Source organism: Flavobacterium succinicans LMG 10402, assembly GCF_000611675.1.
Classification (GTDB): domain Bacteria; phylum Bacteroidota; class Bacteroidia; order Flavobacteriales; family Flavobacteriaceae; genus Flavobacterium; species Flavobacterium succinicans.
This window is the reverse complement of record NZ_JATV01000007.1, coordinates 1-57671: the sequence shown is the minus strand read 5'-3', so window position 1 is coordinate 57671 and position 57671 is coordinate 1. Positions and strand designations below refer to the sequence as shown.

The following is a 57671-nucleotide window of genomic DNA, read 5'->3' as shown; positions in this document are numbered from 1 at the left end:
CTCTGTAAATGTGGACCAAGACGGAAAATTATCGTTGCGCGGCAATGAAAATGTACGTGTCTTAATTGACGGTAGACCGACCAACATTGACCCAGCGCAATTGCTAAAACAAATTCCATCGACTTCTATCAAAAAAATAGAATTGATTACCAATCCGAGCGCCAAATACAATCCTGAAGGAATGTCGGGCATCATCAATATCATCTTGCACAAAAATGCCAATACTGGTTTTAACGGTAGCTTTAGCGGTGGAATAACCTTTGGTGAAACTGCCAAATACAACCAATCTTTGGATATGAATTATAAAGTTGGCAAAGTGAATTTCTTTGGTAACGGAGGACGCAACTTTGGTACTTATTTCAACGATGGAAAAATCGCGAGATTGGACCAAGATTTAGTGCAACGATTAGATATTGCAAATGAAAACGATTCGTATTTGTACAAAATAGGAATGGATTATTTAATCAACGACCACAATACCTTGTCCTTTTACACCAACCAAAACAAAGCGGATGGAACTGGAAATGTAAATACCAACATTGACTACAACAACGGTGGAACGATTGACAAAATTCTGCAAAAATCGACTTACGAAGGACCCAATCAAACAGGAACTTACAACTTGGCGTACAAACATATTTTCAAAAAAGAAGGCCACACGCTAGATGTAGAAGCCAACTTTAACGATTACAAAGAAACCCAAAGAGCAAGTTTTGATACCGAAACGACTACGACTAACAATACAAACAACACTGTTTTTTTCAAAGACAATATCAAAGACGCTCAAAAACTAAGCACGTTCAACATTGATTACGTTAATCCAATCGACGAAAAATCAACACTTGAAGCTGGTGCCGAAGCCAGAATCACTAGAACAGAGAACAATTACAGCACTGGAAATCCATTAGTAGCTCCAGCCGACCAACAATCGAATTACACGTACGATATTGATATTTATTCTGCCTATGCCACTTTTGGTCAAAAATTCAAAAAGATTAGTTACCAATTAGGGGCTCGTTTTGAAAGTTACAAAGTAGCTGCTAACCTAAACAGAGGAAAAACCACCTTTGATGACGATTACATTACTGTCTATCCTTCTGCTTATTTGACTTATAATTTGAATGAGAAAAATACGTTGCAATTCAGTTATAGCCGTCGTGTAGACCGTCCAGGTTTAGAGCAAACCAAACCTATCCGTGAATTTGCAACTCCTTTGGTGACTTCTTTTGGAAATCCAGAATTGCGTCCACAATTCACCAATTCGATTGAAGTGAATTATACCAAAGTGTTAGAAAAAGGAAGCATTACCGCAGGTGTATTCGTGAGAAGCATCAACGACCAAATCAGTCGTATCTTGTACCCTGATGAAAATGACCCAAGTGGACAAAGACAGATTTTGACTTACACCAACTTCGATAACAATACGGCTTCTGGATTTGAAGTGTCTGCCAATTATAAAATCACCAAATGGTGGGACATACAACCAGCTATTGATTTTTCGAGCATCAAACAACAAGGAGTAGTTTTTGCTTTTGACCCAGTAACCAACACCAGCAAACCTTTGGAAAGAAATGTAACTGTTTCAGCTTTCAACGGTCGATTGAATTCTAACTTCAAAGCCAACAAGCGCTTGAGCTTTTTACTTTTCGGATTCTACAGAGGAAGTGTGGATGGATTGCAAAATAACAGCAAAGAAATGTACAAAATTGACAGTGGTGCTCGCTATACTTTGCTAAACAACAAAATGAACATTAGTGTGCGTTTCAATGATATGTTCAACACTATGCGTTATGCTTTCGATGCTGAATATCCTTATCCACAAACTGGAGCATTTACTTGGGAAAGCCGAACGGTATACTTGGGTGTAACCTACAGTTTTGGTGGCGGAAAAAACAAAAGTTTACAACGCAAACAAAGAGACGACAATACGAATAAAGGAGGCGGAGGTATGTTTTAATCCTACTTCTATTTTATTTTTTTCTTGTAGAAAAAGAACCCCTAGAGACTGCCAACTCTAGGGGTTCTTTGTTTTAAATGAGAATTGAAAGTAAAGAAAATTATTCTTCACGCAACAACTCCACCAACTTAGTCAGTGTTTTTTGAAAAGCTAGAAGCTCCTCTTGGCTGACAGAAGCATTCGCAAAAGATTCCATAATTTTTTGCGGAATACAAACGGCTTGTTCTTTGAGTGCTTGTCCGCTTGCTGTTAAAGTAACCAAAACCGCTCGTTCATCTTTCGAAGAACGTGACCTAGTGAGCAATTCCTTTTGTTCCAGTCGTTTCAAAAGAGGCGTCAATGTATTGGATTCTAAAGCCAAACGAGTACCTATTTCAGTTACAGTTTGTGCGTCCGTTTCCCATAAAACTAGTAACACCAAATACTGCGGATACGTAATCCCCAGGTCTTCCAAAAAAGGAGTATACAGCTTTGTGGTCAAACGCGAAGCCGCATACAACGGAAAACAAAGTTGGTTCTCGAGATATAACGTGCTAAAATCTTTTTCCATTGTTACAGGATTTCTTGAAGGTATTTTTCGATGGCTTCAGGGGTTGTAATCGGTGCAAAACGTTGTACAGGACGTCCATTTTTATCGATGACAAATTTAGTGAAATTCCATTTTATGGTACTTCCAAAAATACCTCCTAAACTTGCTTTCAAATACACAAACAAAGGATGCGCTTGGCTTCCATTTACCTCAACTTTCGAAAACATTGGAAAACTAACACCATAATTGACTTGACAAAAGGTTTCAATTTCTGTCGCGCTTCCTTTTTCTTGCTTCCCGAATTGGTTGCAAGGAAATCCCAGAATCACCAAACCTTGACTCTCATATTTTTGATACAACTTTTCAAGACCTTCGTATTGAGGCGTTAACCCACATTGACTGGCGGTGTTGACAACGAGTACTGTTTTTCCTTTATAAGCGCTCATTGGAATGCGTTTGCCTTGGATGGATTCGGCTTCAAAATCATAAAAAGACTGTTGCGAAATAGCTTTTCTCTTTTTCAATAAATAAGCCAAAGCTCCAGTGGACCAAAGTGCCCAAAGCACTAAAACAGGTTGGAAAAACAAACGAATCAAACGCTTGTTATCGGTATTCAAACCAAAAGAATCGATGCCGTAATAGTATTGTGAAAGATTCCCCGGAAAAATCAAAACAAAGAATATCCCAAGCGTTATTCCAACGTATATTTTTTGGCTCACCCAAAAAATAAGTGCTAAGCCCAATGTCATTTCGACTATCCCTGAAGCCAACACCACAAAATCCATAAAACCAGGGTCTGTAGTAAGCCATTTGGGAACTTGTGCTAAAAATGCCGTTCTGTTAAATGTTAAGTGACTTACACCTGCGTAAGTCATAAATGCGCCCAAAAGAATGCGCATACTGTTTTGAAAGAATGTTGTTTTCATTATTTTATCTTTTACGATTAAATCGTGTGCGATGCAAATGTAAATCATTTTATTTATGATTTATAAAAAAAATCTAAAAAACTTGAATGAGAAACTTCAAATAGAAAAAAACTGCTCCTTATTTGATTAAAAAAAGCAACGAAATACAATCCGTTGCTTTTATGGTTTCGTCTGAAGCGTTATTTTGAATTCTATTCTTTAGCCCCTTTACGTTGTGTGGCATAATACACTGGAATTCCAGTAAGCATAATCAATACACCCCAACCACAAGTAGAGAATTTGGTAAACAATAAAGAAATACAAATGGCCGACGCGACAACAATGTACAAGCCTGGTAAAAAAGGATAACCAAATGCTTTATAGGGACGCTCAGCATTAGGCATTTTTTTACGTAAAATAAAAATTCCGTAAATGGTCAAAATATAAAAAATCAAGACAATGATGATCACAAAATCTAATAAATCACCATATTTACCCGTCAAGCACAAAGCCGAAGCCCAAATACATTGTGCCCAAAGTGCCCATTCTGGTACGCTATTTTTATTAAGTTGTGCTGCTTTTTTGAAAAACAAACCATCTTTAGCCATAGTATAATACACTCGTGATCCTGCCATGATCAGCCCGTTGTTACAGGCAAAAGTCGAAATCATGATCATCACCGCAATTATCACCGTGCCATAATCGCCAAAAGTATATTGTGAAGCAACTACTGCTACCCTATCAGATTTGGCAGTGGCTATTTCTTGGAACGGAATTACCGCCAAAAACATCAAATTCGTTAGTACATAAATTATAGTAACTGTGAAAGTGCCCAAAAACAAACTCAACCCAACATTACGTTTAGGATTTTTCAATTCGGCCGCAATAAACGTAACACCATTCCAAGCATCACTAGAGAACAGAGAACCAACCATCGCCATGGAAATTCCGCTCAATAAAGCCGCGCCAGTTATGGATTTCCATTCTCCGCTTGCAACGTCAAAAGACTTGGTGTTCCAAGTATCAGCCCAGTTTTGATTCCAAATGTCTGCCTTCGCGGCAAGCAAAAACCCGAAGATAATCAAGCCGAAAAGCGATAGAATTTTAATAATGGTCATTACTGTTTGCAACGTTTTACTGTCCTTTACCCCGCGGCTATTGAGATACGTTAAGAAAATAATGGTAATAATAGAAACAATTTGAGCAGCGTTGAGTTGAAAAGCTCCCAATTCGAATAGCAAATTTTCATCACTTAAAGAAGGTATTAAATACGCAGCAAATTTTGAAAAACCCACACCCACGGCAGCAATCGTACCGGTTTGAATGACTGCAAAAAAACTCCAACCGTAAAGAAACGCAATCAATTTGTTGTAGGCCTCTTTTAGGTATACGTATTGTCCGCCTGCATTGGGCATCATGGCACTCAATTCACCATAGCTCACGGCGGCAATCATGGTAATTAATCCAGAAATGAGCCATATTAAAATTAGCCAAGCCGATGATCCCACTTGTCGAGCAATATCGGCACTCACTATAAATATTCCTGAACCGATCATGGAACCAACTACGAGCATGGTGCCATCTAAAAGTCCGAGTTCACGTTTAAAATCTTGGGGATTGTTGTCTTGCATGGGTTATTTTTTTTTGATTTTAGTTGGCTAAAGATATACTTTTTTGTTAAAATTTGAACTTCATAAAAAAAGAAAAGAACATAATTTACAACTCATCTAATGGATTGGAAACTGAAAAATTATGCTTGTACAACGAAAGAAAATGCAAATACTGATTTTTAAAAAACTACCTCAACACGTGCTCGTAGAGAAGAAAAACAACTGTTTTTTTTCAGTATTTTTGACTATGTTTACAAAAGGGTACTATGATGACTTTTAGCCCCGGGAGGAGCGGCATCCTTTGCTTTTTTTCTAAAGAAAAAGCAAAGATATAGCGGATCACGGGACTTTGATGGCTAAAAAGCCTCTTGTTACTGCTCCTAAAAATTAGCAAACTTAAAAAAGGAACTATTATCAATACTATTTTCCTCCCATGAAAAAACTTCTCCTGTCCCTATTCTTTTTGGTTTTTGCCGTTTCTGCTGCTACTGCACAAACGCAGTTAGAGATGAACGAAAAAGCTTCACTAGACTATAAAAAAGCCGATGCGGAACTCAACAAAGTCTATAAAAAGTTGGTTTCGCTTTTGGACAAAAATGAAAAAGTGTTACTCATTCAAGCGCAAAAAGACTGGATAAAATACAGAGACTCCCATTGTAAATATGAAGCCGACCCTTATACGGGTGGAAGCATAAAACCTTTAATTTTGTTAACTTGTTTGGAGGAAATCACCAAAGAAAGAACCAAGCATTTGAAAGAAAGTCTCAAAAATATAAACCAATAAATTATGGAAAACGTAGCCTCTTATTTAGCGAAATTTCCCGAAGCGAGTCAGAAAAGAATACAGCAAATTAGAGCGCTCATTTTGGAAAAAGCACCCGAGGCAAAAGAGAGTATCAGCTACGGAATGCCCGCCTACAAAACCAATGGAAAGCCGTTGATTTACTTTGCGGCTTTCAAAAATCACATTGGCTTGTATGCCACGCCTTCTAGTCATTCGCATTTCGCTGAAGCACTTTCGCCTTACAAACAAGGCAAAGGCTCCGTCCAATTTCCGAATGAACAACCGCTTCCACTTGATTTAATAGCAGAAATTATAGCTTTCAGGGTAGAAGAAAACAAGAAATAACCTTTTCAAAGCAACAAGTATAGTATGAAATATTCCTTTTTAGTCCTTTTTTTTATCCTTCATTTTTCTGTTCAAGGGCAAACAATTTTAAAACAAAGTGCGCCTTTGACGATTGGCGAAGTCAAAACTATTTCTTCTTCGATTTTAAAAGAAGAGCGAACGTTAAATATCTATTTGCCACAAAATTATGATGCGACCAAAGCCTATCCTGTAATTTATCTTCTTGATGGAAGTAGGAATGAAGATTTACTGCATATTACAGGATTGGTTCAGTTTTTTAACCTTCAATTTAAAATGCCTGATTATATTCTTGTGGGCATTGCCAATATTGACCGCAAAAAAGATTTTACTTTTTATACCGATAAAAAAGAATTTCAAAAAGAATTTCCCACTACGGGACATTCGGCAGAATTTATCAATTTTATTGAAAAAGAGTTACAGCCCTTTATCCAATCCCAATACAAAACCAACGGAACCAACTACTTAATTGGTCAAAGTTTGGGCGGACTTTTAGCCACTGAAATCGTCCTAAAACGTCCCAATTTATTCTCGCATTACTTAATTGTGAGTCCAAGTTTGTGGTGGGATGACGAAAGTTTACTAACTCAAGCACCAGAATTACTATCAAAATCAAGTATTCAATCAAAATACATTTACATAGCGGTTGGAAAAAAAGAACATCCTGTGATGCAAAAAGATGCCGAAACATTATTTACTATTTTGCAAAAAGCGCAACTAAAAGTCACCAAAATAGATTTCAAGAGTATGCCAAACGACAATCACGCTACTATTTTGCATCAAAGTATCTATGAAGCTTTTCTTTTGTTGTTTCCGTTTAAAGAATAAAAAAACCTCACTTCGCTATGGCAGCAGCAAAATGAGGTTATTACAACAAACTACAAGTAACAAATTAAACTATTAAAACAAATTCTTCTATTTTTTTAAGCAATCGCGCAAAGCGAAATCGAGATTTTTAAATTGAAAGCGGAAGCCTAAATCGAGTAATTTATCATTAGAAACCCGACGTCCCGTGAGCAACAAAAGTGCCATTTCTCCTAAGGCTAACTGCAACACAAAAGCAGGAACTTTGGGCAACCAAACGGAATATCCATAAATATGAGCTAAGGTTTTGGAGAAAAGCGTATTGGTTGTGCTGTCTTCTATTGCCGCATTGTAGGCGCCTTGCATTGCTTCATTTTCTATTGCTTCTAGATAAATGGCACACAAATCCTGAATATGAATCCAAGGCATATATTGATTCCCCGAACCCAATGCCGAACCGAATCCGTATCGAAAAACAGGTGCCATTTTTTGTAAAAAGCCAGCACTTTCTCCCAAAACCAAACCTGTTCTTACTTTGACCGTTCGGATACCAAGTGGCGCAATTGCATCTACAGCTTTTTCCCATTCTAGACATACCTTACCCAAAAAATCGTGCGCAGCTGGTGAAGTTTCAGTACAAATTCCTTCGCCATTCAACGCGCCGTAAATTCCGATTCCAGATGCAGAAATAAAAGCTTTAACATTATTCTTGTTTGACTTTAAAACCGATGCCAATAAAGCAGTAGATTGTACTCTACTATCTAAAATCGCTTTTTTGCGTTCTACTGTCCAACGTTTCTCTGCAATAGATTCTCCAGCAAGATGAATAATATAATCGGCATCCAAAACGGCTTTTTCTTCAATACAACCTGTTGCAATATCCCAAGTATAATAGGAAACTGTTGAAGTATTTTTTTTAGGAGTCCGAGTCAATACGTTTATTGCAAACCCTCTTTCGGTCAATATTTTTATCAAATAACGACCAATAAAGCCTGTACCACCTGTTATTAAAACTGTCTTTTTCATCTTATTTTTTGTGTTATCAAAATAACTTATGCAAACATAGGTTAAAATTTTGTTTAACATTATTAATAATAAGTTAAACAATAGTATCTTTATACTCTAAATTAAATCAAACAACAATGGCAACTAAAAAAAATGAACTAACAAAAGAGAAAATTATCTCCTTATATATGAACTATGTATTGGAGCACAATGCTAAACCCAAATCCATTTATCAGTTTACCAAAGAAAATGGTTTTAGTGAAGCACAACTTTATGCCTACTTTGGTACTCTTGACGCTATAGAAAAAGAAATTTTTATTCAATTCTTTGACAAAACCATCGAATTGTTAGATAAAAATCCTTCTTACACTGAGTATGACATGAGAGGCAAATTACTAAGTTTCTATTTCACTTTCTTTGAACTACTTACCGCTAACCGAAGTTATGTTTTATATGCCTTGCAACAGCATAAAAATCAGTTAAAAAATGTAATGATTTTGGCTGATGTTCGTAAAAAATTCAAAAAATATATAAGTGAAATTACCACAGATGATTTTCGTATTCAAATAGAGCGTTTTCAAGAATACCAAGAAAAAGCAACAACCGAGTCATTATGGATTCAGTTTTTACTCACCTTAAAGTTTTGGATGGACGATAGTTCTGCTGGATTTGAAAAAACAGACATCTATATCGAAAAATCTGTGAAAGCTGCCTTTGAATTAATGAACATCACTCCTATAGAAAGTTTAATCGATTTTGGCAAATTTATTTTCAAAGAAAAAATACAAAAACAAGACTAAAAATGCGTGACTCTCTGCTTGTTGTAACCAACAACAGCTCACAAACCCTTTATTACAGTAAAAAAAATATAAATGAAAACTATAGACTATATTCCTACTTCAAAGATTGAAAGAGCGACCAAATTGGTGCAAACGGGTGCAAAAGTAGGCGTGAATTACCTAAAATATTACGGCGAAAAAATAGTCAACTCAGACTTAACAAGAGATAAACTCAACGAAGACAATGCCGAAGATATTTATGATGGACTAAAAAGCTTGAAAGGAAGTGCGCTGAAAGTAGCACAAATGCTGAGTATGGATAAAAATTTTCTACCGCAAGCTTATGTAGAAAAATTTTCATTGTCGCAGTTTTCTGTTCCGCCGCTTTCGGCTCCTTTGGTACTCAAAACCTTCAAATCGAATTTTGGCAAAACCCCTTATGAAATTTTTGACGAATTCAATGCCGAATCGGTAAACGCAGCAAGTATTGGTCAAGTGCATTTGGCCAAGAAAAACGGAAAAAAATTGGCGGTAAAGATTCAATATCCAGGCGTAGCCAATAGCATTTCTTCGGATTTGGCTTTGGTAAAACCAATGGCGATTCGAATGTTTAATCTACAAGGCAAAGATTCTGATAAATACTTTAAAGAAGTAGAAGACAAATTGATTGAAGAAACCAATTATACGCTTGAACTAAAACAGAGTCAAGAAGTCGTCGCTGCTTGCCAAAAGATAGACAACTTGGTTTTTCCTGCTTACTATCCTGAATTTTCATCCGAAAAAATTCTGACAATGGATTGGATGACAGGCAAACATTTATCTGAGTTCACTGCTGAAAATACCAATCAAGGAACGGCTAACAAAGTGGGACAAGCGCTTTGGGATTTTTATATGTACCAAATTCACGTCTTACGAAAAGTGCACGCCGACCCACATCCTGGTAACTTTTTGGTAGATAACAACCAGCAATTGGTCGCATTGGATTTTGGCTGTATGAAAAGCATTCCGAATGACTTTTATGTGCCTTACTTTGAGTTAATCAACAAAGAAATCATTGACAACAAACAGCTTTTTAATGCGAAATTATTTGAACTTGAGATTTTAAGAAAAGAAGATACTCCTGAGGAAATTGCGTATTTCACCAGTATGTTTTATGACTTGCTGTCCCTATTCACTTTGCCGTTTCAAAATACACATTTCGATTTTTCGGATGAAGTCTTCTTTAACAATATTGCGCAATTGGGCGAGCGATTTGCCAAAGACACCAACCTACGCAAGATGAATGGTAATCGCGGTTCCAAGCATTTTATTTATATGAATAGAACCTTCTTTGGCTTGTATAATTTGATGTTTGACCTCAGGGCTTCCATTGCCGTAAATCAATACCAAAACTATTTATAAATAGCATTTAGGTTTCAGGTGTAGGCAACGACCCTCGAGACAGAAAATTCAATGTCGCCTTGCAAGCCCAAAACTATGACAAGCAGTCGAAATTTCAACAACGCTGGTTTCAACAACAACTTTTTTAAAAGATGAATTCAAATAAAAAACATATCAATATCGTTTGGTTCAAAAGAGACCTTCGTTTGCAGGACAACGAGGCTATCCATAATGCAATCCAATCTGGTCAGCCTACACTTTTACTGTATGTTTTTGAAAAATCATTACAAAACGATACGCACTACAGCGCAAGACATTGGAATTTTATAAAGCAATCTATCGTAGCCCTCAACGCAGAACTGCAACCGTATCAAACAAAAGTATTAGCTGTAAATGGCGAAGTCATTAGCACCATTAATAGCATACTCGAACTATACACCATCAAAAATGTCTACTCGCATCAAGAAACCGGAATAAGAATTACGCACGATAGAGACAAAGCTTTTAAAAGATTTTGCAAAAACAACCAAATTAATTGGGTCGAAAACATCAATAATGGCATTTTTAGAGGGTTAAAAAACCGAAGCAATTGGGTGGTACAATGGGAAAAATATATGAATGAGCCGCAATTTGCATTCTTGCCAAATGACAATAGCTTTTTAGAATTGACCCAAATTGAACAGCTAGAACGCTTGTTAGAAAAGACAAATTTGGTCACAATTCCCGATGCTATTTTTCAAAAAGGAGGTACAGAAATGGGACAGAAATATTTAGACTCCTTCTTCAAAAACCGTTATTTCAATTACAGCAATCATATTTCGAAACCTTTACTGGCGAGAAAAAGTTGCAGCAGAATCTCACCTTATATTGCTTGGGGAAATTTATCTACCCGAGAAGTACTGCAGCGAGCCGCTACTTTTCGATTGATTTGTACCAATAAAAAGCAAATTGATTCTTTTGTATCCCGACTCACTTGGCAAGCCCATTTCATTCAAAAATTTGAAATGGAAGAAATTATGGAGTTTGAAAGCATCAACAAAGGCTATCACGATTTAAAAAAGAAAATCAATACACAATATATCAAAGCTTGGAAAGAAGGTAATACGGGTGTTCCATTAGTTGATGCTTGTATGCGATGCTTGAACGAAACGGGCTACCTCAACTTTAGAATGCGGGCACTTTTGGTGTCGTTTTTCACACATAACCTATGGCAACCTTGGCAAGAAGCCACACAACATTTATCGCAAATGTTTTTGGATTTTGAACCAGGCATTCACTACCCGCAATTGCAAATGCAAGCAGGTGAAACGGGTGTCAACTTATTACGAATTTACAACCCGATAAAAAATAGTTTGGAACACGACCCACAAGGAGAATTTATCAAACAATGGGTACCCGAGTTACGAAATTTGCCATTGCCTTTCGTTCATCAACCTAGTAAAATGACTTTTTTGGACCAAAAATTCAACAACTTCGAGCTAGGAAAAGACTATCCAAAACCGATTGTCAATATTGACAGAACTAGAAAATTTGCTTCGGATTATTTATGGAAAATGAAGAAAAATCCATTGGTTAAAGAAGAAAGTAATCGGATTTTAAAATTACATACCCTAGCCGATATTGGCGATAGCGATTAAAAATACTATTCATAAAATAAACAAACATTTAATACTAAACATATAAGCCAACTAAGTTTTTTAAAAAAGCCAATTCATCCAATTAGTTAAAAGTAAAAATAAGATACTAGTAGTTTCAATTACTTATTTGAACTATAAATTTCACTTAGTAATTCAAACTAAAACTAATTTGACTTATATGTTTTAAATATTTTTTTTGATAAAAGGGGTTCAGATATAACCAAAAAAAATCATAAAAAGCTTTAGCTATGCCCAACAAAATAGCCCTTACAGAATTAGAAATCGACCGAATTATAGAAATGGCTTGGGAAGACCGAACCACTTTCGAAGCCATTCAATTGCAATTTGGATTAAAAGAACAAGAAGTCATCGACTTGATGCGTGCCGAAATGAAGCCTTCGAGTTTCAGACTTTGGCGCGCAAGAGTACAAGGTCGAAAAACCAAACACGAGAAACTTCGAAATTTTACCGAAGGAAGATTCAAATGTGCTTTACAGCGACAAATCACCCATAACAAAATATCTAAACGATAAACCAAACTCAACACATTATGAAATCGCCATTAACAATAGGTTTGTTGCAAACAAACACCGATAAATAAAGGCGATACCATATATGACCACTAACAAATAACTTTTACATATATGAAAAACATCGTAATTATTGGCGGTAGCAAAGGAATTGGTAGCGCGATACTAATGCAACAATTGCAATCGAATCAAGTAATCAACATCAGTAGAACAGCGCCAGATGTATCTCATCCCAATTTAACGCACTATGCCGTTGATGTTTTACAAGACCCACTTCCGGACATTGAAGACGTTGATACTTTAATTTATTGTCCGGGTTCGATTAACTTAAAACCAATCGGAAACCTCAGTATATCCGATTTTAAAAACGATTTTGAAATCAATGTTATTGGGGCTGTAAAAGCCATACAAAAATATTTGCCAGCCTTACGAAAAGGGAAACAACCCTCTATTCTTTTGTTTAGCACTGTTGCTGCAAAATTAGGAATGCCTTTTCACGCAAGTATTGCTACAGCAAAAGCAGGTGTAGAGGGATTGGTAAAATCATTAGGAGCGGAACTAGCTTCAGTTGTACGCGTAAACGCAATTGCGCCCACAATTACCGAAACTTCATTAGCAGCGGGTATTTTAAGAAATGATAGAATGAAAGAAAACATGATTGAACGCCATCCGATGAAAGGGTATCTAAAACCAGATGAAGTAGCACAGATGGCAAATTTTCTAATTTCAGAAGAAGCCAAATCCATTTCGGGACAAGTTTTTGCCATGGATTATGGTATGGTTAGTTTTAAAATATAAAATCATTTGATTGAAATTAAAGTAATACAAAAAAATCAGTCCAATAGAATTCTAGATTACCAACAGTAATTGACCAGAAAAAATATAAGAATTAGTAATCAAAAAAACATGATTCAGACAGTTTTATCGATAATTTTAGCAATTCTATCGGTTATTTCTAAGATTACACAATTTTTTTAACTATATTGTTATCAATCAATTAACAAACCAAATGAATATTCTTTTAACAGGAGCCACAGGATATATTGGAAAGCGACTACTGCCTTTGCTAGTGGCCCAAGGGCATCATGTGATTTGTTGTGTAAGAGACAAAGACCGTTTTACGCTTCCCGAGGAATATGTAAATCAAGTACGTGTAATAGAAGTCGATTTTTTGAATCAAGAAAGTTTAAGTAGCATTCCCAATGAAATTGATGCCGCTTATTATTTGATTCATTCGATGTCAGGTTCGGCCAAGAATTATGATGAGCTGGAGTATGCATCCGCTTTGAATTTTGTAGACCGAATGAACCTCACCCGAGTAAAACAAGTCATTTATTTGAGTGGTATCGTTAATGATGTTATTTTATCCAAGCATTTGGCCTCAAGAAAAGCAGTTGAAGATGTTCTTAAAACAGGTCTTTTTGCTATCACAACTTTAAGAGCTGGCATCATTGTAGGTTCTGGAAGTGCTTCTTTTGAAATCATCCGTGACTTGGTCAACAAACTTCCTGTTATGATTACTCCAAAATGGCTCAATACCAAATGCCAACCGATAGCTATTTCGGATGTGTTGGATTTTTTGATGGGAAGTTTACATCAACCTGAAACTTACGATCAAAACTTTGACATAGGTGGTCCTGATATTTTAACTTACAAAGAAATGCTCTTGGGGTTTGCACAAGCCGCAGGATTGAAACGCTACATCTACACAATTCCCGTAATGACACCCAAATTGTCATCATATTGGTTGTATTTTGTTACTTCAACAACTTACAAACTCGCTGCTGCTTTGGTAAGTAGTATGAAAGTAGAAGTAGTTTGCAAAGACAACCGAATTAACGCATTACTAGGAGTTGTGCCTATGACCTACAACGAAGCGGTTGCAAGAGCGCTTGTCAAAATAGACAAAGACGACATTGTGTCAAGTTGGAAAGACGCTATGATTAGCGGTCAATTCACTGGGAGTGTTGCCGATTACCTCAAAGTACCTAAAAAGAATTGCTTCATCGATCGTCGCAAAAAAGAAATCCTCAACCGCTCCTATACCACGGAACGCATTTGGTCTATTGGTGGCGAAACGGGTTGGTATTATGGCGACTGGCTTTGGGAAATACGGGGTTTTCTTGACAAACTAGTTGGAGGTGTGGGGCTTCGCAGAGGACGTACCAACAAACACGATATCCACTCAGGTGACGTTTTGGATTTTTGGCGGGTATTGTATGCCAACAAAAAAGAAGGCAAGCTCGTTTTGTATGCCGAAATGAAACTCCCAGGAGAAGCTTGGCTAGAATTCAAAATAATACAGAATACACTATACCAAGCCGCCACTTTCAAACCGCATGGTTTTTGGGGCAAATTGTATTGGTACTCCGTTCTCCCCTTTCATGGCTTTATCTTTGAAGGCATGATTAATAAATTGATTAAAAAATAGATTTAATTCTTGAAAGAAATTTCAAATTCCAAAATTTAAATTCCAAATTCCAAGGCTTTTGCGACAACTTGGAATTTGGAATTTGTTGCTTCAGAGATATTAGCTCCGATAAAATAGTTTCCACAAAAAAAACTTTAGTTTTATTTCACAAGGTGGAAAAAATCAAAAAAATGATTTTGTTATTTGTAAAAATTGAAACTTGAGTTAAAACTTTAGGTTGAGGACTTAGTGAAATTATCCATTTTATTTGTAGTTTCGTTTAAAGAAAAATAATCCGCTAAAAAACACCAAACTCAAACAAGCAATTAGAATTAATTAGATTGAACAAAAACATAAAATATCTTCTTTCTCTCATTCTAGTTTTTGGACTAGTTGTTAATGATTGTACTTTACATTCTCAAACAAATTCAGCAGCTTATTATCAATTCTCGAACGTAATTCTCAAAACAGAATTAAACACGAAAGATTCCGGATTATACTTCTTCAAGCAAGTAAATTCATCTAAGATTACCTCCTTTCCAATTCTATTTTTATGTCTAGACATCAAAGATTTTATTAATCTTCAAGTCAAGGTTCTTTTAAAAATTCAAACACTACTTTATCAAGAAGTAAGTGCTATGATGTCCCAAAACATCTTTATAAATGAATTGATTACTTCAAAAAACGCATACAAAAGTTTATACATAGCATAAATTAATTTTTAAGCATTTATGCCAATCAGCGCATAAGAATATAAAAAATGTATAATCTTTTATCATTTACTAAATGTATAAACATAATAACAAAACACGTTTAGAGAAATCTAAACGACCTCTTCTTTGGATAAAAAGAAAAATTATTCTAATTATTACAGCATTTATGGTCGGAATGTCAAACGGACTAAACGAGGGAGACACAATGCTTAATGGAAATCAAAATCATACCGAACAACAACATAAAAAAGATTAATTTTTAATTTGACAAATCCCCATCCCGAAGTTTCGAGATAAATCCCAAGATTTTAATTCCAAATTCCAAGGCTACTGCGACCACTTGGAATTTGGAATTTGATTTTTTAAAAGTTTACTTCCCTACAACTTTTTCAGTTTCAATCTCAAACTATTGCTTACCACACTAACGCTGCTGAGTGCCATGGCTGCGCCCGCTAGCATTGGGTTGAGCAAAAAGCCATTGAACGGAAATAAAAAACCTGCCGCGATAGGAACTCCAATCACATTGTAAATAAAGGCCCAAAATAAATTTTGGTGAATCGTAGCTACGGTAGCTTTAGACAAGCGTATCGCTTGCGGAATCTTATGCAAATCGGAGGTCATTAGCGTCATATTGGCGACTTCCATCGCAATAGCGCTTCCTTTTCCCATAGCAATACTAACATCGGCTTGAGCCAATGCGGTGCTATCGTTAATCCCATCACCTACCATCGCTACTGTTTTGCCTTGGGCTTGTAATTCCTTGATGAAATCGGCTTTTTGTTTGGGCAAAACTCCGCCTTTGTAGTGAGTAATTCCCGTTTGGGCGGCCATCGCTTGGGCGGCTTTTTCAGTATCGCCGGTTAGCATATAGACCGCAATGCCCATTTGTTCCAACTCACGAATCGCAGCCACCGAAGTGGGTTTTACCGCATCCGAAATGGCCAAGAGAGCTAAAACACTAGTTGCATTAGCATAGCCAATTACGGTTTTGGCTTCGGCTTCCCAAGCAGTACTTTTTTGAAGGAAGTCATCGTTTATTTTGATTTGGTTGGCTTTTAAAAAAGAGGGATTGCCTATAAAATACTCCTCACCTCCTACTTTAGCACGAACACCTTGACCCGTAACACTCTCGAAATTAGTAATCGAAACCGTTGGAACTCCTTGCAAATGTTGCACCACAGCTTCCGCCAAAGGATGTTCCGATTGCGATTCTATACTCAACAAAATGGAACGTAAATTGGAATCGTTACTACTCCACAATTCCTCGGTTACTTTAGGTTTTCCTTCCGTGATGGTACCTGTTTTATCTAGAACGATGGTGTCTATCTTTTGTGCCAATTCTAAACTTAGTGCATCTTTGATAAGTATCCCATTTTCAGCACCCTTGCCTACTCCAACCATAATGGCAGTAGGAGTTGCCAATCCCAAGGCACACGGACAAGCAATCACCAAAACAGTAACTAAAGCCAAAATTCCTTGTGTAAAACCATTTTCTCCTCCAAAGCTCCACCACAAAACAAAAGCTACAACCGCAATCGCCATAACCACAGGCACAAAAATACTAGCAATAAAATCGACCTTTTTTTGGACAGGCGCTTTACTTCCTTGTGCGTCTTGGACTGTTTTGACGATGTGTGCCAAAAGGGTTTCGGAGCCAATTTGAACTGCTTGGAATACCAAACTCCCTTTTTGATTGAGTGTTCCCGCCCAAACTTTTTCATTTGCCATTTTGAGTACGGGAATGGGTTCACCACTTAACATACTTTCATCTACATAGGAATCGCCACTTATCACAACCCCATCGACCGCAATTCGCTCACCGGGTTTTACCAGCAATTTATCCCCTACTTTGACTTGGGCAATAGGAATTACTTTTTGTTGCTCGTTGTCTAGCCACAAAGTGACCTCATTAGGTTGCAACGCCATCAACTTTTTTATGGCAGTGGAAGTATTGGATTTGGCGTTTTCTTCCAACCATTTGCCTAATAAAATAAAAGCAATCACTACAGCTGCTGCTTCAAAATAGACGTGTCCGTGTAGGCCTTTTTGATGCCAATACTCCGGAAATAATGTATTGAATACACTAAATATATACGCGACTCCCGTACTCAGCGCCACGAGTGTGTCCATATTGGCCGAACGATGTTTAGCTTGCTTCCAAGCATTTACAAAAAAACTACTTCCAAATCCGAAAACAACAGGAGTTGCTAACACCCACATAATTTCGTTAGCATAAGGCATTTCCATAAAAAACATTCCAATAATTACAATAGGCAAAGCCAATAGCAAAGCCCAAATGGTTTTGTTTTTTAAAGTGGTCATTTTTTCTTCTTGTATCGAAGACAAGGTTTTGTTTTCATTGGCTCCTTCTTCAATAAACAAATCATAGCCTGCATCTTGCACTGCTTTTTGGACTTCGGTTAGGGTAATGATTTTTGGAAAAAACTCAAGGGAAAGCATCGCCGAAGCATAGTTGACTTCGGCTGAAACAATCCCATTTAAGACTTGAACCTTTGAAGCGATTTTATTGGCGCAAGACGCACATCCCATTTGTAAAACAGGAATTTGTCTCTTTATAGTTGTTCTCATAGTATACTGTTTTAATTTTCTTCTTGTATCGAAGACAAGGTTTTGTTTTCATTGGCTCCTTCTTCAATAAACAAATCATAGCCTGCATCTTGCACTGCTTTTTGGACTTCGGTTAGGGTAATGATTTTTGGAAAAAACTCAAGGGAAAGCATCGCCGAAGCATAGTTGACTTCGGCTGAAACAATCCCATTTAAGACTTGAACCTTTGAAGCGATTTTATTGGCGCAAGACGCACATCCCATTTGTAAAACAGGAATTTGTCTCTTTATAGTTGTTCTCATAGTATACTGTTTTAAATTACAGTACAAAATTACTTGGAATCAAATTGAGAAGTATTACACAATTATCCAAAAGAATTACAACAATTTCAGAAGGTGAACTATAAAAATTATGCTTTCACTTGGTCTAAGGGAATGCGGCGGTCAGCGCGAAGATTTTTGAAATAACTCGGAGTTAATCCCGTTACGCTTTTGAATTGATTGCTCAAATGTGCCACGCTGGAATACTGCAACTGAAAGGCAATTTCACTCAATGTTAATTCGTTGTACACCAACAATTCTTTGACTTTTTCGATTTTTTGAGCGATGAAATATTTCTCAATCGTAGTGCCTTCGAGTTCAGTAAATAAAGTAGTAATGTATTTATAGTCACAATCCAATTGGGTGCTCAAATAGTCGGAAAGGGTGTTTTTGAGTGTCGAATTTTGATTTTGAACCAAATCAATAATCAAGTTTTTTACTTTTTCAACGCCTTGCTTTTTTTGGTCTTCGATGATTTCAAAACCAACATTTTGAAGTGTTTTAGCTATAATTTCTTGGTCACTTACAGCAAGATCCTTTTCAAAAACTACTTCACCAAGAGATACGGAAAGTGGCGTAAACCCGCTCTTTTCCAACTCAGATTGTACCACCATAATACAACGAGGGCACACCATATTTTTGATATAGATTTTCATTTGTTTTTTTACCATTAGTTTTGATTCTCTTTAATAATTCAAATTAATTCCAAATCCAAGCCCCATATCACTATCATAATGTGTGGTAATACCAAAATTCCTTCCGGTAATATAGCGTAATCCTGCCATATACTCTTTATCCGTATTCCACATCACATTCATTCGTAAGCGTTTCGAAATTGGGATATCCTTTCGTTCTAATTGTAGTCGAACATTTCCATCCGAATACACTTCAGTTTGTAGTTTTACCAACATAGGTAATACATATTCTATTCCCAAACTTACTACAGAACGGTTATCTTTTGTATTAGATTGTCCGAACAGATTTTTTTCCTGTTGTCCTAAATTCATTTTTCTGTATCTCCAATCAAATCCAACAAAGGGCATTATCCATTGCATTTTACCCAAGTACCGCCCAATATGAGTTTCTGTTTCGTACCCATGATGATCGTTATAGCCCAATCTCCATTCGGTTCCAATACTCCACCGAGTATTACTAAACATGACTTCTCCATCGTTTCCATTGGTGGCAAAGTCATTTTCAGACATAAAATGAAACATTCGATCTTCGGCAAACAATTGCTTTTGCGCCAATTTAGGATTGGGAATCAAAGGATTTGCAGCCTGATTTTCATAAGTAAAAACCCTACCCATTCCTGCCATCATGTGGTACAAGATATGACAATGAAAAAACCAATCTCCTTCCACATTAGCATTAAATTCCAACGTATCTGTTTCCATTGGCATGATATCAACCACATTTTTCAAAGGAGCATAATCACCTTGATTGTTAAGTAACCTAAAATCATGACCATGCAAATGCATTGGATGTCTCATCATGGATCCATTATAAATGGTAATCCGAACGTTTTCTCCCTTTTTAATCAATATTTTATCGGTTTCAGAAACTACTTTATTATTTAAGCTCCATACGTACCGATTCATATTTCCAGTAAGTTCAAAACGCAATTCTTTTACTGGAGCATCCTTGGGCAAACTAGTTTTCCAAGGTGATTTTAACATAGCATAATTGAGCGTTACAATATCGGAAAGGGCATTACTATCATAGTCACTTTCAGACATATTCATAGTCTTTTTACTCGTAGCTTTTTTTGCTTCACCCGTAATTTCAGGATACATTACTACATTCATATCCATTTGATTCAAACTCATGCTCATTCCCATATCATCTAAATCCCCATTCATTTTCATCATACCATTCATCATTTTCATTCCCTCAAAATACTTTAATTTAGGTAATGGTTTGGCTAATTGCTTTGGGCCATTTCCTAAATACAATGAAGTTGATTTCGTTCTGTCTTCAGCGGTTGCCAAAAATTCGTAGGACTCTCCATCATTTGGTATAGTAACTACTACATCGTAGGTTTCAGAAACAGCTATAAGCAAGCGATCCACCTCGATAGGTTCAACATCATTTCCGTCGTTAGCCACAACTGTTATTTTTCCGCCAGCATAAGTTAGCCAAAAATAAGTAGAAGCGCCTCCATTTGAAATGCGTAAGCGTACTTTATCACCGGCCTTGAATTGCGATAATTGCGTTTCCTTTTTACCATTAATTAAAAAAGCATCATAGAAAACATCGCTTACATCCATAGCGTTCATGCGCTTCCATTCATTATTCAATTTAGTACCAAAGTGTCCTTGGTTAATTGCTTCAGCATAACTTTGAGTAGTCCCTTTTTTTATAGCAAACCAATCGGTCGCATTATGCAACATTCTATGCACATTATTAGGATTGATATCGGTCCACTCACTTAAAATAATGGGTACAGTAGGCAGATTATCTATTCCATCTCTAAACCGCTCATCCGTCGAACGCTTTTTCAAAACCATTGATCCATACATTCCTATTTGCTCTTGTAAACCTGAATGGCTGTGATACCAATGGGTTCCGTTTTGTATAATGGGAAAAGTATATTTGTGTGTGGTATTAGGAGCAATTGGCATTTGAGTCAAATTGGGAACGCCATCTTCTTGGTTGGGCAAAAACAAACCGTGCCAATGCAAAGAGGTGGATTCCTTTAGCTCATTATGCACATAAATTTCTGCAATATCCCCTTCGGTAAAAGTTAAAGTCGGCATTGGAATTTGACCGTTTACTGCAATAGCTCTCTTGGGGTTACCGGTAAAATTGACTACAGTATCACGAACATACAAATCATATCGAACCACATTTTGAGCAAAACTTACAACTGAAAACAGCATTAACAGTAAAGAGACTTTCAGTAGCCTCATCCTTTTTTTTATATCTATCATAGTACATCTAATTAATAAGGCGAAATGAAAACATTTCGCCTTAAAATTATTTTATAGTTTCCACTACTTTACCACAAGTTAGCATCATTGATCCATAATATGGATTTTTGACAGTACTCTCTTTACTAAGCCAATTGGCTCCTTTTCCACCATTTGCCATTGGACAATGTTGGAAGTAAACAGGCGCAGCTTGTTTGGATACTTTCATTAATTGATATACATTTTTAGACAAGGTAATAAAATGATCTCTTTGGTGTTTTGGATCTTTTGTCTCTGAAATATGTTCAGCATCTTCAGTCAAATCTTTCACAACCTTCATCCAAACCATATGAACTTTCATGTCTAATTTTTCCATTTTAACGCTTTTAATAGCCAAAAGCATTTGCTTTGCTTTTCCCGCCACATCATTACCGTTACTACTAACTAAAGCGTCTTTAACTGTAAAATAAGTATCAAAAACTGGGGTGAGCTGATCCACTTTTTGCGTCTCACCCATTGATTTGATATCTACTGACTCGTTATTAGTATTTTGAAATTGGTTAATTCCTTTTGCAGGAATTACTTGTTTTGCCTGTGAAGTTACGGTTGATAATAATACAGCGATTACTACCAACATTTTTGATGTTTGTTTCATTTTTTTTCTATTTAGATATAATACAATTTTTTCTCATAAGTCTCCATTCTCAAGAAAACAGACCTATGGCTAGGAACAAAAAAATTATATTATTTTTGGGGGTAACCAAATAGAAACATGACCTGTAGAAACGAAAGGATCTACATAATAAAAAGTAGTTTTTTGAATGAAATTTTCAAAGATGCTTGATTCAAATGTAAACTCAATATTTAGAAATAAATTAAATGAAGTGCAAGAAGTTAAGCATTTGGTGCTTCCACATTTTCCTGAACATGGATTAGACTTCTTATTTGAATGATTTTCGCAACACGTTTGCTTTTGTGTTTTTGAAGACTCGCATTTTGAAGTACTGATTTTATCACTCGATTTCTTTGTAGCACAAGCATAGCCTTTCATTGGAACACAAAAGAGTCCAAAAAAAACAAGCAATAGCACAAAAAACCATTTTTTCATGATGCAAAACTAATCATTTATTTGTTTTTATTCTAAATTGTAAAATTAATTATCATTTAAAATAAGTATTCACTTCAAAATTCCCGCTTTATACCTTGCAATGGCACGATCTCTTGCCATAGCGTGTTCGACCATAGGTGAGCCGTAGCCTAAGTCAAATTCAGGTATCCATTTTCGAATGTAGTGGCCTTTAGAATCAAATTTTTGTAATTGAATATCAGGATTAAACACTCTAAAATAAGGAGCAGCATCGCAACCTGTACCGGCAGCCCATTGCCAATTACCTACATTGGCAGACAAATCATAGTCTAAGAGCTTTTGAGCGAAATAGGCTTCGCCCCATTGCCAAGGCAATAACAAATGCTTACACAAAAAGCTTGCTACCACCATACGCACTCGATTGTGCATATAGCCTGTCGCATTGAGTTCACGCATACCAGCATCGACCATTGGATAACCTGTAGTTCCTGAACACCAACGTTGAAAATCGTCTTGGTCATTGCGCCATTCTATGCCGTCGTAGGCCGATTTAAAATTGTGTTGCACTACTTTGGGGAAATGATACAGGATTTGCATAAAAAATTCTCTCCAGATGAGTTCGCTCAAGAAAACATCATTTTTTCGTGCGGCCCAATTCACTAATTTTCGAACACTAACGGTACCAAATCGCAAATGTGGAGATAAATATGAGGTAGTATCTAATGCGGGAAAATCACGCGTTTCGTGATAGGTAACAATTTTAGTCAAATTATGGGGTTTGACTTTGATGGCACTGGTTTCAAAACCAATAGCAGACAAAGCAGGAAATGCAAAAGTACTTACCAACCAATTCTTAGAAAAAACAGTAGTATCATATTCCACAACGGGAGCTAGTGTACGATATTTTTCTAACCATTTGTTTTTATAAGGCGTGTAAACGGTGTAAGGCAAACCATCAGCTTTGGTGATTTCGGCTTCTTCAAAAATGACTTGGTCTTTGAATGCCTGCACTTTTACCCCATTTTGAGCTAACAATTCGGTAATCGCTTGGTCTCTTTTTATAGCATAGGGTTCGTAATCTTTATTGTAAAAGACTTCTTTGATATCAAATTCAGACATCAATTGTTGCCAAACTTCGTGTGTTTCTCCTTTTTTTACTAAAAGAGAACTGCCCAATTCGACTAATTTTTCGTTGATTTTCGAAAGTGATTCGTAGATAAAAGTGACTCTAGCATCGTCTTGAGGCAAATGCTCCAAAATGGCATCATCAAAAATGAAAAGAGGCACTACAGGATAGGAACTTTGTAACGCCTGATACAAGCCTACATTATCTTCTAACCGTAAATCGCGACGGAACCAAAAAAAAGTAATAGACTGCGCAGTCATTATTTGGTATTAAAAAGTTCATCTACGGCTTTTTCTCGATAAGAGAATATTTCTTTTAACTTGCTTTTGACCACAAGAGTGTTCATAATGCGACCCAAAAAACCTAAAGGAAGGGCGTAATGAACAACATCCGTCATTTTTACTCCGTTTTCAGTGGCTTCAAAAAAATGTTTGTGGTGCCACAAAGTGTAGGGACCAAAACGTTGCTCGTCTATAAAATAGCTTTTGTCTTTTACGGCTGTAATGATGGTCATCCAACTGAGTTTTATACCTGCCAATGGCGACACTTTGTATTGTATCACTTGACCAGGATAGGCAGTTCTTCCGTCGAAATCTACGATTTGAAACCCCATATCCAGAGGCGTAATTTTTTGCAGATTTTGTGGACTAGAAAAAAAAGCCCAACATTCGTCCAATGTAGCGTTTACGTGTTGAACAGTTTCTAATTTATATACTTTCATAATGTATGCAATAAATGATGTTGTTTTCCCTGCGTGAGGGGTAGTAATGGAGCTCTTGTTGTAGTGGCGATAAAAGCCACTACAACAAAGCGGGAATGGATGACCCGACCCCCGATTGGAGAATGGTGTCGGTAGTATATTCGTGTTTCGGGGGGCACGCCCAAAAACTACATTTTATAATATTTGAAGGGTACGAATAGCATTCCGAAACATTCGCCGTGTTCTTTCCCTAAATGTTTGTGGTGTACTTTGTGGGCTTTTCTGAGTCCGATTAGATATTTATTGTTGGTGTTTTTGAACCACTTGAAGCGTTGATGAATCAAAACATCGTGGATTAGAAAGTAACACAATCCATAAAAAAAGATACCCAATCCGATAAAAAACAAATAATTAAGACCACCTTCTACACCAAAATAAAAAAGGAGAATACTAGGAATGGCAAAAATGACAAAGAAAATATCGTTGCGCTCAAAGATATGAGCATATTTTGGCTGATGGTGATCGGCGTGAAAATACCACATAAAACCGTGCATCACGAACTTATGTGTACACCAAGTGACGCACTCCATAAAAAGAAAAACTCCTAGAAATATGAAAAAATTAAGCATTGTAAATATTTTTTAAAAAAAAATTAAATTAAACCATTCGTAATTTATACGTCACAAATGACTGTGCTAGCAATCCGGCTTTTGAATAATTGGATACTCGAATTCTTTCGGTTCCGATTTTGTGGCAAGGCGTATTTTCGAGTTTTCGAAGTAATTTTAGATAATAGATATAAGCGGTAAACACTCCAAATTTGGCCTCGAGCGGTAATTTTTTTATACCTTCACGAGCGACTCTAAAATCCTCTCTGATCTCGTCAATGATCGCTTTTTTGGAGTCTTCATCAAAAGAACGCAAATCGACTCCAGGGAAATAGTTACGGTTTAAGACTAAGTTATCGTCTTTTAAATCGCGTAGGAAATTTACTTTTTGAAAGGCTGAACCTAGACGCATGGCTTCGTCTTTGAGTAGATTATATTTTTCATCGTCGCCTTTCACAAAAACTTTAAGACACATTAAACCTACCACATCTGCTGAACCATAAATGTATTCGGCATATTCAGCTTGGGTGTGATACGCTGACTTTACTAAGTCAAGTTTCATACTTTTTAAGAAGGCTTGCACTAAATCGTCAGAAATATTATTTTCTTTTACCGTCACTTGAAACGCATTCAGAATCGGATTCAGACTTATACCAGTTTCTAAAGCTTTGTAGTATTCGATTTCAAATTCGTTAATAAGAGTTTCTTTGTCAAAGCCATGAAATGAATCAACGATTTCATCGGCAAAGCGCACAAAACCATAAATATTATAAATATCGCGTCGGATGCTTGGCGCAAGCATATACACGGCTGTCGAAAAGGAAGTGCTGTAATTTTTAGTTACTAATTTACTGCACTTGAAGGATACCTCGTCAAATAATTGTTTCATAATTAGGCTAGTGAAAATTGGTTATTGATTAGTTCTGATACTAGTTTTCCTGATATTAAAGCGGGTGGCACTCCTGGCCCCGGAACGGTTAATTGTCCTGTAAAAAATAAGTTCTTCACTTTTTTACTTTTCAATTTTGGTCTTAAAAAAGCGGTTTGCAACAAGGTATTTGCCATTCCATAGGCGTTTCCTTTATATGAATTATACTCTGAAACAAAATCATTTTTACAAAATGATTGTTTAAATATAATATTTTTTCGGACATCTTGTTTCGTAAGTTGCTCAAAACGAGTCATTATCACATCAAAATATTGTTCTCGTAAGGCTTCGGTGTCTTCGATTCCTGGAGCTAAGGGCACCAAAAAGAAAGCAGATTCCATACCTTCAGGAGCTGCAGTTGGATCGGTTAGCGAAGGAAAATTGGCGTAAAACAAGGGTTCTTTGGGCCATTGTGGTGCATCATAAATATCTTTGGCATGTTGGTAAAAATCAACATCGAAGAATAAAGCATGATGCGAAATATTTTCTATTTTTTTATCGAAACCAACATAAAATAACAAGGAAGACGGTGCAAAAACACGGCTATCCCAATACGCTTCAGAATAAGCTCTATGTTCAGAATCTAACAAAGTTTCCGTATGATGATAATCGGCGCCACTTAACACCAAGTCGGAAGTTATGGTTTGACCGTTGATTACTATGGCTTTGGCTGTTTTGTTTTCGACAACAATCTTTTCGATGGCTGCATTGGTTACAAACTTCACGCCTAACTCTCTGGCTAAACTTTCCATGGCACGCACCACATCAAACATTCCTGTTTTGGGATGCCAAGTTCCTAAACCAAAATCGGCAAAGTTCATGAAACTATAAAAAGAAGGCGTGTCCGAAGGTTTAGCACCTAAAAAAAGAACCGGGAATTCAAGTATCTGAATCAATCTCGGGTTGGAAAACTTTTTGCGCACATCTCTACTGATATTGCTAAAAAATTGCCCTACCTTTAGAGCGGTTTTGGTAGTTACTAATTCTAAAGGAGAAACACCCGGTCTATATACCAAATCCTTGATGGCGATATCATAATTACTTTGTGCTTCGGCCATGAATTCCCGCAAGACTTTTCCACTTCCTTTTTCGATGGATTCAAAAGTGTTTACTATTTCATCTAAATTATCGGCTATGGCTATAAAATCTTCTACACCAAAGTACACTCTGTAAGCAGGTGACAACTTGATCAACTCATAATAATCCGAAGGCTTTTTGCCAAAATCAGCAAAAAAACGTTCGAAAATATCTGGCATCCAATACCAACTTGGGCCCATATCAAAAGTAAATCCTTGCGCTTTTAATTGTCTAGCTCTCCCGCCTATTGTTTCATTTTTCTCAAAAACAGTAACATCATGACCACTCTGGGCCAAGTAACAAGAGGCGGATAAAGCAGAAAATCCAGATCCAATAATTGTAATCTTTTTCATTTAGTATTTGGAGCGTTAGTTTTTATATTTTTAAATAGCATCAATTAATTCTGAGATAGATTCGAACACTCGACTATCATTGGTTAATTGTTCCTGAGTAATGGATTCCACTAGTCTACCTATGAACCATAGCTGTGTGCCGTCACCTAATAATTCTTGTTGCATAGAGGCCACATAACTATCTACAGATTCCCGATCCGGCTGCACAGTCATGTAGGTGATATAAGTGATCGAGTCGAAACTGTTCTTTAACATGGGTAAATTATCTATAGGCATACTTTCACCCAAATAAACCGTTTTATATCCGTTCAATAATATTTCGTAATGTAGATACATCAAGCCTAGTTCGTGAATTTCATTCATGGGTAGTGACAATACAAACACCCTATCGTGATTCGTTACGGGTTGTTTTTGTAGTTGTTCAATGTTTACCAATAGTTTTTGTTTGATTAAATAACTCACAAAATGTTCATGTGCTGGAGTAATAGTATCCGTTTGCCACAACAATCCCAATTCATTCATTAAAGGAACAAAGACTTGCATAAAAACTTCCTTGAAGGTCTTTTTTTCAATTAACCAGTCATAAGTTTTAAAGAACAAATCTTGATCAAAATTCATCATGGCTAGTTTAAAGTCACTAATCGCATGATTATTTGCATTTTTAGACGTTACAATTTCTCGAACTAAAGAATGTATTTTCTCTTCAGAATAAGTAGCTATTTTAGATATTTTGTATCCGTAATCGTGAAGCAAAGTAATATTCAATAACTTTTGCAAACTATGTAAATCATACAAACGAATGTTAGTATCCGTTCGCATGGGCTGCAAAACATTGTAGCGCTTTTCCCAAATACGAATGGTATGCGCTTTGATACCGGAAAGATTTTCAAGATCCTTTATACTGAATACATTTTTAACATTGTTCATCGTTTTGAGTTTTTCATTAAACAAATGTAAAATATTATTTTTGATAAACAATGCAAAAAAAGACTAAACCTTATATTTTTTTATAATCGCTAAGGGCGTCCAAATGTATTAAAGTGTATTGGTGTTTATCACTACTTTCAAAAATTGGAGTAAACTTAGCACCAAAGACCAATTCCGAAAAAACATAAGACGTTCTAGTAGCAACAGTCGTGCTGTACATATCATCAAAAGTTTTGACAAAAACTAAAATTTCGCCTTGTACATTTTGAAAATCCTGTTCAGTAAATTGATACAAAGGACTTTTCTCAGTAATAGGATGCACTATGGTCCAACTTAACATTAGCGTATTTACTTTACTAATTTCTAAGTCTAAAGTGTAAAATTTATTGGTCAAAACTCCGTTCTCCTCTATGCTTAATCCCAAAGTTACGTTGACTTCGGTGTCAAGATAATTCGTGTTTTTGTAAGGTGCTAGTCGAAACATCAAAGCCGTTCCATTTTGATAAGGTGCAATAATGACGTTATCTGAAAATTTCAAATAAATTTTAGGTTTACTAAATCGACCGAAAAATAATCCTGTTGCAATGGCAAAACTTAACAATCCAATTAAAGCTTCGGCAGCAGATAGCGAACTGGTTAAAAACCCAACAGGACTAATATGACCATAACCAACCGTAGTAAATGTTTGAGCACTAAAAAAATAAGCTTGACCAAACTGTTCCCATCGGCTTTGAGTAGTTGCTATCCCATTTAAGTGTTCTATTCCAATGGCAAAATACAAACATGCAAAAACAAAATTAATCCCCATGTAAAACAACAACAATAAACCCAAAAACTTCCAAGAAGGCAAATCCAATAGCGTATGGTACCAACTTTTACTTTCAAAAAAAGAAAGTCCTAATCGTTTTACTCTTGCATTACCATCTTTGTTCAAAAAACGTTTCCCGTTACTGGTTGCATTCGAACCAAATCCCGAATTAATAATTGGTATTGATTTAGAATTCAATCGTTGAAAAAGTGCCATAAAATTTAATGATTATTTACTAAAAACTCTGCTTTAGTTCTATTATATGCATTAAAAGTAACGAATTAACACAAGAATTTAAATTCAAATTTAAAGTAACCGAAAAAAAGTTATTTTTATGTACCAAAAAATCCACCCATGAAAACATTACTTTTTCTTTTTGTGCTAGCGACTTCCCAACTGTATTCTCAAAACCTCAAAATGACTATTCCAGCGGCTAATTTTCAACCAAAATTAGCTTTCTCAAATTACAATGGCATCCATTTTACTCATCCTAATTTTAATTTCAAAACACAGACAAAACCCTATTTATTGAATATTTATAATCCCGCGAGTGGCTTGAACGATAGTTTTTACTTAAAAAATCAAGAGGCCAAATACAGCAAATCATTATACATCCCACAAAATGCTGTTTTTGCTAGAGCCACAAAAATAGACTCCTTCAACCCTTATGGAACCAATAATATTGGAGCTGCTGTAGCTCTTGGAGTTATAGATTTATTATTTAATAAATAAAACAGTATACTAACCAAAAAATGACCAAATGAAAGAAATCACCAAAGCTGACATCAGTCAAGAAGTTTTTGATTTATATGATGATTATGCTCATAACAAAATAGAAAGAAGGCAATTTATTGAAAAATTATCGCTTTTTGCCGTAGGCAGTTTGACGCTTCCAACGCTTTTAAATTTTATGACACCAAATTATAAGGACACTCAAACTATTGCTGCAGATGATCCGAGATTACAATCAGAAATGATTAGTTATCCTTCACCAAAAGGAGGCGGAACAATCAAAGGATTACTTTCGAAACCAACGGACAAAAAGAAAAAACTTCCTGGTATAATTGTCGTTCATGAAAACAGAGGTTTAAATCCCTACATTGAAGATGTTGGAAGAAGAGGAGCCCTAGAAGGCTTTATTACATTAGCTCCCGATGCCTTGAGCCCGCTTGGTGGCTATCCCGGAAATGATGATGCTGGTCGTGAATTACAAAAAAAACGTACCCGTGAAGAAATGCTCGAAGACTTTATTGCTGCCTACGACTTTTTAAAAAATCATAAAGATTGTAACGGTCATGTAGGCGTGGTAGGATTTTGTTTTGGAGGATGGATTGCTAATATGATGGCCGTTCGGATTCCAAAACTAAGCGCTGCTGTTCCGTTTTATGGAGGACAACCAAGTGCAGATGATGCCGCTAAAATAAAAGCACCACTTTTGATACAATATGCTGCTTTAGACACTCGAGTAAACGAAGGTTGGCCTGCCTATGAAACCATTTTAAAACAAAACAAAGTCAATTATACTGCCTATATTTATCCTGATGTAAATCATGGCTTTCACAACAATACTACACCAAGATACGATGAAAAAGCAGCAACATTGGCTTGGACTAGGACCATAGCTTTTTTTAGAGAACAGTTAAAATAAATAGAATAGTAACACACATCACTCCTTTCCAAATGTAATTAGACTACCTTGTCCAAAAAAATGGCAATTATCCAAAAAGTACAGTTGGTAGAAGAATTATTCGAAGCCCTTGAAAATGAAATTGCTAGTTTTAAAAACCACACCAAATTAGACTGCATTGCTGGGTGCGGAAATTGTTGTAATAATGCAAAAGTAGACGCCTCTCCTTTAGAATTTTTTCCATGGGCTTTTCATTTATTCGTAAATGGACAGGCCGAAAACACTATAAAAGCGTTACAAAACACAACAGATGCTCGTTGTTTTATGTTTAAAGCACTTTCTTTTACAGATACCAGAGCAGGAAAATGTACCGATTATAAGTATAGAGGTTTAATTTGTAGATTATTTGGTTTTGCTGCCAACCGTGACAAATACGGACAAATGCGAATGGCTACCTGCGCAAGAATTAAAGAGGAACAAAAACAACAATTTACAGAAGCTGAAATAGCGATTTCAAACGGGCTTTATCTCCCTGTTTTTAGCGATTATTACACCAAACTATCCTCTATCGATGCTAGGCTTGGAAAAGATTTGTATCCAATTAATCAAGCGCTTCAAATAGCACTCGAAGAAATTTTACATTACTACGCCTACAGACCTTTCCCCGATGGATTAAAAGATAGTGCATAATCTAGCTATTCCGTCTTTAGCAAAACAACTAAAATTTAGCTAATATTTTTACTTTATCTTCCAGAAAAGCATTTCAAAACGTCTGATTTCTTATCATTTGACACTAATTTGAAGGGATTAGAATAGTCACGATCAAGAGTAAAAAAATTCGTGAATTCGTGACTAAATTGCTAATAAATCAATCGTTACTTTATAATTTAAAAAAAACAAAATTTCTAATTAATTTTTAAATTATATTTGAGATAAAGTTGCATAGACTGTTTTTTATTATAAATTTTTCTGTTTTCAACCGTTTATTGATGAATTATCCCAACAAAAATTTAAAATTTCCACTCGAAAATTACAATAGATTATGTTATTTAAAAAACATAATCACCAATCCCAACATCATCGTTGGTGATTACACGTATTATGACGATTTTGAAGATGTGTCTAATTTTGAGAAAAATGTAAAATATCATTTTGATTTTATAGGCGATCAATTGATTATTGGCAAATTTTGCATGATCGCTTCCAATGTAACTTTTATAATGAACGGGGCCAATCATCTCACAGAAAGCATTAGCTCCTACCCTTTTGCCATTTTTGGAAAAGAATGGCAGCATGCAATGGATGGCAAATCATATCCCAATAAAGGAAATACGGTAATTGGGAACGATGTTTGGATAGGATATAATGTCACAATTATGCCAGGAATAAGCATTGGAGATGGGGCAATAATAGCAGCAAATACAACGGTAACCAAAAACATTCCTCCGTATGCGGTGGCGGGTGGCAATCCGTCAAGAATAATCAAAAAAAGATTCTCGAATGAAGAAATTGAAACACTCTTAGCCCTTAAATGGTGGGATTGGAATATAGAAAAAATTACTAGCCATGTCGCTGATCTAACTGGAGATGTTATTACTAATTTGAAAGCTATCGCAAATGAAGAATAATCTCTTTCTTGTATTGTTTATTTGTTTCACTACCTATTTATATTCACAAGAAAAGGCAATAAATATTGATCCAGAAGACATCATTATAGAAGAAGTTACCAATGGAAAAATTGAAAACAACGTATTCATCTGCAATCTGTTTGATTGGAAAATTGCTATCCCTCAAGGATTTATAGTCACCGAATCCTCAAGAATAGATGAACTCGAAAAAAAAGGATATGCTTTTATCAATAATAACAATCCTGAAGCAACAAAAATCAATCCTCATCCGTCACATTTAATTGGTTTTGAAAGAAATAAATACAATTATTTTAAATCGAGTTACGAAACTTTAAAGAGAACTAAAAAAATTAATTTGGATGAACATAAAAATTTTTCGGTACAAGTATTAACCAACACTTATTCAAAAATCAAAGAGTTAAAATCCGAAATAAACACCTCCAATTTACAATTAGGATCCCATCAATTCTACAAAATCATGATCAGGCTATATAACATCAAGAATGATCAATTAGTAATAACACAAGAAATTTACAATACTTTCATTAATGGTCATTTGTTTAGCGCTTCCATAAACTATACCAATGAAATTACGGGAATGCTATTGTATTATAGTTTAAAAAAATCATTTGAATCCAAATAATAATTAAACATGTCAGTATCCACTATTATAAACGCAACCGAGTTACTAACTATTTACAAAACCGAAAACATCCTTTTAGTTGATGCCAGCAATGGACCAAACACCAAACTCAATTACGAAAACAAACATTTGGAAGGTGCCCTTTTTGTTGATGCAAATACACAATTGGCCACTATCGAAACTGATGTTGCTGTTGGTGGCAGACATCCATTGCCTAGCTTAGAAGATTTTTCAAAAACTTTGGGAGATCTAGGCATTACTCCTCAAACGTGGGTAGTGATTTATGATGATAAAAATGGGGCAAACGCCGCCGCTCGTTTTTGGTGGATGCTACGCGCTGTAGGCCATGAAAAAGCACAAGTACTTAATGGTGGCATTCAAGCGGCAGAAAAAATAGGTTTCCCGGTAAATTCAGAACCCGTTCATGTGGTAAAAAAGGAAAAATATCCTTGTACAACTTGGCAATGGCCTTTGGCTTCGATGGAAGAAGTTGAGAATGTTGCAGAACTCCCTTCACATACTGTAATAGATGTAAGAGAAGCTTTTCGCTATAACGGAGAGAGCGAACCCATTGACCTCATAGCTGGACACATTCCGGGTGCCATCAACTTTCCTTTTACACAAAATCTGGATGAAAATGGATTGTTTTTACCAAAAGAAGTGTTACAGGAAAAATACACTGCAATCCTTTCGGATACAAAATCAGAAAACACCATTATTCATTGTGGATCAGGCATAACGGCTTGCCATACTTTATTAGCCATACTTCAGGCTGGTTTTGCTATGCCTAAATTATATGTGGGTTCCTGGAGTGAATGGAGCAGAAATCATAAACCAATCGCACCTCATCAAAAGTAGAAATAACAAAAAGGGCTGTCTCAAAAACGAAACAGCCCTTTTTTATGATCATCAAACAATACTTATTGTTGTTGTTTTTTCATTTCTTTTTCGATCATATCATAGAATTGATCAATTTTTGGCATCACAACAATTCTTGTTCTTCTGTTTTTTGCTTTGTTTTCTGGTGAATCATTTTCAAACAAAGGCACGTAAGAACTTCTTCCTGCTGCGATCAATTGCGCTGGTTTTACCCCTAAATCATTAGTTAAAACTCTAATAATTGAAGTAGAACGTTTTACACTCAAATCCCAGTTATCCAATAATACTCCATTACTTCTGTAAGGAACATTATCTGTATGACCTTCAACCATACATTCAAAATCAGGTTTATCGTTCACTACTTTCGCTACTTTGGCTAACACAGCTTTTGCTTTATCCGTTACATCATAGCTACCACTTTTGAACAATAATTTATCTGCAATCGAAATAAACACTACTCCTTTTTCTACGTTAATTTCGATATCTGGATCTGAAATCCCAACAGAACTTTTCAAACTTGTCACCAAAGCCAATGTTACACTGTCTTTTTTGGTTAAAGCATCTTGCATTCTACTAATTTTCAAATCTTTTTCTTTGATTGACTCTAAAGCCTTCTCGATATTCTCTGCTCCTTTTGTAGTTAGAACCGTCATATCTTTTGAAGTATTGATCAACAATTGATTTTTCTCTCTCAATCCTTCTACTGTAGCAGCAAGTCCAGCTCTTTCTTCTAAACAAGAATTTAATTTTACAGTAGCTGTATTCAACAAATCTTGAGTTTCCTTATTTTTTGACTCCAATTCACTGTATTTTTTCTTAGAAACACAAGAAGTTAACAACGTCAAAACTGATAAAGCTAATACTACTTTTCTCATAATTATAATTTTAAAATGTTTTACAAATTTAAATGAAATTCTAAATCCCTAGGTATAAAATATTGTTAAACTAGCTTTTCAAAAATGGTGCCATTCTTAATAAAATAAGAAAAAACAACGCTCTTTACCTTGTAATACGCTTCCTTTTGAACCGCACCCCTTTTACCAAAACACTTACTAAAGTACTGATAAAAAGCGACATGTGCTTTCAAAACAGAAAAAAAATGTTTTGGCTTTCCTTTTGCTAAAAATTGTAATCCCGCTATTCCATCGAGTAACATGCGAACAAAGAGTCGGCTGTACAATACTTTTTTGGGTAAATTTTTAGTGAGCATAAAAAGTGAATTTCGAAAATTCAACTCCGTTTTTTTAGGATTCCCTTGCTGTAAGGTAGCGCCTCCTACATGATACACTACCGATTTCGGATTATATTTAATGGTATAACCTTTATTAATAGCCCTCCAGCACAAGTCAATTTCTTCTTGATGTGCAAAAAAACTCGCATCAAAACCCGCTAATGTAGTATAAACTTCAGATCGAATAAAAAAACAAGCCCCTGAAGCCCAAAAGATTTCGGCAACATCATCATATTGCCCCAAATCTTTTTCGATGGTATCAAAAATACGTCCACGACAAAAAGGGAAACCATACTTATCGATATAACCACCAGCCGCTCCTGCATATTCGAAGTATGCTTTGTTTTTAAAATCTAAAATTTTGGGTTGTAAAATAGCCGTTTTAGGTTCATTTTCAAAGGTAGAAATCATCGGTTCCAACCAATTGGGCGTCACCTCAACATCTGAATTGACCAATACAAAAATATCAGCTGTTACCTTTTTCAACGCTTCGTTGTATCCACCAGCAAAACCATAATTGGCTTTATTTTGAATAATCTGAACCGATGGAAAATTTGCTTGAACAAAAGATACCGAAGCATCTGTCGAAGCATTATCGGCTACGTAAATAGTTGCCTGAGGTGAATGTGCAATGATGGTGGGCAAAAATTGCTCCAATAAAGAAATTCCATTCCAATTTAAGATAACTACAGCTACGGTCATTTACTATTATTAATGTGATAAAAAACTTGGGTTTTGATACTCGGGAAGCGCTCTCAAAAAATCATATTTTTCATTCTCAAAGTCCATGGTACAATAAAAATGATGCAATCCATTAGTCACCATCAAATATTGAGATTTTAAAGTCATGTTGTACTGCGCAATTTGATCAAAGGTATTCTGACTAATGGTAATATGAGGTGCTTTACATTCTACAAGGGCAAAAATAGTTCCGTTGGGATTAAAAATTACAATATCATACCGCTTTCGCAATCCGTTAACGTGCAACACTTTTTCAACATTAATCAAAGATTTTGGGTATTTTTTTTCTTGAATTAAAAAGTGAACAACATGTTGTCGGACCCATTCTTCTGGGGTAAGTATTATGAATTTTTTACGTATTTCATCAAAAATAGCCACTTTATTTTCGCTATTTTTGAATCGAAATGTGTACGATGGAAAATTGAGTTCTTGCATGTAGCAAAAGTAACGCTTTTGGCATAGAGAAAAAAGAGAATAAAAGATAGACGAAAAGATAAAAAACTGCAGTAGTAATATGACAATAACAAAAGAAGTTTTAGGCATTAACCCATTAAAACCGGTAAAATAAACTAGTAAATTACTATGGACGAAGTAATAAAAATTGTCAACGATATAAAAGCCGGAAACCTAAAACCGATCTATTTTTTAATGGGCGAAGAGCCTTATTATATCGACAAACTATCCGATTTTATTGAAGACAACGTGCTAAGTGAAGACGAAAAAGGTTTCAATCAAACCGTACTTTATGGTCGAGATGTCTCAGTAGAGGATGTTGTCAGCACCGCTAAACGCTATCCAATGATGGCCGAGCGACAAGTGGTTATTGTTAAAGAAGCCCAAGAACTTTCAAGAACCATTGATAAATTTGAAAGTTATGCCAATAACCCGATGCCTACCACAGTTTTGGTACTTTGTTACAAATACAAAACACTAGATAAACGTAAAAAAGTGACCAAAGTTTTGGCTAAAAATGGTTTGGTATACGAAAGCAAGAAATTGTACGAAAACCAAGTTGGCGATTGGATCAAAAGAGTCTTGGCAGGCAAAAAATATGCTATCGAACCCAAAGCCTCAGCTATGTTGGTCGAGTTTTTAGGTACCGACTTGAGTCGAATTAATAACGAATTAGAAAAACTAAAAATAATACTACCCGCAGGCAGCACGATTACGGCTCATCATATTGAAGAAAACATTGGTTTTAGCAAAGATTTTAATGTTTTTGAATTGCGAAAAGCCATAGGCGAACGCAATCAATTAAAAGCCTACACTATCGCAGAAAACTTTGCCCAAAATCCCAAAGACAATCCAATTGTAATGACTACAGGATTGGTCTTTAGTTTTTTTATCCAATTGCTAAAGTATCACGGACTGAAAGATAAAAACCCAAAAAATGTCGCCGCCGTTTTAGGTGTAAACCCCTTTTTTTTAAAAGACTACGATTTGGCTCTTAAAAACTATCCTATGAAAAAAGTCAGTCAAATCGTGGGCTCTTTGCGTGAAATCGACGTCAAAAGTAAAGGTGTGGGAGCCAATGCACTTTCGAATGGTGATTTGCTAAAAGAAATGTTGTTTCATATCTTTAATTAAACACTTAAAGTAGCATTTATACTTTTATTTTGTGAAAAAAAAATATAAAAAATAACGATATTTGCAGTTCCGAAAAAAATAAAACACCACAAATATGGGAATGAATAAAAACACCATCCTAGGATGGGCCGCATTTATAATGTTTTTAATGGGCATTTTGCTCATTGGTCTAGGTGCATTTCGCTACAGAGATGTTTCTGGCTGGGGATTTGCCGCTGTTGGCATTGGTTTTTTAGCCAACGCTTGGGTTTTCAGTTCTCTGAAAGGACGCGTGTAGCTTGGTGAAATAAGTCATCAATTACAAACAATACACATTAATCTAAATAAACTAAAAATATGTCAGACGATAAGAAGGTCATTTTCTCGATGCAGAAACTGAGCAAAACCTATCAAGGTGCAGATAAACCAGTATTAAAAAACATTTATTTGAGTTTCTTTTATGGAGCTAAAATTGGTATTTTGGGTCTCAATGGATCCGGTAAATCTTCTCTTTTAAAAATTATTGCTGGGGTTGATAAAAATTACCAAGGTGATGTAGTCTTTCAACCAGGATACACAGTTGGCTATTTAGAACAAGAACCCATTTTGGATGACTCCAAAACAGTCATTGAAATCGTTCGTGAAGGAGCAGCCGAAACCATGGCAGTGCTTGAAGAATACAACCAAATCAACGATTTATTTGGTCTTGAAGAAAACTATTCTGATCCAGACAAAATGGACAAATTGATGGACCGACAAGCAGCCTTACAAGATAAAATTGATGCCTTAGGAGCTTGGGAAATTGATACCAAGTTGGAAATTGCTATGGATGCGTTACGTACTCCAGATGGTGATACCCCGATCAAAAACCTTTCTGGTGGTGAGCGTCGTCGTGTAGCTTTATGTCGTTTGTTGTTGCAACAACCTGATGTATTACTTTTGGATGAGCCTACCAACCACTTAGATGCCGAATCAGTATTGTGGTTAGAGCAACACTTAGCGCAATACTCAGGAACCGTAATTGCCGTAACGCACGATCGTTATTTCTTAGATAACGTTGCGGGATGGATTTTGGAATTAGACCGCGGAGAAGGTATTCCTTGGAAAGGAAATTATTCTTCTTGGTTGGATCAAAAATCAAATCGTTTGGCACAAGAAGAAAAAGTAGCTTCCAAACGCAGAAAAACTTTGGAACGCGAGTTAGACTGGGTACGTCAAGGTGCCAAAGGTCGTCAAACCAAACAAAAAGCGCGTTTGCAGAACTACGACAAACTTTTGAATGAAGATCAAAAACAACTCGACGAAAAATTAGAAATTTACATTCCTAATGGACCACGTTTGGGAACTAACGTAATCGAGGCCAAAAATGTAGCGAAAGCTTTTGGCGAAAAATTACTCTATGACAACCTTAATTTCACCCTACCGCAAGCCGGAATTGTTGGAATTATTGGACCAAACGGTGCGGGTAAATCCACCATTTTCAAGATGATCATGGGTGAACAACAAACCGATGCAGGTGAGTTTTCGGTAGGAGAAACGGTAAAAATCGCATACGTTGACCAATCACACTCTAATATTGATCCAAACAAATCCATTTGGGAAAACTTTGCCGATGGACAAGAATTGATCATGATGGGCGGAAAACAAGTAAATTCAAGAGCCTACTTATCTCGTTTTAACTTTGGAGGAGGCGAGCAAAACAAGAAAGTATCGATGCTTTCAGGTGGAGAACGCAACCGCTTACACTTAGCGATGACTTTGAAAGAAGAAGGAAACGTACTGCTTTTAGATGAGCCTACCAATGATTTGGATGTAAATACATTACGTGCACTTGAAGAAGGTCTAGAGAATTTTGCAGGTTGTGCAGTTGTTATTTCGCACGACAGATGGTTCTTAGACCGTATTTGTACGCACATTTTAGCGTTCGAAGGCGACTCCGAAGTATACTTCTTCGAAGGAAGTTTTACAGAATATGAAGAAAACAAAAAGAAACGATTAGGTGGCGACTTGACTCCAAAACGTTTGAAATACAGAAAATTAATCAGAAGCTAAACACCTTCAAAAACACTATTTTCAATCCACTATTTGCTAAAAGAGCAAATAGTGGATTTTTTTTTAGGAGCTAATCCTGCTGTACGCTATATCTTTATTTTACGGCTGCCCTCTAAAAAAAGGGCAGCCGCAAAATAAAGGATGCCGCTCCCATCAGGGCTATGGCAGTTGCTTTCTAAACAAGTTCTTTCTACTCTCAAGAAACGAAAAATAAGCCAACATTTATAAACTCATAAATAGTATCTCTCCTTTCATTTCAAGCAAAAATTTAACAAAATAAAAAATTTTTCTTTTTTAACATTGATTTTTATACTTCATAATTCTTAGCCAAAATTAAAATTATATCACAGAATAATAAATTGTTTTTTCTTATTTTGCATTAAAATTTGAGCCTCGATTCGAGCAAAAACAAAAAAAACAAACTACCCAAAAAAAGGGGTAAAATGTAAAAAAACTGTCACTTCCTTTTTTATCTATGTTTGATACAAACTTACCCAAACAACCACCACTAATTGTATCCTATCTAAAGGTAGGAGAATTGCTGTATTATTCGTTAATCCTTTTCATCCTAGAAGCCTGGATTTATGGCATTCAATTGCTACATGCCATCCAACATAGAGGAACCATAGCGATACTCTTTTGGATAGGCTGTTTTTTGTTTTCCTTTCTACACATTTTTTTGGTACTAGCCGACGGTTGGTCACGCTTTCAAAACTACAAAAGAGCCAAAGATCAATTTTTCATTCATGGTTTTAACCGACGCATTTGCGACACCTACATGGTTTCAAAATGCCAACGCATAGCGGCAACAGTTGCCGCCGACGAACTGGGTTTTAAAGATGAAATCGTCGATTATTACAAACAAAAAGGTGTAAAATGGTATCATTTCATCCCCTACTTTATGGTCAATGACCCACTGTTTTTTTTCAAAAAAAAATTCTGGAATCGCACTTTTCTAGAACCCAGCTATCAATCAAGATTTGATTATAACGCGATTCAAACAAAGCTTACCCAATAATGGAAATACATAATATTTACAAATCCTACGGCAATTTGGAAGTTCTTCGTGGAGTTTCAATGCATTGTCCACCCGGAGAAATCATAGGCATATTAGGCGCTAATGGTGCAGGAAAAACAACCTTGTTTAAAATTATTTTTGGTTTAATACAACCCGACAGCGGAACGGTGATATTACCACAACATCGCGCAAAACCCTTAGGCGGTATCATTGAGAAGCCCGGTCTGTACGAATATCTTTCGGCTGCAGAAAACCTAAAACTCTTTGCCGGTATGCAAGGACTAAAAACCTCCACAAATTTCACCAATGATTGCCTCATACAAGTAGGACTGGATCCAAATCGGAAAGATGCGGTAAGTCGTTTTTCCATGGGAATGAAACAGCGTTTGGCTATCGCCATTGCGCTACTCAATCAACCTGCTGTGTTGGTTTTAGACGAGCCCTTCAATGGTTTAGACCCGATTGGTGTAGCCGCATTGCGTCAACTTATCCTTGATCTTTGCGAAAAACAACAACTTTCTATTGTACTCTCCTCGCATATTACTGAAGAAATTGCTAAAACCTGCCATCGTCTCTATGTTTTAAAAAAAGGAGAAATGATACACAGTGGACCAACGCAAGAATTACTTTCTGCACACACCATAGGCTATGCCATTTACGGAAAAGGAATTGCCAATGCTAAGGCACTTCAAAACTACACGTACCAAATTCGAGGGCAAATAGCATGGGTAGCCATAACATCAGACCAAATAAGTGATTTGATAAGAGCTTTGTTAAAGGAAGGGATCGCGATTGAATCCTGCATACCCGATTACAGCATGAAAGAACTTTTTGAAATTTAATTTATGATGTGGCAATTAATCAAAATCGAGTGGTACAAACTATTCAAACAAAAGAGAACCTATTGGGCACTTGGAGCCATTGTAATTATTGAAGCAATGGTCTTAGTGGGCGCCTATTTTCAGGGTACCGATATTATTGAACTTCTTTTAGAAAATTTACGTAAATCGTTCTATTTTAAAGGCAATTTATTGAATGGAAACCTAATGGTGTATTTGTTATTGAATACACTTTGGTTTCATTTACCTTTAATCTTGATGATTTTGGTTTCAGGAATGATAACAACGGAATATAAAGACAAAACACTACAAGCTATTTTTCTGCAACCTGTAAGCAAATTGAAATTTATCACAGCAAAATACCTCGTTGCCATACAGCTTACAATTGTTGTTTTGCTATTTCTTGCTTTTACTTCTATTGTGTTTTCCAATGCTATCTTTGGTCATGGCGATTTGATTGTATATCTAGAATCGCTCAACTTTTTTACAGATGCGATAGCCAAACAACGCATCCTCTTGGCTTTTGTCTCTGGTGGATTCTCTATGTTATTCTACACCGTTGTGAGCATGACGCTGGCTTTAGTCATTAAAGAAGCTACCGCTACTTGGATTGCTTCTTCATTTTTTTTAGTATTTACCAATTTATTGCTCAAAATAGATTTAAGTTCGACTTTCTTAAATCAATGGTTTTATGTAAAATTAATCGACAGTTGGCAATATTTCTTTTATCCTGAAATCGCTTGGAATCAAGTATATTTCAATACCATTTTATTATTCATTTACACTCTGATAACAGCCGTTTTAGGTGGCTATTTATTCATCCGAAAAGACCTTGACTAATGCGACTAATTTTATATATAGGATTATTTTTTCTATCCGTAACTTCCTGCTTTTCCCAACCAATAGACAAAGAGCTATTGGCTTTGAAACAACGAATGGATTCGGTGACTTATTTCAATGCAACATTGAATTTGAAAGTCGATATTTCGTTTATTAATATGCCTAATAAACAAGCAAAAATCACTTATACCAAAGGCAAAAGAATGAAAATTGATACCGATGATTTTGTTCTTTTACCCAAAAGAGGGTTGGATTTTTCACTAAATAGCCTCACAGAATATCCATACATCACAGTGGACAGAGGTAAAGAAGTGAAAAATGGCAAACTCTGTAAAGTCCTAAATATCATTCCAATCGATCCAAAAGCCGATTTTTCGATAGCAACCGTTTGGCTGGATCAAAAGTCAAAACGTCTTCATGCCACAGAAATTAACACCAAAAAAGATGGAGCCTATCAAATGCTTATGGAATATCAAAAAAACAAAGATATTTTACCTGAAAAAGTAGCCATTAGTTTTGAAATTGAAAAACTAAAAATTCCAATAAACTTTCTAGGAAAAGGAACCACCATTGACAAAAAGAAAATGAAAACGGAAGCAACCAAAAAAGGAAAAATTTATCTGCAGTTGATGTATGCCACGATCAAAATGCAGGGCAACTAATTCTTTTATTCTGCTGCTTTGGGATGATCTTCGTACCAATTTTTGAAGGTTTTAGTGGTACTATAAAAATCTTTCAGCACCTTGTATACCATCAAAACAATCAAGAGATTGCCTATTACAAACAAAATACTCATCATTTTTAAGGAAGTATCTATTTGACAAAAAGCAATAAAAAAGACCAAATATAAAGTAGTAAATCCAACTAAAAAAAAGGCAGTATTTTTCATGAGATTAAATTTAAAATAGTAAATCAAGTTTTAAAAAAGCTGCACTAATTTACATAAATGACTGTATTTCAAATTACAACAATAGTTAATTTACACACAAATTAAAATATTGTGTAAGAAGAAAGGTTATGCCTTCCTTATTTTTCAAAATCAACTTTTTAAATTTTTAACTACCTTTAATTAAAAATGAATACAAAAAAAGACAAAGAAACGATCCTATACGACAACAAGGAATTCAATTGTCCCTTAGCTTTTACTTTGCGCTTAATTGGGGACAAATACAAGAGCCTCATTTTATTTCACTTAAAAGAAGGTCCCGTCCGATCCGGTGAATTGCAAAAAAGCATCACTGATATTTCAAATAGAATGTTTATCTATTCTTTGCGGGCACTAGAAAAAGATGTCTTAGTTAAACGAACTGTTTTTCCAGTTACCCCACCCAGAGTCGAATATGAATTAACGGCTGCTGGCAAAAGCATCATCCCCATTATTCTGCAATTGAACCAATGGGGACAAGATTTTGCAAAATCCAATTATTTGTATGCGCCTTGTGAATAATGAAGTTCATAAGAGTGCGTATAAATCTCGAATACGGTTCCAAATGGATCTTCCACATAACACATGCGATAGGGTTTTTCGCCTGGATAATACTCTCGGATAGGCATTCTTTGTTTGCCACCGGCTGCTACAATTTTTTCAACCAATCCTTCAATATCTGGATCTTGAATTGAAAAATGAAACAACCCAGAACGGAAAGGTTCAAAATTGGGCTTTAGCTCTTTACTTTCCTTAAATTCAAACAATTCTATCCCAATTCTATCTCCCGTTGATAGATGAGCAATTTTAAAGGTGCCCCAACCTTCTCCAAAAACATCAATACACATTTTTCCGATGGCAGTTTCGTTTTCTTCTTTAACAACGGTAGGTTGCATAATAACATAAAAACCTAAAATTTCGGTATAAAACTTTACCGCTTTCTCGATATCTGGAACTGTAATTCCGATATGAGAAAAGGTTTTAGGAAATGGGTTCAAAACTTCATTTTCATTTTTCATAATTGATTTTTTTTGTGAATAACTCAGTGTGGTGAGTAACAATAAAGCTACTCCTAAAATTAATTTATTTTTAAACATAACCAATGATTTATGGCGCAAAACTAAAACTTTAAATACTGCAAAACAATACATTACATCCAATGCAGCTAGTAACACAAATGTGTATTTTTATGATTCACGGGGAGTTGTAGTCGAAAAAAAAATACAAAAAAAATAGGACTGTCCTAATTCTTAAAAAAAACAAAACACCAAGATGAAATGTATTTCTTAAAAAAAGAACACTAGTTCACTATCAATTGTTTAATTTAGAGTCCATAAAATCAATTAATAAAATGGAAATAGACTTCATAATAAATACTATTTATCCATTACCTGAATCTTCCATAAACTCTTTTAAAGAGGCCATTTCTTTAGTTACATTTCCTAAAGGCCATATTTTAATGCATGAAAATAAAATCGAAAACCATATTTATATCATTAAAAAAGGGATTGTTAGAGCTTACACCAACTTTGACGGTAAGGAAGTCACATTCTGGTTCGGAAAAGAAGCTGATACGGTACTTTCGCTAAAAAACTATGTTTTAAATCAAAAAAGTTACGAAAACATTGAATTACTTGAAGAAAGTAGTTTCTATAAAATTAATCAATCCATTTTGAACCAGCTTTTAACCAGTGATATTCACATTGCCAATTGGGCCAGAAAAATGGCAGAATTGGAGCTAATCAAAACCGAAAAACGATTAATTGACATACAATTCAAGAAGGCTTCTGACAGATACGAGGATTTGATCAATCATCGCCCAGATCTTTTTCAACGCGTTCCGTTGGGAATTATCGCTTCCTATTTAGGTATTTCACAAGTTAGTTTAAGTAGGATCAGAGCAACTCAAAACATTAAAAGTATTTAACATTTGTAAAATTTTAATTGAAAACGGAGCTATAACTTTGTCAAAAAAAATAAATCATGAATTGGATTCTACTCATCATCGCAGGATTATTTGAAGTAGCCTTTGCTGCTTGTTTAGGCAAAGCCAAAGAAACAAACGGTACCGAAATGTATTATTGGTATGCCGGTTTTTTACTCTCATTATTAATCAGCATGGCTTTATTAATAAAAGCTACACAAACCCTTCCCATTGGTACTGCCTATGGAGTTTGGACAGGCATTGGAGCCGTAGGTACGGTTTTGATTGGAATTTTTGTTTTCAAAGAACCAGCTAGTTTCTGGCGATTATTTTTTATAACCACCTTAATTGCTTCCATCATCGGCTTAAAGGTAGTTTCACATTAACCATTACAATCATGAAAAAAATCATCATAATTGGAGGAGGATTTGCAGGACTAAACTTAGCTAAAGATACTACAAACAAAGCCTACGAAATCACTTTGGTGGACAAGAACAATTATGTGTTCTTCCCTCCTTTGCTGTATCAAGTAGCTACTGGTTTTTTGGAACCTTCTAACATTAGCTATCCCTTTAGAAAACTATTACGAAACAAAAAAAACGTGAATTTTGTAAATGGTGAACTTTTAAAAATTGAGGCTAATCAGAAAAAAGTGATCCTTTCTACTTGCGAGCTTACGTATGACTATTTAGTATTTGCCACAGGAACAGTTACGAATTATTTTGGAATGAAAAATGTTCAAAAGAATGCCATTCCAATGAAAACGTTGAATGATGCTTTAGAAATGCGTAATTTTTTATTGCAGCAAATCGAGGAAGCGACAAGACTACTCGACAACAAAAAAAAGTTAAAAGAAAAACTTACCATTGTGGTTGCGGGAGGTGGACCTACAGGCGTTGAAATTTCAGGCATGCTGGCAGAGTTACGCAAAACCGTTTTCAAAAAAGATTATCCAGAATTCAACAAACATCCTTTTAAAACGCATATTTACTTAGTAGATGGCAGCGCACAGCTATTATCTCCTATGAGCAAAAAAGCACAAGAAAACACTCTAATAGATTTGAAAAAATTAGGCGTCAAAGTGTATTTAAATACGCAGGTCACCGATTTTTCAAATCAAAAAGTACTATTAAGCAATGGAAAAATAATAGAAACCGAAAATTTAATTTGGGCAGCAGGCGTTACGACTCAACAGTTTGAAGGGATTCCATCAGATTGTTTTGGTCGGGGAAAAAGACTTCAAACCAATGGCTATAATGCTATTGAAAATTTAGAAAACTGCTATGCTATCGGTGACAATAGTATTCAGCTTACAGACAAAAATTTTCCAGATGGACATCCTCAAGTGGCACAAGTCGCCTTACAACAAGCTAAAAATTTAGCCAAAAACTTTGATAAGCTAGCCAATGGAAAAACTTTAAAAGAATTTTCATATACAGATAAAGGCTCAATGGCCATCATTGGAAGAAATAAAGCCGTAGCTGATTTACCTAAAAACTTGCATTTCAAAGGATTTTTCGCTTGGTTTATTTGGGTATTTGTGCACCTAATTTCTTTAATGCATTATCGAAATAAAATGGCTACATTTTACAACTGGTCTATTGCCTACTTCACCAAAGATCATGATTTGAGAATGATTATTAGACCTAATGCTCCAAATAAAGACAACTCCTAAAATCAAAAAGCAGTGATTCACACCACTGCTTTTTAATTGCATTACATCGATTTTAGACTAAATAGCCATGAATATTTCTAAAGCGTACTAAATTGTAAATTACTTAAGTTTTTGTAAATTCCATTTTCCAATGCAATTAGTTCTTGGTGCGTACCTTTTTCAGCAATTTGTCCTTGATCCAACACTAAGATTTGATCCGCACTACGAATCGTTGATAATCGGTGTGCAATGATGATACTCGTTCTTCCTTCCATTAAAATTTCTAAAGCTTCTTGAACTAATTTTTCGCTTTCGCTATCCAAAGAAGAAGTAGCTTCATCCAAAATCAAAATACTAGGATTTTTAAGCAACGCTCTTGCTATAGCAATACGCTGTCTTTGCCCACCAGAAAGTTTAATTCCTCTTTCTCCCACCACAGTTTCAAATTTTTCTGGAAATCCTTGAATAAATTGCAGCGCATTGGCTTGCTTAGCGGCTAACATAATTTCTTCGTCGGTGGCATTGGGCTTCCCATAAGCAATATTTTCTTTGATCGTTCCACCAAACAAAATCACATCTTGAGGTACTATACTCATATTACCACGCAAAGCCTCTAAATCGTAGGCCAACATATTTTTATCATCAATGGTAATTGTTCCTCCTGTGGTGTCGTAAAAACGGAGTAGCAAGGAAGCAATAGTTGATTTTCCTGCACCACTTGGCCCAACAATAGCAATTTTTTGTCCGGACAGAGCCGAAAAACTAACTCCTTTCAAAACTTCAATTTCTTTTCGGGAAGGATAGGTAAACGCAACATTTTGAAAAGCAACATCGCCTTTTATTTTAGGAAAATTTTGAATTTCAGTACTATTGATTTTTTCTGGTACTTCTTCTAACAATTCAAACACACGCTCGGTTGCTCCGATGGCTTTCTGCATTTGAGCATACAACTCGGCTATTCCCCCCGAAGAGGCACCCACATAACTAGAATACAAAATAAAAGTAAACAATTCGCCCACGGTAATTTCACCAGCAATACTCAATTGTACGCCATACCAAACTACAGCTACAATGGTTCCGAACAAACACACAATAATAAATGAGGCAAAATAACCGCGCAATTGCCCTCCTTTAATCGCCACTTTGACTACCTCGCGAATTTTTGTAGTATAACGGTCGATCTCGTACCATTCATTTGCAAAAGCTTTGACAATACTAATCCCTTGCATTGTTTCTTCAACTACCACTTGGCTTTCTGCTACTTGATCTTGAACTTTCTTAGAATATTTACGAATGTATCTACCAAAAAACACAGCCGCTACTCCAACCAATGGCACTACAGAAACCATCATAATAGTCAATTTCACATTAATGCTAGCCAACATAATAAAACTACCTACGATAAGAATAAATTGACGTAAAAATTCGGCAATAGTAGTGGTTAAGGTATCTTGAATTTGACTAATATCATTGCTTATGCGGCTATTTAACTCTCCTACTCTTTTTTGAGAAAAAAACGACATGGGCAATTTGACCAAATTGGTATACAACGCCAGTCTAACATTCGCTAAGGTGTTTTCTGTAAAATTCACAAAAAGTGACAATCTAAAAAAAGAAAAAACGGATTGCAAAACCAGTACTAAGGCCAATCCCAAAGCAATTTGATTGGCTAAATCAGCATCTTTCTTGTTAACACAATCCACAAGCATTCCCATAAACTTTGGAAAAGCCAATGCAGTAACACTCGTTAGCAACAGAAACAATAAGCCTAAGTAAAACTTCCATGTATTATTGCCCGCATATCTAAAAATAATCTTGGCTTTGTTGATTGATGTTGCGGTAATTTTTGCTTTAGGCAAATCATTTTCTTTAAATCTTCCCATAATCTTATTTTATAAAGGCCAAATGTAATACTATGGGAAGCGAATACAAAAAAATAAATGCATTTACACCCAAAACTAAACACTTGACTTTTAAGGAATAAAGAAAAAAGCACTGTTTTATTTTATTTTTTTTCAAAAAAACGCTTGCAAATACAAAATCTAGATGTATATTTGCACACGCAATAACGCAAGACATTGCAACCCGAAAGGGCGATTAGCTCAGCTGGTTCAGAGCACCTCGTTTACACCGAGGGGGTCGGGGGTTCGAACCCCTCATCGCCCACAGATAAAATCCGTAACGACTTGAAACATCAAGTTTTTACGGATTTTTTTTTTTATTTATTCCGAAATTTTGGGACTTCCCTTTTTTTGAAAGGATCAAAAATCATAAATAAAAGCGTTACAATAACTTACCATCTACTTAATTTGTAGTATATTTCAAGCTCTATATATTCATTTATGAAATTTAATGCAAAAATATTACTAGTCATCTTATCAATTGCAGTTTATGGATGCAGCATCACAAGAAACCCTTTGAAACAAACTCTAAAAACTAAAAAAGGGATTATTCATCAAGTAATGCAAAATCCATCAGCCTTTGAAGTTCAAATTATTTACTCTCAAATTACCAGAAACAAACAAGGAAAAGTTTCATTTAAGGATTATAAATATCATGTAGACGCCAATCAGTATTTTTATCCAGCTAGTACGGTCAAATTCCCTATCGCAGTTATGGCGATGGAAAAGTTAGATGCCATACCAAATACTTCAGTTAATTCAACATTTTCTATCGGAGACGCTACTTCAAAGTGGAAGTTTTCTGAGGAGATTTCAAAATTATTTGCTGTAAGCGATAATGAGGCTAGCAATCATCTTTTTGAATTTATTGGATTTGATGCATTAAACAATGGCATGAAACAAAAGGGGTTGTTCCCATTTAGAATAACACATAGATTATCAACCCCAAACTCGGGTAGTTTACTCATAAAACCCATAACTTTATATAAGGATGACAACACCATAACCGTTTTTCCTTCAACAACTTCTCAAAAATTTGAGCCATTGATGATAAATAATATCGTTAAAGGAAAAGGTTATTTTAATGATGCTACTAATGCAATAGTTGAGACTCCTTTTGATTTCTCACAAAAAAATTACTACCCGCTAGAAACTTTACACAATACACTCAAAAGAATTGTCTTTCCTGAAACTTTTAAGGAAAGTGAAAGATTTAAACTTTCTGAAAAAAGCAGAGCTTTTATCTTGTTTTCGATGCGAAATTTACCAAGAAACGCGGGTTATAACCCTAAAGAGTATTATGATGGTTATGGTAAATTTTTCTTATTCGGTGACTCTAAAGAAACCATACCCGATCATATAAAAATTTACAACAAAATAGGACAAGCTTACGGCACAGTAACGGATTGTGCCTATATTGTAGATTCCAAAAACAATATTGAATTTCTACTATCTGCTACTATTTTGGTCAATAAGGACAAGATTTTTAATGATGGAATTTATGAATACGATACCATTGGACTTCCTTTTTTAGCAGAATTAGGGCGTCAATTGTATGAAAAAAGCAGAAAATAATCTATATCAAAGTCAAAGCACCTAAAATTTCCTCTGATAAAAATGGTCCTCCAGGATATTTTGCCGTATAATCCAAATTCATCCAAACCTGCCCTCGTTCATCAATATGGTAATGGATTTCTTTGTTAGCACTCTCCTTAGGAAATAATTCGTTTTTAATCAAATAATTTACTTTTTCTAAATCTTCTTTGGTGCCAATTAAAATTTCCGGGTAAATATGCCCTTTGGTATGAATAAGTCGTGGAGTGCCACCAATAGCTCGAACGCAAGCAGCCATCAAAATGGAGTGATCGTCACAATCCCCGGAAAAATAGAGCAAGGATTCTGTAGCTGTCGCAATATAATCGCCATCTTTGGGATCATGTACATAATTCCAACGCGCATTGATTTCTTTGAACACTGCAAAACATTGTATTATGGTTCTATAATCAGAGTAGCCTTTAATGCTTTTAAAATGCTTACTTGTAGCCATTACCGCAAAATTCCTAACCTTAGGGCTTTGGTATTCAATAGCGCGTCTAATTTTTGTTTTATTAGGAAAAGGAAGGAGTTTTGCCACAATAATATCTTGAGGATAAGGGCTATCGGACATAGTGTATACCATTGAATTATAGTCTTCTACTATACTTTCAAAACCATAATTTCCAAAAACACTTCCATAAATTAGCACAAAAAAATACAGAATAATCACTATTAAGGTCAGTGTTTTCATCGCATTCAATATAAAATGAATCACCATAAAAACCAATGCAAAAATAAGTAGTCTATCAAGATTAAAAGCCCAATCTGGATCAATTACATTGTGATGTATAATAATAAAAACAGGAAATGTAATAATTAAATTTAAAATAGATATAAGCACAACATCCCAAGGTTTCTTGACTTGTAGTTGGGTTTTCAGCTTTGTGACATCAATTTTTTTAGGTGCTATCATATCATTGAAAAGCAGTACGATTATACCTCTTTTACTATAGCAGCAAATGTACTTGTTTTATCAATAATTCCGAGTTTCAATAATTGATTTTGGACATTGTTTAACACATTTTTACTTAGTTGTTTTTGCGACCATTCGGTTAAAGCTAACCATTTTTCAAGATCTTCTTCTTTTTGATGATAGCGTGACGCAAGCTTTGTGATAATGTTAGGTATCAATTTAAATTGTGACGTATTATGGTTGATTATTTCTAGAATTTTGGTAATCACATTTGGGTTTTGGTCTAAAATTTCGTCTCGAACTGCAATAACAAAACAAGGCCAAGGTGTGGGACAATCAGCGATTCTCCTAAAAATTCCTTTGTCAACAAGAGGTTGCGTCATGAATCTTTCCCACATAAAATAATCAGCCGTACCTTCGGTCAAAGCAATGACAGCTCCATCAATCGTATTGACAATTTCAAATGACAAGGAATTAGCGTCCCATTTTTGATTACCAGCATTGACATAGGCCATTAATTGAGAACCAGAACCTATTCTTGAAATGGCGGCTTTCGTGCCTTCAAGTTGGGCTAAGGTCTTGTATTTGGATTGGGCTGCCACATGAATTCCCCAAATTAATGGAGTTTCAACATACACTTGAACGATTTTTGCAGGATTTCCAGCGGTAATATCTTTTACGATACCTTCGGTTAAAATAATAGCAATATCCGTACTTCCATCGCGAAGCATTTGGCACATTTTACCTGTACCCTCTGGAACATCTGTCCATTGCAAGTCGATGGCTGCTTTTTTAAAATCTCCATTTTCAATGGCTAAGTGCCAAGGCAGATTAAAATGTTCTGGAACACCAGCTATTCGTATTGTTGTCATTTATTTTTGATTTGGATTCAATAGTTGCCACCATTTCCAATTGATGCCATCTTCAGCCGTATATTCTTCTATAAATTGCATACCACATTTGCTTAGGATATGATTGGAAGCACCATTTTGGGCGTGGGTGTAAGCATTCATCTCTTTTATCTTCATTTCATTAAAACCATACTCCAGCCAAAATTTTGTGGCTTCGGTGGCGTAGCCTTTGTTCCAAAAGCGCTCGTCCAAGCGGTATCCATAATCGTAAAAATTGGTGTTTCCGTTTTCTATATGGTCGTTGATGAACTTAATACCTGTCCAACCGATGAACTGCCCATCATCTTTTAAAAAAGTAGCAAAACGGCCAATTTTATTAGTTGCATATTGTTTTTGAAGCGATTCAATCACCGGATAGATTTCTGTAATATTTTGAACGGGTTTGTTCCATAAATATTTGTGGACAATAGGATTGGAATCCATAACAAACATAGCTTCGGCATCGTCAAGCGTAAATGGGCGAAGAATTAATCGGTCAGTTTCGAGAAGTACATCCATTTGTGGTAATTATTGGGCTAGTTTATTGAGCGTATACAAAATAAGTTCGTCTACGGCTTTATAAGGATCTTGGCTAAAAGTTCCGTTCGCGCGGTTGGCAATGATGGCATTCATAGATAAGCAATGATGTCCTAGTAATTTACCTAGTCCATAAATAGCACTGGTTTCCATTTCTAGATTGGTAATGCGATGCCCTTCAAAACTAAAGGAATCCATTTTAGAATTCAATGCTGAATCTTGAATTCCTAAACGCAACACACGTCCTTGTGGACCATAAAAACCACCAGCCGTTGCCGTAATTCCTTTATGAATTTGTTCACTTGCAATTAATTGCTCCAACTCAGTGGAACAACCTATAACATAAGGCGTTCCTTTTTTCAAATCCCAGTGGGTTTGTTCGATAAAGGCTTTTTCCAAACGAGTCTCAGAAATTGAATCAATCAAATAAGAGCGAAGCATATTGTCTAATCCTAGTCCGTATTGCGCCATCACAAAATGATCTACTGGGATATCAGCTTGCAGAGAACCTGAAGTTCCAATTCTGATGATTCGTAACGCTGTTAGGGTGTCTTTTATCTTTCTGGTTTTTAAATCGATATTGACTAAAGCGTCGAGTTCATTGAGTACAATATCTATATTATCTGGACCAATTCCAGTAGAAATCACACTAATTCGCTTGCCTTTATAGGTACCAGTTTGCGTTTTGAATTCTCTTTTTTGAACGGTAAACTCAATAGCATCAAAGTGCTTAGTGATTTTTTCTACACGATCTTGATCGCCTACAAACAGAATTGTTGTTGCAATTTGTTCTGGCTTTAAGTTAAGATGATACACACTACCATCAGGGTTGAGTATTAATTCGGAATCTTTTATCATAACCTATGTTTAAATTGTTTAAGGTTTAATCGTTTAATGTTATTAAAATGAGCACTAAAGCCTACATTATGAAGACTAGAGTACGTGCTTTTGTGTTTTTTATCTATGAAACTGAACACTAAAAGCTGCATACTGAACACTTACTATTTACCCTCCAACTCTTTTTGTTTTAAAGCCTTTTTCCTTTAAAATAGCCATTATCTTATCGCGGTAATCCCCTTGAATGATAATTGCTCCTTCTTTGAAAGTACCGCCAACACTCAATTTTGTTTTTATTTCTTTGGCTAGAATTTTGAAATCTTCATCGCTTCCTTCGTAGCCTTCTATAATCGTGGTGGCTTTGCCTTTTCGTTTTTCGTATTTACAAATCATCGGTTCTTTTTGCACGTACAATTCGTGCGCTACTTCCTCAATGGGTTCGTCAGGAAGGGGTTGATGATCTGGAAAAAGATGTTTTAATTGGTCTTGTAAATCCATTTTTTGTGTGTTTTGTGTATGTTTTTGAACGCTGATGCCGCGGATTTTTCAGATTTATGAAGTCTTATTTTCTATTATTTTGATATACTTTTCTAATGAATTCAGGTTTTTTGCCAAAATTTAAAAGCAAACCAACTTCACACGAAGTTGCTTTTAAATAATTCAGTATTTGAAATTCATTCGCTTCAACCAAATAATCTTGCGCTTTTAATTCTAAAATTACTAAATCATTTACAATAATGTCAGCAAAATAATCCCCAACTTCAATCTCTTTATAATAAACTTTGATTTTCTTTTGAGCTTCAACGTGAAATCCATTTGCTTTAAGTTCATAATACAAAGCATTTTGATACACTCTTTCTAGAAAACCGTATCCTAACTCATTATAAACTTCAAAAAATATCTTTAATATTGATTTGGTTAATTCTTGATGTAAAATACTACTCATAAATAAATTAATCTGCGCAAATCTGTAAAATCTGCGTTATCCGCGTTCCTTTTTTTTATAAAAACAAAAAGACATCAAGCGAGCTTGACATCTTTTGTATTGTATAAAAGTAAAAATTATTTTTTGATTAAACCCAAATCCACCAAACGCTCATATAAATAATCGCCAGCAGTGATATCATCAAACAATTTAGGGTGTTGATCATCGATACAATTTTCCAAGCAATTTAGTTTCATATCGCTAACAGGATGCATGAAAAACGGAATAGAATAACGTGAGGTTCCCCATAATTCTCTTGGTGGATTCACTACTTGATGAATCGTTGATTTCAAACGATTATTGGTGTGACGGGATAACATATCACCAACATTAATCATTAATTCGTCAGGTTGTGCCATAGCATCAATCCATTCGCCATCGTGATTTTGCACTTGCAACCCTTTTCCTTGAGCACCCATTAATAGGGTAATCAAATTAATATCTCCGTGAGCTGCTGCACGAACTGCGCCGTCTTTTGGCTCATCTGTAATTGGAGGATAATGAATAGGTCGTAAAATGCTATTACCATCTTTTACGTATTGGTCAAAATAAAATTCATCCAATCCAATAAACAAGGCTAATGCTCTTAGAACATAAACTCCGGTTTTCTCCAACATTTGATAGGCTTCTTTTCCAACTGTATTAAAATTGGCTAATTCTGAAACTTCAACATTGGCAGGATATTCACCAGCGTATTTTGAACCTTCGCTTACATATTGGCCAAAATGCCAAAATTCTTTCAAATCTCCAGCTGAGCGTCCTTTGGCATGTTCTTTTCCAAAAGAAATATAGCCCCTTTGCCCACCAATACCTGGAATTTCATATTTTTCTTTTACTTCGAGAGGAAGTGTAAAAAAGTTACGAACTTCGGTATACAAGTTCTCCACTAATTCGTCATTCAAAAAATGACCTTTTAATGCTACGAAGCCTATTTCTTCGTAAGCGGTTCCGATTTCATTTACAAATTTTTGTTTACGTTTCGGGTCATCCGAAAGGAAATCACGCAAGTCAACACTAGGAATGTTTTGCATATTATTTGAATTTTGATAATTTAGAAGCTTTTTAAAACTTCTAAGCACAAATGTAAAGAATATTTTGATTTGTAATTTTAATTAATCCAAATCAGAACTAAAAAATATAACAAAAAAACAAGAAACTGTTATATTTTTATATCTTTGAAAACTATCTAAAACCTAAAAACAAATGATTTTTGACATAAAGCAACTTACCAACGATCAATTAATTAGTCTCTATAAGAAAATACTACTTCCCAGATTAATCGAGGAGAAAATGCTCATTCTTATAAGACAAGGTAAAGTGTCTAAATGGTTTTCAGGCATTGGTCAAGAAGCAATTGCTGTAGGTATTACCGCTGCTTTAGACCAAGATGAGTATATTTTGCCAATGCATAGAAATTTAGGAGTTTTTACAGGAAGAGCTATTCCATTACACCGATTATTTTCTCAATGGCAAGGTAAAGCAAATGGTTTTACAAAAGGTAGAGATCGCAGTTTTCACTTCGGTACCCAAGAATATAAAATTATTGGAATGATTTCGCATTTGGGACCTCAATTAGGGGTGGCCGATGGGATTGCTCTGGCCAATACTTTGAAAAAAAACAATAAAATTACAGCCGTTTTTACAGGTGAAGGAGCGACAAGTGAAGGAGACTTTCACGAAGCTTTAAATATTGCCGCTGTTTGGGATTTACCCGTTCTTTTTGTCATTGAAAACAATGGTTATGGCCTTTCTACGCCAACTAATGAACAATACCGTTGTGAAAATTTAGCCGACAAAGGAAAAGGTTACGGAATGGAAAGCCATATTGTGGATGGTAATAATATTTTGGAAGTTTTTACTTTGATTAGTGAATTAAAAGCCTCGATGGTTGAACGTCCTCGTCCTATTTTACTAGAATTTAAAACCTTTAGAATGCGAGGTCACGAAGAAGCAAGCGGTACTAAATATGTGCCGCAAGAATTGATGGATTTATGGGCAGTGAAAGACCCTGTTGCGAATTATAAAGACTTTTTACTTCAAAATGGCATTCTTACAGAAGCAGAAGATGCTGAAATCAAAGCAAAAATAAAACAGGAAATCGATACCGATTGGGCTTTGGCGAATGCCGAACCGGAAATTGAAGCTAGTTTCGACGAAGAGTTAAATGATGTTTATAAACCCTACGTTGCAGAAATTGTTGAACCTTCAGGAGCTACCGAAAATATTCGTTTTATAGATGCCATTAGTCAAGGATTAAGACAATCCATGCAGCGCTATGAAAACTCTGTTATCATGGGGCAAGATATTGCTGAATATGGTGGTGCTTTTAAAATAACTGATGGTTTTGTGGCTGAATTTGGTAAAGAACGCGTTCGAAATACCCCTATTTGCGAAAGTGCAGTGGTCTCAGCGGCTATGGGATTGTCAATTAATGGATACAAAGCCATCATGGAAATGCAATTTGCAGATTTTGTATCTACAGGTTTTAATCCAATAGTAAATCTTTTGGCTAAATCGCATTATCGTTGGCTGGAAAAAGCCGATGTTGTTGTCCGCATGCCTTGCGGTGGAGGAACACAAGCTGGACCGTTTCATTCTCAAACCAATGAAGCTTGGTTTACCAAAACACCAGGTTTGAAAGTAGTGTATCCGGCTTTTCCTTATGACGCCAAAGGTTTACTAAACGAATCCATTAATGACCCTAATCCGGTTTTATTTTTCGAACATAAATTATTATACCGTTCTGTTTATCAAGAGGTTCCAAAAGAGTATTACACGCTTCCTTTAGGTAAAGCAGCTCTTTTGAAAGAAGGTAATCAAATCACCATTATTGCTTTTGGAGCTACTGTTCATTGGGCATTGGAAACCTTAGATAAAAATCCACAGCTTAGTGCCGATGTGATTGACTTACGAACCTTGCAACCGTTGGACACCGAAACCATTTTTTCTTCTGTAAAGAAAACAGGAAAAGCCATTATTGTTCAAGAAGACAGTCTTTTTGGCGGAATTGCAAGTGATTTGTCCGCATTGATTATGGAAAATTGCTTTGAGTATTTGGATGCGCCAGTAAAACGAGTAGCCAGTTTGGATTCGCCTATTCCTTTTACCAAAGCACTAGAAGACCAATACTTACCTAAAGGCAGATTCGAAAAAGAATTGCTGGATTTAATCGAGTATTAATTCTAAAATAATAAGTAACCCCCACAAAAGGCATTTTCAGTGAATAGGGTTCCCGCTATCCTCTAAATCTTGCTTGGGCTTTATTCGCCCAAGCAAGGATACCGCTGCTATCGGGGTTAAGGAGCTACAATGGGCCTATTTATAGGCATTGTTACAACCAAAAAACTCCATTAGAGGTTCTCTAATGGAGTTTTTTTTTTGTTTTTGTACTCAGAGCGGGACTTGAACCCGCACGAACATTGCTGTTCACTGGATTTTAAGTCCAGCGTGTCTACCAATTTCACCATCCGAGCAATTAGTGGTACCTCCAGGGATCGAACCAGGGACACATGGATTTTCAGTCCATTGCTCTACCATCTGACGTATAGAAAACTATCCAGAGAATACCGTAGAGATCTACAACCGTTGGGGTGTATTGGTTTTTGAAGTAGAGGGTTATGACAAT

At 35.7% G+C, this 57671-nt stretch carries 59 protein-coding genes and 2 tRNA genes (1 of these 61 running past the window's edge); 31 read left to right on the top strand and 30 right to left on the bottom strand.

Annotation, left to right across the window (positions count from 1 at the left end; translation table 11 throughout):
* Positions 1-1957, top strand: partial view of a TonB-dependent receptor gene (locus AO58_RS0108360; RefSeq protein ID WP_024981279.1) — the 3' portion only. It extends 458 nt beyond the left edge of the window; the window shows 1957 of its 2415 coding nt (coding positions 459-2415); the start codon falls outside the window, past its left edge; the stop codon is at positions 1955-1957.
* A gap of 100 nt (positions 1958-2057) precedes the next feature.
* Here AO58_RS0108360 and AO58_RS0108355 read toward each other — a convergent pair whose 3' ends face one another.
* The 3 genes from AO58_RS0108355 to AO58_RS0108345 all read right to left on the bottom strand — a co-directional run bounded on the left by AO58_RS0108355 (position 2058) and on the right by AO58_RS0108345 (position 5022).
* Complete coding sequence (locus tag AO58_RS0108355; RefSeq protein WP_024981278.1) at positions 2058-2507, bottom strand: MarR family winged helix-turn-helix transcriptional regulator; 450 nt, start codon at positions 2505-2507, stop codon at positions 2058-2060.
* Positions 2508-2509: 2 nt separating this feature from the next.
* Positions 2510-3412: a DoxX-related protein gene (locus AO58_RS18445; RefSeq protein WP_503089844.1), complete on the bottom strand. Its 903-nt coding sequence runs from the start codon at positions 3410-3412 to the stop codon at positions 2510-2512.
* Positions 3413-3603: 191 nt separating this feature from the next.
* Positions 3604-5022 (bottom strand): APC family permease, encoded by a 1419-nt coding sequence (locus tag AO58_RS0108345; protein ID WP_024981276.1) that lies wholly within the window; start codon positions 5020-5022, stop codon positions 3604-3606.
* A gap of 412 nt (positions 5023-5434) precedes the next feature.
* On the opposite strand from AO58_RS0108345, the gene AO58_RS18175 reads away from it, so the two are divergent.
* The 3 genes from AO58_RS18175 to AO58_RS0108330 are packed head-to-tail and all read left to right on the top strand — an operon-like array spanning position 5435 to position 6976.
* Positions 5435-5785: a lysozyme inhibitor LprI family protein gene (locus AO58_RS18175; RefSeq protein ID WP_024981275.1), complete on the top strand. Its 351-nt coding sequence runs from the start codon at positions 5435-5437 to the stop codon at positions 5783-5785.
* A 3-nt stretch (positions 5786-5788) separates the two neighbouring features.
* Positions 5789-6130 carry an iron chaperone gene (locus AO58_RS18170; protein ID WP_024981274.1) on the top strand — a complete coding sequence of 114 codons (342 nt, stop codon included), beginning with the start codon at positions 5789-5791 and terminating at the stop codon, positions 6128-6130.
* Positions 6131-6154: 24 nt separating this feature from the next.
* A complete protein-coding gene (locus AO58_RS0108330; protein WP_024981273.1) occupies positions 6155-6976 on the top strand; it encodes an alpha/beta hydrolase in 822 nt (273 codons plus the stop codon).
* An 87-nt stretch (positions 6977-7063) separates the two neighbouring features.
* On the opposite strand, the gene AO58_RS0108325 is transcribed toward AO58_RS0108330, so the two are convergent.
* Positions 7064-7978, bottom strand: a complete 915-nt coding sequence (locus tag AO58_RS0108325) for a TIGR01777 family oxidoreductase (protein WP_024981272.1) — start codon at positions 7976-7978, stop codon at positions 7064-7066.
* 116 nt (positions 7979-8094) lie between these two features.
* Here AO58_RS0108325 and AO58_RS0108320 point away from each other — a divergent pair, with 116 nt between their 5' ends.
* The 6 genes from AO58_RS0108320 to AO58_RS0108295 all read left to right on the top strand — a co-directional run bounded on the left by AO58_RS0108320 (position 8095) and on the right by AO58_RS0108295 (position 14714).
* Positions 8095-8757, top strand: a complete 663-nt coding sequence (locus AO58_RS0108320) for a TetR/AcrR family transcriptional regulator (RefSeq protein WP_024981271.1) — start codon at positions 8095-8097, stop codon at positions 8755-8757.
* Between the two features lie 72 nt (positions 8758-8829).
* The gene (locus AO58_RS0108315; protein WP_024981270.1) at positions 8830-10137 is read left to right on the top strand and encodes an ABC1 kinase family protein; all 1308 of its coding nucleotides are present in this window, start codon (positions 8830-8832) and stop codon (positions 10135-10137) included.
* Positions 10138-10268: 131 nt separating this feature from the next.
* Positions 10269-11753, top strand: a complete 1485-nt coding sequence (locus tag AO58_RS0108310) for a cryptochrome/deoxyribodipyrimidine photo-lyase family protein (protein ID WP_024981269.1) — start codon at positions 10269-10271, stop codon at positions 11751-11753.
* Between the two features lie 248 nt (positions 11754-12001).
* A complete protein-coding gene (locus tag AO58_RS0108305; RefSeq protein ID WP_035717523.1) occupies positions 12002-12286 on the top strand; it encodes a TIGR03643 family protein in 285 nt (94 codons plus the stop codon).
* A gap of 111 nt (positions 12287-12397) precedes the next feature.
* Entirely contained in the window at positions 12398-13081 is a 684-nt protein-coding gene (locus tag AO58_RS0108300; RefSeq protein WP_024981267.1) for an SDR family NAD(P)-dependent oxidoreductase, read from the top strand.
* A 211-nt stretch (positions 13082-13292) separates the two neighbouring features.
* On the top strand, positions 13293-14714 hold the full coding sequence (locus AO58_RS0108295; RefSeq protein WP_024981266.1) for an SDR family oxidoreductase: 1422 nt from the start codon (positions 13293-13295) through the stop codon (positions 14712-14714).
* A 1070-nt stretch (positions 14715-15784) separates the two neighbouring features.
* Here AO58_RS0108295 and AO58_RS0108275 read toward each other — a convergent pair.
* The 12 genes from AO58_RS0108275 to AO58_RS0108215 all read right to left on the bottom strand — a co-directional run bounded on the left by AO58_RS0108275 (position 15785) and on the right by AO58_RS0108215 (position 29036).
* The gene (locus tag AO58_RS0108275; protein WP_024981263.1) at positions 15785-17995 is read right to left on the bottom strand and encodes a heavy metal translocating P-type ATPase; all 2211 of its coding nucleotides are present in this window, start codon (positions 17993-17995) and stop codon (positions 15785-15787) included.
* 11 nt (positions 17996-18006) lie between these two features.
* Entirely contained in the window at positions 18007-18276 is a 270-nt protein-coding gene (locus tag AO58_RS0108270) for a cation transporter (RefSeq protein ID WP_024981262.1), read from the bottom strand.
* A gap of 107 nt (positions 18277-18383) precedes the next feature.
* Positions 18384-18950, bottom strand: a complete 567-nt coding sequence (locus tag AO58_RS0108265; RefSeq protein WP_024981261.1) for a helix-turn-helix domain-containing protein — start codon at positions 18948-18950, stop codon at positions 18384-18386.
* A 30-nt stretch (positions 18951-18980) separates the two neighbouring features.
* Positions 18981-21206, bottom strand: a complete 2226-nt coding sequence (locus tag AO58_RS0108260; protein WP_370696019.1) for a multicopper oxidase family protein — start codon at positions 21204-21206, stop codon at positions 18981-18983.
* Positions 21207-21273: 67 nt separating this feature from the next.
* A complete protein-coding gene (locus AO58_RS17065) occupies positions 21274-21861 on the bottom strand; it encodes a DUF3347 domain-containing protein (RefSeq protein WP_024981259.1) in 588 nt (195 codons plus the stop codon).
* Positions 21862-22383: 522 nt separating this feature from the next.
* The gene (locus AO58_RS0108245) at positions 22384-23679 is read right to left on the bottom strand and encodes a cryptochrome/photolyase family protein (protein WP_024981257.1); all 1296 of its coding nucleotides are present in this window, start codon (positions 23677-23679) and stop codon (positions 22384-22386) included.
* On the bottom strand, positions 23679-24140 hold the full coding sequence (locus tag AO58_RS0108240; RefSeq protein WP_024981256.1) for an SRPBCC family protein: 462 nt from the start codon (positions 24138-24140) through the stop codon (positions 23679-23681). The genes AO58_RS0108245 and AO58_RS0108240 overlap by 1 nt, the downstream gene beginning before the upstream one ends.
* A 167-nt stretch (positions 24141-24307) precedes the next feature.
* A complete protein-coding gene (locus AO58_RS0108235; protein WP_024981255.1) occupies positions 24308-24748 on the bottom strand; it encodes a sterol desaturase family protein in 441 nt (146 codons plus the stop codon).
* 28 nt (positions 24749-24776) lie between these two features.
* Positions 24777-25616: a phytoene/squalene synthase family protein gene (locus tag AO58_RS0108230; RefSeq protein WP_024981254.1), complete on the bottom strand. Its 840-nt coding sequence runs from the start codon at positions 25614-25616 to the stop codon at positions 24777-24779.
* A gap of 2 nt (positions 25617-25618) precedes the next feature.
* Positions 25619-27085 (bottom strand): bifunctional phytoene desaturase/3,4-desaturase, encoded by a 1467-nt coding sequence (gene crtID, locus AO58_RS0108225; RefSeq protein WP_024981253.1) that lies wholly within the window; start codon positions 27083-27085, stop codon positions 25619-25621.
* A gap of 30 nt (positions 27086-27115) precedes the next feature.
* Complete coding sequence (locus AO58_RS0108220) at positions 27116-28012, bottom strand: MerR family transcriptional regulator (RefSeq protein WP_024981252.1); 897 nt, start codon at positions 28010-28012, stop codon at positions 27116-27118.
* 70 nt (positions 28013-28082) lie between these two features.
* Positions 28083-29036, bottom strand: a complete 954-nt coding sequence (locus AO58_RS0108215) for an ion channel (RefSeq protein WP_024981251.1) — start codon at positions 29034-29036, stop codon at positions 28083-28085.
* Between the two features lie 138 nt (positions 29037-29174).
* Between AO58_RS0108215 and AO58_RS0108210 the strand changes: the two genes are divergently transcribed.
* From AO58_RS0108210 to AO58_RS0108185, 6 genes are all read left to right on the top strand, one after another.
* Entirely contained in the window at positions 29175-29552 is a 378-nt protein-coding gene (locus tag AO58_RS0108210; protein ID WP_024981250.1) for a hypothetical protein, read from the top strand.
* A 28-nt stretch (positions 29553-29580) separates the two neighbouring features.
* Positions 29581-30468: a dienelactone hydrolase family protein gene (locus AO58_RS0108205; RefSeq protein ID WP_024981249.1), complete on the top strand. Its 888-nt coding sequence runs from the start codon at positions 29581-29583 to the stop codon at positions 30466-30468.
* A gap of 60 nt (positions 30469-30528) precedes the next feature.
* Positions 30529-31137, top strand: a complete 609-nt coding sequence (locus AO58_RS0108200; protein ID WP_024981248.1) for a YkgJ family cysteine cluster protein — start codon at positions 30529-30531, stop codon at positions 31135-31137.
* A 299-nt stretch (positions 31138-31436) separates the two neighbouring features.
* Entirely contained in the window at positions 31437-32075 is a 639-nt protein-coding gene (locus AO58_RS0108195; protein WP_024981247.1) for a CatB-related O-acetyltransferase, read from the top strand.
* On the top strand, positions 32065-32718 hold the full coding sequence (locus AO58_RS0108190; protein ID WP_024981246.1) for a hypothetical protein: 654 nt from the start codon (positions 32065-32067) through the stop codon (positions 32716-32718). The genes AO58_RS0108195 and AO58_RS0108190 overlap by 11 nt, the downstream gene beginning before the upstream one ends.
* Before the next feature lie 9 nt (positions 32719-32727).
* Positions 32728-33576, top strand: a complete 849-nt coding sequence (locus AO58_RS0108185) for a sulfurtransferase (protein WP_024981245.1) — start codon at positions 32728-32730, stop codon at positions 33574-33576.
* Positions 33577-33638: 62 nt separating this feature from the next.
* Here AO58_RS0108185 and AO58_RS0108180 read toward each other — a convergent pair whose 3' ends face one another.
* The 3 genes from AO58_RS0108180 to AO58_RS0108170 form a co-directional block, all read right to left on the bottom strand.
* Entirely contained in the window at positions 33639-34472 is an 834-nt protein-coding gene (locus AO58_RS0108180) for an OmpA/MotB family protein (protein WP_024981244.1), read from the bottom strand.
* Between the two features lie 65 nt (positions 34473-34537).
* A complete protein-coding gene (locus tag AO58_RS0108175; RefSeq protein WP_024981243.1) occupies positions 34538-35530 on the bottom strand; it encodes a glycosyltransferase family 2 protein in 993 nt (330 codons plus the stop codon).
* Between the two features lie 9 nt (positions 35531-35539).
* Positions 35540-36004, bottom strand: a complete 465-nt coding sequence (locus AO58_RS0108170) for a type I restriction enzyme HsdR N-terminal domain-containing protein (protein WP_024981242.1) — start codon at positions 36002-36004, stop codon at positions 35540-35542.
* 147 nt (positions 36005-36151) lie between these two features.
* On the opposite strand from AO58_RS0108170, the gene holA reads away from it, so the two are divergent.
* From holA to AO58_RS0108135, 7 genes are all read left to right on the top strand, one after another.
* The gene (holA, locus tag AO58_RS0108165; protein WP_024981241.1) at positions 36152-37156 is read left to right on the top strand and encodes a DNA polymerase III subunit delta; all 1005 of its coding nucleotides are present in this window, start codon (positions 36152-36154) and stop codon (positions 37154-37156) included.
* A 94-nt stretch (positions 37157-37250) separates the two neighbouring features.
* Positions 37251-37433, top strand: coding sequence for a CAL67264 family membrane protein (locus tag AO58_RS17060; protein WP_035717520.1), 183 nt, complete (start codon positions 37251-37253; stop codon positions 37431-37433).
* A gap of 59 nt (positions 37434-37492) precedes the next feature.
* Positions 37493-39187 carry an energy-dependent translational throttle protein EttA gene (gene ettA, locus AO58_RS0108155; protein WP_024981240.1) on the top strand — a complete coding sequence of 565 codons (1695 nt, stop codon included), beginning with the start codon at positions 37493-37495 and terminating at the stop codon, positions 39185-39187.
* 475 nt (positions 39188-39662) lie between these two features.
* Complete coding sequence (locus tag AO58_RS0108150) at positions 39663-40205, top strand: hypothetical protein (RefSeq protein ID WP_024981239.1); 543 nt, start codon at positions 39663-39665, stop codon at positions 40203-40205.
* Positions 40205-41047, top strand: a complete 843-nt coding sequence (locus AO58_RS0108145; protein ID WP_035717518.1) for an ABC transporter ATP-binding protein — start codon at positions 40205-40207, stop codon at positions 41045-41047. Before AO58_RS0108150 ends, AO58_RS0108145 begins: the two co-directional genes overlap by 1 nt.
* Positions 41048-41050: 3 nt before the next feature.
* A complete protein-coding gene (locus tag AO58_RS0108140) occupies positions 41051-41884 on the top strand; it encodes an ABC transporter permease (RefSeq protein ID WP_244530700.1) in 834 nt (277 codons plus the stop codon).
* Positions 41884-42546: a hypothetical protein gene (locus AO58_RS0108135; protein ID WP_024981236.1), complete on the top strand. Its 663-nt coding sequence runs from the start codon at positions 41884-41886 to the stop codon at positions 42544-42546. The genes AO58_RS0108140 and AO58_RS0108135 overlap by 1 nt, the downstream gene beginning before the upstream one ends.
* A 5-nt stretch (positions 42547-42551) precedes the next feature.
* Here the strand turns inward: AO58_RS0108135 and AO58_RS0108130 are convergent, their stop codons facing one another.
* A complete protein-coding gene (locus AO58_RS0108130) occupies positions 42552-42773 on the bottom strand; it encodes a hypothetical protein (RefSeq protein WP_024981235.1) in 222 nt (73 codons plus the stop codon).
* Between the two features lie 186 nt (positions 42774-42959).
* Here AO58_RS0108130 and AO58_RS0108125 point away from each other — a divergent pair, with 186 nt between their 5' ends.
* The gene (locus AO58_RS0108125) at positions 42960-43331 is read left to right on the top strand and encodes a winged helix-turn-helix transcriptional regulator (RefSeq protein WP_024981234.1); all 372 of its coding nucleotides are present in this window, start codon (positions 42960-42962) and stop codon (positions 43329-43331) included.
* On the opposite strand, the gene AO58_RS0108120 is transcribed toward AO58_RS0108125, so the two are convergent.
* Positions 43307-43828, bottom strand: a complete 522-nt coding sequence (locus AO58_RS0108120) for a lactoylglutathione lyase family protein (RefSeq protein WP_035717539.1) — start codon at positions 43826-43828, stop codon at positions 43307-43309. The genes AO58_RS0108125 and AO58_RS0108120 overlap by 25 nt on opposite strands.
* A gap of 332 nt (positions 43829-44160) precedes the next feature.
* On the opposite strand from AO58_RS0108120, the gene AO58_RS0108110 reads away from it, so the two are divergent.
* From AO58_RS0108110 to AO58_RS0108100, 3 genes are read left to right on the top strand one after another with little or no spacing between them, the layout of a single operon-like run.
* Positions 44161-44736, top strand: a complete 576-nt coding sequence (locus tag AO58_RS0108110; protein WP_024981231.1) for a Crp/Fnr family transcriptional regulator — start codon at positions 44161-44163, stop codon at positions 44734-44736.
* A gap of 56 nt (positions 44737-44792) precedes the next feature.
* Positions 44793-45119, top strand: a complete 327-nt coding sequence (locus AO58_RS0108105; protein ID WP_024981230.1) for a DMT family transporter — start codon at positions 44793-44795, stop codon at positions 45117-45119.
* Between the two features lie 11 nt (positions 45120-45130).
* On the top strand, positions 45131-46408 hold the full coding sequence (locus AO58_RS0108100; protein WP_035717515.1) for an NAD(P)/FAD-dependent oxidoreductase: 1278 nt from the start codon (positions 45131-45133) through the stop codon (positions 46406-46408).
* Positions 46409-46485: 77 nt separating this feature from the next.
* Here the strand turns inward: AO58_RS0108100 and AO58_RS0108095 are convergent, their stop codons facing one another.
* Complete coding sequence (locus tag AO58_RS0108095; protein WP_024981228.1) at positions 46486-48270, bottom strand: ABC transporter ATP-binding protein; 1785 nt, start codon at positions 48268-48270, stop codon at positions 46486-46488.
* A gap of 208 nt (positions 48271-48478) precedes the next feature.
* Here AO58_RS0108095 and AO58_RS0108090 point away from each other — a divergent pair.
* Positions 48479-48553, top strand: a tRNA-Val gene (locus AO58_RS0108090).
* Positions 48554-48729: 176 nt separating this feature from the next.
* Positions 48730-49863, top strand: a complete 1134-nt coding sequence (locus AO58_RS0108085; RefSeq protein WP_024981227.1) for a serine hydrolase — start codon at positions 48730-48732, stop codon at positions 49861-49863.
* Position 49864: 1 nt separating this feature from the next.
* On the opposite strand, the gene AO58_RS0108080 is transcribed toward AO58_RS0108085, so the two are convergent.
* The 7 genes from AO58_RS0108080 to AO58_RS0108050 all read right to left on the bottom strand — a co-directional run bounded on the left by AO58_RS0108080 (position 49865) and on the right by AO58_RS0108050 (position 55077).
* Positions 49865-50797, bottom strand: coding sequence for a transglutaminase-like domain-containing protein (locus tag AO58_RS0108080; RefSeq protein ID WP_024981226.1), 933 nt, complete (start codon positions 50795-50797; stop codon positions 49865-49867).
* A 20-nt stretch (positions 50798-50817) separates the two neighbouring features.
* A complete protein-coding gene (locus AO58_RS0108075; RefSeq protein ID WP_024981225.1) occupies positions 50818-51669 on the bottom strand; it encodes a substrate-binding domain-containing protein in 852 nt (283 codons plus the stop codon).
* The gene (locus AO58_RS0108070; protein WP_024981224.1) at positions 51670-52206 is read right to left on the bottom strand and encodes a GNAT family N-acetyltransferase; all 537 of its coding nucleotides are present in this window, start codon (positions 52204-52206) and stop codon (positions 51670-51672) included.
* Between the two features lie 9 nt (positions 52207-52215).
* Complete coding sequence (locus AO58_RS0108065; protein WP_024981223.1) at positions 52216-53082, bottom strand: nucleoside phosphorylase; 867 nt, start codon at positions 53080-53082, stop codon at positions 52216-52218.
* A gap of 147 nt (positions 53083-53229) precedes the next feature.
* The gene (locus AO58_RS0108060; protein ID WP_024981222.1) at positions 53230-53559 is read right to left on the bottom strand and encodes a translation initiation factor; all 330 of its coding nucleotides are present in this window, start codon (positions 53557-53559) and stop codon (positions 53230-53232) included.
* 64 nt (positions 53560-53623) lie between these two features.
* Positions 53624-54007 carry a GxxExxY protein gene (locus tag AO58_RS0108055; RefSeq protein WP_024981221.1) on the bottom strand — a complete coding sequence of 128 codons (384 nt, stop codon included), beginning with the start codon at positions 54005-54007 and terminating at the stop codon, positions 53624-53626.
* A 116-nt stretch (positions 54008-54123) separates the two neighbouring features.
* On the bottom strand, positions 54124-55077 hold the full coding sequence (locus AO58_RS0108050) for an isopenicillin N synthase family dioxygenase (protein ID WP_024981220.1): 954 nt from the start codon (positions 55075-55077) through the stop codon (positions 54124-54126).
* 172 nt (positions 55078-55249) lie between these two features.
* Between AO58_RS0108050 and AO58_RS0108045 the strand changes: the two genes are divergently transcribed.
* On the top strand, positions 55250-57226 hold the full coding sequence (locus AO58_RS0108045) for an alpha-ketoacid dehydrogenase subunit alpha/beta (RefSeq protein WP_024981219.1): 1977 nt from the start codon (positions 55250-55252) through the stop codon (positions 57224-57226).
* A 207-nt stretch (positions 57227-57433) separates the two neighbouring features.
* Here the strand turns inward: AO58_RS0108045 and AO58_RS0108040 are convergent.
* Positions 57434-57519, bottom strand: a tRNA-Leu gene (locus tag AO58_RS0108040).
* Between the two features lie 71 nt (positions 57520-57590).
* Here AO58_RS0108040 and AO58_RS17740 point away from each other — a divergent pair.
* Positions 57591-57671: T9SS type B sorting domain-containing protein (locus AO58_RS17740; RefSeq protein ID WP_155959412.1), on the top strand; the 81-nt coding region annotated here is incomplete at its 3' end.

Bases quoted from the DNA above. Each gene is read 5' to 3' on its own strand.
- AO58_RS0108355 (WP_024981278.1), bottom strand. From the start codon at position 2,507: ATGGAAAAAGATTTTAGCACGTTATATCTCGAGAACCAACTTTGTTTT.
- AO58_RS18445 (WP_503089844.1), bottom strand. From the start codon at position 3,412: ATGAAAACAACATTCTTTCAAAACAGTATGCGCATTCTTTTGGGCGCA.
- AO58_RS0108345 (WP_024981276.1), bottom strand. From the start codon at position 5,022: ATGCAAGACAACAATCCCCAAGATTTTAAACGTGAACTCGGACTTTTA.
- AO58_RS18175 (WP_024981275.1), top strand. From the start codon at position 5,435: ATGAAAAAACTTCTCCTGTCCCTATTCTTTTTGGTTTTTGCCGTTTCT.
- AO58_RS18170 (WP_024981274.1), top strand. From the start codon at position 5,789: ATGGAAAACGTAGCCTCTTATTTAGCGAAATTTCCCGAAGCGAGTCAG.
- AO58_RS0108330 (WP_024981273.1), top strand. From the start codon at position 6,155: ATGAAATATTCCTTTTTAGTCCTTTTTTTTATCCTTCATTTTTCTGTT.
- AO58_RS0108325 (WP_024981272.1), bottom strand. From the start codon at position 7,978: ATGAAAAAGACAGTTTTAATAACAGGTGGTACAGGCTTTATTGGTCGT.
- AO58_RS0108320 (WP_024981271.1), top strand. From the start codon at position 8,095: ATGGCAACTAAAAAAAATGAACTAACAAAAGAGAAAATTATCTCCTTA.
- AO58_RS0108315 (WP_024981270.1), top strand. From the start codon at position 8,830: ATGAAAACTATAGACTATATTCCTACTTCAAAGATTGAAAGAGCGACC.
- AO58_RS0108310 (WP_024981269.1), top strand. From the start codon at position 10,269: ATGAATTCAAATAAAAAACATATCAATATCGTTTGGTTCAAAAGAGAC.
- AO58_RS0108305 (WP_035717523.1), top strand. From the start codon at position 12,002: ATGCCCAACAAAATAGCCCTTACAGAATTAGAAATCGACCGAATTATA.
- AO58_RS0108300 (WP_024981267.1), top strand. From the start codon at position 12,398: ATGAAAAACATCGTAATTATTGGCGGTAGCAAAGGAATTGGTAGCGCG.
- AO58_RS0108295 (WP_024981266.1), top strand. From the start codon at position 13,293: ATGAATATTCTTTTAACAGGAGCCACAGGATATATTGGAAAGCGACTA.
- AO58_RS0108275 (WP_024981263.1), bottom strand. From the start codon at position 17,995: ATGAGAACAACTATAAAGAGACAAATTCCTGTTTTACAAATGGGATGT.
- AO58_RS0108270 (WP_024981262.1), bottom strand. From the start codon at position 18,276: ATGAGAACAACTATAAAGAGACAAATTCCTGTTTTACAAATGGGATGT.
- AO58_RS0108265 (WP_024981261.1), bottom strand. From the start codon at position 18,950: ATGAAAATCTATATCAAAAATATGGTGTGCCCTCGTTGTATTATGGTG.
- AO58_RS0108260 (WP_370696019.1), bottom strand. From the start codon at position 21,206: ATGAGGCTACTGAAAGTCTCTTTACTGTTAATGCTGTTTTCAGTTGTA.
- AO58_RS17065 (WP_024981259.1), bottom strand. From the start codon at position 21,861: ATGAAACAAACATCAAAAATGTTGGTAGTAATCGCTGTATTATTATCA.
- AO58_RS0108245 (WP_024981257.1), bottom strand. From the start codon at position 23,679: ATGACTGCGCAGTCTATTACTTTTTTTTGGTTCCGTCGCGATTTACGG.
- AO58_RS0108240 (WP_024981256.1), bottom strand. From the start codon at position 24,140: ATGAAAGTATATAAATTAGAAACTGTTCAACACGTAAACGCTACATTG.
- AO58_RS0108235 (WP_024981255.1), bottom strand. From the start codon at position 24,748: ATGCTTAATTTTTTCATATTTCTAGGAGTTTTTCTTTTTATGGAGTGC.
- AO58_RS0108230 (WP_024981254.1), bottom strand. From the start codon at position 25,616: ATGAAACAATTATTTGACGAGGTATCCTTCAAGTGCAGTAAATTAGTA.
- crtID (WP_024981253.1), bottom strand. From the start codon at position 27,085: ATGAAAAAGATTACAATTATTGGATCTGGATTTTCTGCTTTATCCGCC.
- AO58_RS0108220 (WP_024981252.1), bottom strand. From the start codon at position 28,012: ATGAACAATGTTAAAAATGTATTCAGTATAAAGGATCTTGAAAATCTT.
- AO58_RS0108215 (WP_024981251.1), bottom strand. From the start codon at position 29,036: ATGGCACTTTTTCAACGATTGAATTCTAAATCAATACCAATTATTAAT.
- AO58_RS0108210 (WP_024981250.1), top strand. From the start codon at position 29,175: ATGAAAACATTACTTTTTCTTTTTGTGCTAGCGACTTCCCAACTGTAT.
- AO58_RS0108205 (WP_024981249.1), top strand. From the start codon at position 29,581: ATGAAAGAAATCACCAAAGCTGACATCAGTCAAGAAGTTTTTGATTTA.
- AO58_RS0108200 (WP_024981248.1), top strand. From the start codon at position 30,529: ATGGCAATTATCCAAAAAGTACAGTTGGTAGAAGAATTATTCGAAGCC.
- AO58_RS0108195 (WP_024981247.1), top strand. From the start codon at position 31,437: ATGAATTATCCCAACAAAAATTTAAAATTTCCACTCGAAAATTACAAT.
- AO58_RS0108190 (WP_024981246.1), top strand. From the start codon at position 32,065: ATGAAGAATAATCTCTTTCTTGTATTGTTTATTTGTTTCACTACCTAT.
- AO58_RS0108185 (WP_024981245.1), top strand. From the start codon at position 32,728: ATGTCAGTATCCACTATTATAAACGCAACCGAGTTACTAACTATTTAC.
- AO58_RS0108180 (WP_024981244.1), bottom strand. From the start codon at position 34,472: ATGAGAAAAGTAGTATTAGCTTTATCAGTTTTGACGTTGTTAACTTCT.
- AO58_RS0108175 (WP_024981243.1), bottom strand. From the start codon at position 35,530: ATGACCGTAGCTGTAGTTATCTTAAATTGGAATGGAATTTCTTTATTG.
- AO58_RS0108170 (WP_024981242.1), bottom strand. From the start codon at position 36,004: ATGCAAGAACTCAATTTTCCATCGTACACATTTCGATTCAAAAATAGC.
- holA (WP_024981241.1), top strand. From the start codon at position 36,152: ATGGACGAAGTAATAAAAATTGTCAACGATATAAAAGCCGGAAACCTA.
- AO58_RS17060 (WP_035717520.1), top strand. From the start codon at position 37,251: ATGGGAATGAATAAAAACACCATCCTAGGATGGGCCGCATTTATAATG.
- ettA (WP_024981240.1), top strand. From the start codon at position 37,493: ATGTCAGACGATAAGAAGGTCATTTTCTCGATGCAGAAACTGAGCAAA.
- AO58_RS0108150 (WP_024981239.1), top strand. From the start codon at position 39,663: ATGTTTGATACAAACTTACCCAAACAACCACCACTAATTGTATCCTAT.
- AO58_RS0108145 (WP_035717518.1), top strand. From the start codon at position 40,205: ATGGAAATACATAATATTTACAAATCCTACGGCAATTTGGAAGTTCTT.
- AO58_RS0108140 (WP_244530700.1), top strand. From the start codon at position 41,051: ATGATGTGGCAATTAATCAAAATCGAGTGGTACAAACTATTCAAACAA.
- AO58_RS0108135 (WP_024981236.1), top strand. From the start codon at position 41,884: ATGCGACTAATTTTATATATAGGATTATTTTTTCTATCCGTAACTTCC.
- AO58_RS0108130 (WP_024981235.1), bottom strand. From the start codon at position 42,773: ATGAAAAATACTGCCTTTTTTTTAGTTGGATTTACTACTTTATATTTG.
- AO58_RS0108125 (WP_024981234.1), top strand. From the start codon at position 42,960: ATGAATACAAAAAAAGACAAAGAAACGATCCTATACGACAACAAGGAA.
- AO58_RS0108120 (WP_035717539.1), bottom strand. From the start codon at position 43,828: ATGAAAAATGAAAATGAAGTTTTGAACCCATTTCCTAAAACCTTTTCT.
- AO58_RS0108110 (WP_024981231.1), top strand. From the start codon at position 44,161: ATGGAAATAGACTTCATAATAAATACTATTTATCCATTACCTGAATCT.
- AO58_RS0108105 (WP_024981230.1), top strand. From the start codon at position 44,793: ATGAATTGGATTCTACTCATCATCGCAGGATTATTTGAAGTAGCCTTT.
- AO58_RS0108100 (WP_035717515.1), top strand. From the start codon at position 45,131: ATGAAAAAAATCATCATAATTGGAGGAGGATTTGCAGGACTAAACTTA.
- AO58_RS0108095 (WP_024981228.1), bottom strand. From the start codon at position 48,270: ATGGGAAGATTTAAAGAAAATGATTTGCCTAAAGCAAAAATTACCGCA.
- AO58_RS0108085 (WP_024981227.1), top strand. From the start codon at position 48,730: ATGAAATTTAATGCAAAAATATTACTAGTCATCTTATCAATTGCAGTT.
- AO58_RS0108080 (WP_024981226.1), bottom strand. From the start codon at position 50,797: ATGATAGCACCTAAAAAAATTGATGTCACAAAGCTGAAAACCCAACTA.
- AO58_RS0108075 (WP_024981225.1), bottom strand. From the start codon at position 51,669: ATGACAACAATACGAATAGCTGGTGTTCCAGAACATTTTAATCTGCCT.
- AO58_RS0108070 (WP_024981224.1), bottom strand. From the start codon at position 52,206: ATGGATGTACTTCTCGAAACTGACCGATTAATTCTTCGCCCATTTACG.
- AO58_RS0108065 (WP_024981223.1), bottom strand. From the start codon at position 53,082: ATGATAAAAGATTCCGAATTAATACTCAACCCTGATGGTAGTGTGTAT.
- AO58_RS0108060 (WP_024981222.1), bottom strand. From the start codon at position 53,559: ATGGATTTACAAGACCAATTAAAACATCTTTTTCCAGATCATCAACCC.
- AO58_RS0108055 (WP_024981221.1), bottom strand. From the start codon at position 54,007: ATGAGTAGTATTTTACATCAAGAATTAACCAAATCAATATTAAAGATA.
- AO58_RS0108050 (WP_024981220.1), bottom strand. From the start codon at position 55,077: ATGCAAAACATTCCTAGTGTTGACTTGCGTGATTTCCTTTCGGATGAC.
- AO58_RS0108045 (WP_024981219.1), top strand. From the start codon at position 55,250: ATGATTTTTGACATAAAGCAACTTACCAACGATCAATTAATTAGTCTC.